The following is a 57671-nucleotide window of genomic DNA, read 5'->3' as shown; positions in this document are numbered from 1 at the left end:
AGCCAACAAGATTGATATTAACCCCGCGGCTAAAAGCATCAAGATCCGCTGGATTGTTTTCACGATCAAGCAGCTTTTGTACCACAGCGATACCTGCACAGTTAATGGAACCTTGCAGACCACCAAACTCTTTTTCAGCCAACTCAACGGCCGCTTGCACCTCATCACCACTGGTCACATCACAACGTGCAAAGCGTACATTATCACCTAACTCATCAACCAAAGCTTGCCCAGTTGACTCGTTCAAATCAGCAATGACGACCTTGCCGCCTTGACTGACGATAGCGCGAACCACGGATTCGCCCAGACCTGACGCACCGCCTGTGACCAAAAAGCTGTGTTGTTCCATTTGCATAATTATTCCTTTAATCGAGGTTTTTACTGGTATTTTTTAAGCTAACCATAATGAATTCACTGTAAAATAGATACAGTGCGACTGGGATGAATTTTTCGTAGCCTCTGCGGTAGTAGCAAGCAAGGAAAATTTATACCAGTCGCACATAACTATTAACGTAACGATGTTATCTTGAACGGACTATACTTTATTGTCTTAAACGGCTATCGATGTTTTCAGTACTTTATGCCGCTGACAAACTGCGCAACAAGAAACGCTGGATTTTACCGCTTGGCGTTTTTGGTAGCTCCGACACAAATTCAACCTCACGCGGGTAAGCATGCGTCGATAGACGTTTACGTACCAAGTCTTGAATCTCTTTAGCAATCTCATCTGTCCCTTTGATGCCATCTTTTAGCACCACATAAGACTTAATCGTATGACCGCGCACCTCATCTGGCACGCCAACTGCTGCGGATTCTGCCACTGCCTCATGCTCAAGCACGGTGTTTTCCACATCTGTCGGCCCTACGCGGTAACCTGCCGTGATAATAATGTCGTCATCACGCCCAGAAAACCAATAGCTGCCATCGCTATGGCGCTCGACCACATCGCCAGTCAAATAGTAATCATCCACAAAGGCGTCTTTTTCATTCCAACTATAACCGCGGAAATAAAACGCTGGCGATTGGCTAACCACTACGGCAAGCTGTCCTTGTTCACCATCAGGCAATACTTGCATGTCATCATCTAATACGACAAGTGTGTGACCCGGTAGCGCCATGCCCATCGAACCAGTAGGACATTCATGTGCTAATGCATGGTGCGCACAGCAGGTCATGCCCGTCTCTGTTTGACCGTATTGGTCCTTCACTTGGCAGTTTAGATAAGTTTCCACCCAATTAACCACTTCGGTATTTAAAGTTTCGCCTGCTGAATTGGCACAGCGCAGTGCTAAACGTGCGCTAGCATCGTCATGTGATTTCTCAAATACACCGCTCGATTTCATCATCCGAAACGCCGTTGGCGAAGAAGCTAAATTGGTAATTTTATGGCGAACCATAAAGTCGCGGGTATTGGCAGCATCAAAGCCCGCCTCGTTAAAGTAAGTCGTGACGCCCATCAGTAAAGGCCCCGTAATCGCGTAATATAATCCATATGCCCAGCCGGGATCGGCCATATTCCAGTAGTTATCATCGGCGCGCAAGTCAATCGCATAGCGCATATACAGATAAAAAGCAGATAACGCTGATAACGGCACACTGACGCCCTTTGATTTACCGACCGTACCTGAGGTAAACATTTGCAAAAACGGCGCATCTTCATTGAGAAAAACAGCCTCTAGCGTTTGCGGCTGGGTCGCCATCATCTGAGCATAATTATCATCAGCCCATTTGCTTTCATTATCAGCTTGCGCATTATTCTTACTGCCAACCATGACCATTTTGGTTTGCTCGGCTAAGTCTTCAAATTTACTACGATTTTCAATATTGGTAAAAACCACTTTGGTATTGGCTTTATCCATGCGGTATTTAATCGAATCATAGCCAAAAGCGGTAAATAGCGGTTGATAGACTGCGCCAATCCGCCAAGTCGCTAGTACAATGATGAGTAGCTCAGGGGTACGCGGTAGCATGGTCGCTACTTGGTCGCCAACTTGTACGCCGTAGGATGTTAATAAATTGGCCACTTGCGCACTGGCTTTATCAAGCTCAGCAAAAGTCATGCGCGTCACATTGCCAGCGGTATCTTCATGCACTAAGGCTAGATTATCGCCGCGTCCATCACGCACATGACGACCGCAGCAGGCCATATAAGCATTTAAACGGTCATCTAAATGCTCGCCATAGATTTCTGCCAATAACGCATTCATATCAAAATTATGATAGTAATCGTTGTAGCTCGTTGGTGTGTGGGTAGTATCTTTAGTAGATTTTGCGGACGAATGATTGGAAGATGTGGTGTTCATAAGCTAATCCTTTAGCAATAGAGAGTCGCTGACGATAGACGATATCAGCACTTTATTAGAAGTCAAACAGTCCTATCCTAGTCACTATTTGCTCTTATGGTTTGCGCATATAAAAATGCGTATACTCTATTAGTAACGCATTTTTATATTTATATCAATACATAACGTATCATTTTCAGAAATTAATACGAGTTTTGCTAAAAATAAATTTATTGGATAGCATTTAAAAAGCCTAGCAGCGCTTTCTCTTCGCAGCTTTGATATTGTTTGGTACGGCCACGGCGCGCTTGTTTATAACACTCAAAAAACTGCCCTGCTAAAAAGCGCTCGATAATAACCGGATTGATATAAGACGCTCGGCAAACAGCAGGCGTATTGCCAAGCTCTTCTGCGACTTCTTTGACCATATCAACGACCAGCTGCTGGCGCTCATTACTATTAGGCTCACTGGCTAGTATTTCTCTGCCATTCGAGCTCTGCAGCTCATCGTACAAATAACTGGCCGCAAGGACGCTTGCCATCCAAGTACGAAAATCCTTGGCGCTATATACATTGCTGCTGTATGCCTTGCCCTCACTATAATGACCGCCAGTATGATGACCGCCAGTATGCGACCGTATATAGTCATTGATATCGCTACTATCGACGACTTGCTTATCACCATTATCATCCAAATATTTAAAAATCTGATAACCTGGCAGCTCAGAGCAGGCTTGTACAATCTCAATTAAGCGCTCGTCTTGCAGTTCAATATGATGCTCTTTGGCACTTTTCCCGACAAAATCAAACGCTAAGCCATTGTCCGTTTCGCTGACGTGCCTGCTACGTAAGGTGCTTAAGCCATAGCTTTTATTGAGCTTGGCATAGCGGCTATTACCGATACGAATTAAGGTGGTTTCCAGCAATTTAACCACGGCGGCAAGTACATTGGCGCGTGATAGTGGGGCTGCTTCCAAGTCTTTTTCGACTTGCGCTCGCAGGTTTGGCAACGTTTCAGCAAAGCCTATCATCGCTGCAAACTTAGCATTGTCTCGCACGCGATTCCATTCGGGATGATATAGGTACTGCTTGCGCGCTTTATCATCGCGGCCTGTCGATTGCAGATGACCTTTATCATCTTGGCATATCCAAACCTCTGACCACATCGGTGGTATCACCAGCGCATCAAAACGCTGGCGTAACGCTTTGTCTTTCACCGTTTTTCCGGTGGCGTCTTTATAAGTAAAGCCGCGGCCCCAACGCCTGCGCGTAAACCCTGGCTCATCATCGCTGACGTAGCGTAAGTTGGCCAAGCGCGCCAGACGCTCGTAATCATGGCGTACATCTTGCGTGGTCGTTTGGTCATCTAGCTTCGCCATAATACATACTCGATTGATAAAATAGTCGTTTTAGCATAATGAATTGCGACTATTTTTGCTGTTTGTTTGCCACAAGCAAAGTGTAATCGATGTGTAAAACACCACTTTAAAAGGTTCTAAACGATGAGATTTTAAGCCATAATTCGCTGAACCCCACAACTTAAGTCAAATAAATATAATGACAAATACTTTGATAAAAATAGTCCCGTTATTTATAGCTCCATTGTCTAAAGCGGATTACGACGCTTGGTTAAAATTGTGGCAAAATTATTTAACCTTTTATGAAACTCGCTTGCCACCAAGTACCACAGAAAAGACGTGGCGCAACCTGCTTGATGACGATATGCCGATTTATGGTTTTGGCGCATGGCAGGATGAAATGCTAGTCGGTATCACGCATGTGGTACTACATCCTAATACTTGGAATACGACAGAATGCTGTTACTTAGAAGATTTATACGTTAGTGAGGCGGTTCGCGGAAAAGGCGTTGGGCGCGCACTGATCGAACAGGTGTATGAATTTGCCCATGGAAAAAACTGCAACCGTGTTTATTGGACGACGCAAGAAGACAATGCGACGGCGCGTAATCTCTATGATTCAATCGCTATTAAAACTGATATGGTGCAATATCGCAAAGATTTATGACTTAAACTTATCTAAAAACACAGCCATAAAAAAACGCCAAGTGTTAAACGCTTGGCGTTTTTTTACGACACAAATCTAAACTAAAAAAGATTATTTACCATAAGTACATAAATAAGCACTTTCAACGTCTACTTTTACTTGAAACTTCTGATTGGCTTCAACGGTAAATTGCTCGCCCGCACTAAAGGTTTGCCATTCATCGCTTTCTGGCAATTTGACCGTCAATGCCCCACTGACTACGCTCATGGTTTCAAATTCGCTAGTACCAAACTCATACTCACCAATTTCCATCACGCCGACGGTAGCTGGCAGGGTTGCCGTTTGAAAAGCAATAGAAGTCACTTTATTATCAAAATAGTTATTAACGCTTGGCATAATTTTCCTTAATTAAATATTGATTGGACTTTCAAAGTTGTCTTAAAAGCTGTCTTTCAAATGGCATTAATGGTAGCCTGAATTTACAGCCCAGCTTTTAAGCTTGCTACAATAAATTGATCGAGGTCACCATCTAATACCGCGCCAGTATTAAAGGTTTCAACACCAGTACGCAAGTCTTTGATACGCGAGTCATCGAGTACATAAGAGCGGATTTGACTGCCCCAACCGACATCAGATTTATTATCCTCAACCGCTTGCTGACTCTCCATGCGCTTTTGCATCTCAAGCTCATACAACTTGGCGCGGAGCATTTTCATCGCCGTCGCTTTGTTACCATGTTGGCTGCGCTCGTTTTGACACGTGACCACCACGCCACTTGGCTCGTGAGTGATACGCACCGCAGAATCGGTGGTGTTCACGTGCTGACCACCCGCGCCTGATGAGCGGTAAGTATCGATACGCAAATCGGCTGGATTGATATCAATCTCGACGTTGTCATCGATTTCAGGCGACACAAAAACAGCAGCAAACGAGGTATGACGACCATTATTACTATCAAATGGCGATTTACGCACTAAGCGATGCACGCCAATTTCGGTACGTAACCAACCAAAGGCATAATCGCCTTTAATCTCAATCGTCGCTGACTTAATGCCAGCAACGCTGCCTGACGATACTTCGATAACTTCGACTTTAAAGCCATGCGCCTCGGCCCAGCGCGTGTACATCCGCAGCAGCATTTCCGCCCAATCTTGCGCTTCGGTGCCGCCACTACCTGACTGAATATCCAAGTAGCAATTGTTTGGATCCATCTCACCGCTAAACATCCGGCGGAACTCTAAATCAGCAACGCGTTTCTCGGCATTGTCGAGCTCTGCTTGCACATCAGTGAGCAAGGATTCGTCTTCTGCTTCTACTGCTAAATCAAGCATGGCAGCGGCGTCTGCTAAAGTCGTTTCAAGCGAAACCACCACGTCGATGACGCCATCAAGCTGACTTTTTTCTTTATTAATCTTGGTCGCGCGCTCTGGGTCGTTCCATAGCTCGGGGTTTTCCAATTCTAAATTGACTTCTTCTAAGCGTTCTTGCTTACCGTCGAAGTCAAAGATACCTCCGCAAATCCTGCCCACGCTCAGATAAATCTTTGATACGTTCTTGATACGGATTGATTTCCATAAATTTTCCTGTCTTTTTAAATAAATACCTTACTGATATGGCGCTATTTTAAATGAGATTGACAATAAATAGTTGGCTAATTAGTACTGCTTTTATATTAAATAGCTATAGACCAGCTAAATCGACCAATCTTCTACTGCCCAGCGATGGGCCAGCGCGTGCGCATGTAACGCCTCATCGGGTGACACACAGATAGCCACATCCGCCCATTCGAGTAATGGAATGTCATTTTTGGAATCTGAATAGGCATAAGTTTTATCAAAAGTGATACCCGCTAATTGCTTTTTATTAAGCCACTTGTCTAGATGGTAGATTTTACCTTCTTTAAAATTGGGCTTATCGGTTAACTTGCCGGTATAACGCTCGTTTTGTATCTCAAGTGGCGTCGATAGTACATTACTCTCTTCAATACCAAAACGCTTAGCAATCGCCGACACTACAAAATCATTGGTGGCAGAAATAATCACCACGTCGTGACCCTGCTCGACGTGATGACAGAGCGCCTCCATGGCTTTTGGGCGAATATGCGGCTCGATTTCCGTCTTAATATAGTCTTCGCGTAGCTCATGCAGTCTGTCCATCGGCAAGCTACTTAAAAATTGCGCGACAAATTCATTATATTCGGTCGCATCAAGCGTACCTTCGATATAATCTTGATAAAACTTTTGATTGGCGGTGCGATATTCTGCTTCGTCAACCAGATTATGCTTAACGATATACTCGCCCCAAAGATAATCGCTATCGACGTCAAGTAACGTATGGTCTAAATCAAAAAGTGCCAATTCTTTTGGAGCCTGTCCTGCTTGTTTTGCCTGCATAATGGAGCCTTGTTTTTATTAATTAAAGGAATGATTTTTTGACTATAAAATATATTAGAAAATTATTGGATATAAAACGTGTTGCATCATTCGCTATAAGTCTACTGTTTACCAAACATAATTATGCTAACTTGTTTACTTTAATATTTCATTAGCTTATCTTTAGCCAGCTTGATAATAGCAATAGAGAACTGTATGAAAGCGCCTGATGATAAAACCGCTTTAGCTAATCGACCGCGACGTCCTGCCCGCTCCATCAGAGAAATCAGGCGACGGCAGTTAGGCAAAAGCTACCAATCGCCTTTTGACCGCCTACTTTATGCGCTGTTAAACGCGTTATTGTATGGTTTTGGCGGCTTACTTATCGACCTTGCCATCGTTGTCATTCGCTCAATCGCCGGTATGGGCAATGGCGAGATATTCTGGCTATTCACGCCGTTTATGCTAGTTTTGGGGGCGTTAACGGGTTTTATCGTCGGCAAAAGCGCGGGTGCTGAAAGCGTCAATGCTTTAAATATCGATGATACGGGTAATAATCATTACCTTAATGACCATTCTATACGCCATGATATCTTCCGCGGCCTGATTATCGGCATTATCATTTTTGCCGTTATTTGGCTTATCATGATGCTAATGGCATAAAATTCCGCTTTCTGATATCTCAATCAGGCATCGCTATTTCTGTTAAACCAGTTTTGAATTTCTGACAGCGCTCCGCATAATGCATAGCTGATAGCTTTAACATTGCCGCTTGCTCATCGCTTAAGGTTTTGACCACTTTTGCAGGGGCGCCCATTACCAGCGAATTATCCGGTATCTCTTTACCTTCGGTGACCAAGGCTTTGGCACCAATGATACAGTTTTTGCCGATTTTGGCATTATTCAATACCACCGCACCAATACCTATCAAGCTATTATCACCAACTTCGCAGCCATGCAGCATCGCTAAATGGCCAATGGTGACGTAATCGCCGATTTTAACCTCAATCCCTGCATCGGTATGAATGACGCTGTTTTCTTGCACGTTACTATAATCACCGATATGAATGCGCTCGTTGTCACCGCGTATCACCGCCCCAAACCAGACGTTGGCTTGATGACCCAAATACACATCGCCTATCACCCGTGCGCTATCAGCTACCCAACCGTTAAATGGTACGGCAAACTCTGGCGTTTTGTCTAAATATTGATAAATCATCATCCATCCTTAGTCATTATTTTCATAAACGTTTATAAATAGTAAAAGTGTGGTAAAAAATGATAGCGTTATAGTCTTGTCTTAAATAAATATGGTGTAAAGCTTGTAAGTCATAAATAGCTGTAAAAGTTTATAAAAACTATTTTATAAAAACTTTATAGTATAATGCCGCCAACAAATCCTCTTTAGGCTCGCCGCCATGTTTATCAATAAAAGCAGTAAAAAGCATCCAACGACTATTCTATTATCGAGCGTCCTATTAACCAGTGGCGTTATTGTCACTCTTCCTGCTCACGCAGACAGTAGTACTAGTAAAGTGGGCGATGTGCTGAGCTTTGCTATCCCAGCTGCTGCTTACGGTAGCACTTATTATATGGATGATAAAGAGGGTCGTCAGCAATTTTACTATTCATTTGCCACCAATGTTGCTGCGACTTATGCGCTAAAAACAGTGATAGATAAAGAAAGACCCGATGGTAGCGATGATGACTCCTTTCCTTCAGGCCATACATCAAGAGCGTTTCAGGGTGCCAGCTTTATCCATAAACGCTATGGCTTAGAATACAGTATTCCTGCTTATATTGGCGCAGGTTTCGTAGCTTATAGCCGTGTTGAAGCCGATGAGCATGATGTGGCCGACGTGGTGGCAGGAGCCGCTTTAGGGGTTGCCAGTAGTATGTATTTAACCAAAAGCTATTATGACGACCAATTGCACATCGCTACCAATTTAGCACCCGACTATTATGGGGTGTCGGTGCATTATAATTTTTAATAGCACTTATTTATCCCATTTGAAAGCACTAAATACAGACATTAGAAATAACAGAAGAGATAAGATGCTAGCCCTTAACGCAAAACTCTAGTATAATGCGCAAAATCTGTGCCAAAGCGAGCGGACATGATGCAAGTTACTCATTCACCCTTAGTGAATCCTGTACCTTTTCATCTATGATGTCTTCTCGCTTTTTTGTGGAAAAAATTTGGCTTCAGCCCTTTTTTTATGTGTATTTAGCAGTATTTAAATGCCTCTAAAAAACCATTTTAGCGCAACATTTTGACCATAAAACATCACGGCACTCACCCATAACAGCGGAGGCAACCCTTGAATTCATCGGCAGAAATACAAGCAATTTTGGCACTAGCAGACGGTACTATTTTTCGCGGTTTGAGTATCGGTAGTCTTGGTCATCGTGTCGGTGAGGTGGTATTTAATACAGCCATGACAGGGTACCAAGAAATTCTAACTGACCCAAGTTACGCGCGCCAGCTGGTCACGCTTACCTATCCGCACATCGGCAATACTGGCACCAACGCTGAAGATGTCGAATCTGGTAATGGCCATCAAGTATGGGCTGAAGGGCTTATCATTCGTGACGCGACGATGGTCACTTCAAACTTCCGTAACTCAGAGTCATTGACGGATTATTTACAGAACCATAATACCGTCGCCATTGCAGATATCGATACCCGCCAGTTGACGCGCTTATTACGTGATAAAGGTGCACAAAACGGTTGTATCATGACCGCTTCTAACGGCGCAACGATTAGCAGCGACGACGAAGCCCAAGCCATTAAACTGGCGCAAGAGTTTGCCGGTATCGAAGGCATGGACTTGGCAAAAGAATGCTGTACGCCGAAGACGTTTGAATGGACAGCAGGCAGCTGGGACTTATCAGATACACTACTCAACCGCGATATACCGGGCAGCCATGACAGCGGTACGGGCGGCTTTTTTAAACAGCTTGGCACCCATGTTGACTCAAAATACAACGTTGTCGCCTACGATTTTGGTAGCAAAACCAACATCCTACGTATGCTCGTAGACCGCGGTTGTCATGTGACGGTCGTACCCGCACAAACCCCTATCGCAGATGTGTTAGCAATGAATCCAGACGGTATCTTCTTATCAAATGGCCCTGGCGATCCTGCTGCCTGTGACTACGCTATCGATGCGGTCCGTCATATCATTGAAGAAACCGACATTCCAACCTTTGGTATCTGCTTAGGTCATCAGCTCATTGGCCTTGCCAGCGGTGCTAATACCATTAAAATGAAAACAGGTCATCACGGTGCCAACCATCCAGTACAAGACTTGGCCACTGGTACGGTGATGATTACCAGTCAAAACCATGGTTTTGCCGTTGATGAAGACACCTTGCCTGATAACGTTAAATCTACCCATCGCTCATTATTTGATGGTACTAACCAAGGGATTGAGCTGACCAATAAGCCAGTCTTTAGCTTCCAAGGTCACCCGGAAGCCAGCCCTGGCCCACATGATGCTGCGCCATTGTTTGATAAATTTGCGGCGATGATGGAAAAGGCTAAAGCATAAAATAGATATTCTTTTACAGCTTAGATCATGCTCGATGATTTAAGCTGACCCACATAAAACACAATAGTATTTTTAAATACTGTTTTATCCAAATATAAATCAATTAAAATATCATATAACGAAGGTAGCCCTAACTATGCCAAAACGTACCGACATAAAAAGCATTCTTATCATTGGCGCAGGCCCTATCGTCATCGGTCAAGCATGTGAGTTTGACTACTCAGGCGCGCAGGCGTGTAAAGCGCTAAAAGAAGAAGGCTACCGCGTCATCTTGGTCAACTCAAACCCTGCAACCATCATGACTGACCCTGTCATGGCTGATGCGACTTATATCGAGCCGATTACCTGGCAGACGGTTGAGCAAATCATTGCTAAAGAACGTCCGGATGCTATTTTACCAACCATGGGCGGACAGACGGCTCTAAACTGTGCTTTAGACTTAGACAAGCACGGCGTCCTGACCAAATATAATTGTGAGCTAATTGGGGCGACTAAAGACTCAATCGAAATGGCAGAAGATCGCAACTTATTTGATAAAGCCATGAAGCGTATCGGCCTTGAATGTCCTCGCGCTGAAACCGCTGAGACCATGGAAGAAGCTTTTGCCACCCAAGAAAAAATGGGCTATCCGTGTATCATTCGCCCGTCATTTACCATGGGCGGTTCAGGCGGCGGTATCGCTTATAACCGTGACGAGTTTATCGAGATTTGTGAGCGCGGCTTTGACTTATCACCGAACCATCAATTGCTTATTGATGAGTCATTAATCGGTTGGAAAGAGTACGAGATGGAAGTGGTTCGTGACAAAAACGACAACTGCATCATCATTTGTGCGATTGAGAACTTTGACCCAATGGGCGTGCATACGGGCGACTCAATTACGGTTGCCCCAGCGCAAACGTTAACCGATAAAGAATACCAAATCATGCGTAATGCTTCATTGGCAGTACTGCGTGAGATTGGTGTAGAAACAGGCGGCTCAAACGTACAGTTCGGTATCAACCCAGATACGGGTCGTATGGTCGTCATCGAGATGAATCCACGCGTTTCTCGTTCATCAGCATTGGCATCAAAAGCAACCGGCTTCCCGATTGCCAAAATCGCGGCTAAACTAGCGATTGGTTATACGCTTGATGAATTGCAAAACGACATTACGGGCGGCAAAACCCCAGCGAGCTTTGAGCCAGCGCTCGATTATGTGGTGACCAAAATACCTCGCTTTAACTTTGAGAAATTCCCACAAGCCGACAGTGTGTTATCAACACAGATGAAATCGGTTGGTGAAGTGATGGCAATCGGTCGTAACTTCCAAGAATCGATGCAAAAAGCCCTGCGCGGCATGGAAACCGGCAATGATGGTTTTGATGAGCAAATCGACTTAGCAAAAGTCAGTATTGAGAAAGCCCGTAGCGAGATTAACAATCGCTTAACCATTCCAACGCCTGAACGCATTTATTATCTTGCCGATGCTTTCCGTATCGGCATGAGCGTCGATGAAGTGTTTAACTTAACCAAAATTGATCCATGGTTCTTGGTACAAATTGAAGACATCGTCAAAACCGAAGCACAAGTTAAAGCCTTAGGTTTTGGCGGTTTAACTGAGCAAAATCTGCGTAGCTTTAAGCGTAAAGGCTTGTCAGATTTGCGTTTGGCAAAATTGCTTGGCGTCTCACAAAAGCAGCTACGCAAAAAGCGTTGGGATTTAAACGTTTATCCAGTATATAAACGCGTCGATACCTGTGCAGCAGAATTTGCCACCAGCACCGCTTATATGTACTCAACGTACGACAGCGAATGTGAGGCCAATCCAACGGATAACAAGAAAATCATGGTTATCGGTGGTGGTCCAAACCGTATCGGTCAAGGTATCGAGTTTGACTATTGCTGTGTTCACGCAGCCCTTGCCATGCGCGAAGACGGCTACGAGACCATCATGGTTAACTGTAACCCTGAAACGGTTTCAACCGATTATGACACCTCAGACCGTCTGTATTTTGAGCCAATCACCTTAGAAGATGTGTTAGAAATCGTGCGTATCGAAAATCCAGACGGCGTGATTGTGCAATTTGGCGGTCAAACGCCATTGAAACTGGCGCGTGCGCTTGAAGCCGCTGGCGTCAAAATCATCGGTACCAGTCCTGATGCGATTGACCGTGCTGAAGACCGCGAACGCTTTCAGCATATGATTCAGCAATTGAACCTTGTGCAACCAACCAATGCGTTAGCGACAAGCTTAGAAGATGGTTTGGTTAAAGCCAAAGACGTTGGCTATCCGCTAGTAGTCCGCCCATCTTATGTACTCGGTGGTCGCGCGATGGAAATCGTCTATAACGAAGATGAGTTAAGACATTACTTGCGCACCGCGGTACAAGCATCGAATGAAGCGCCTGTACTCCTTGACCGCTTCTTAGATGATGCGATTGAGGTCGATGTTGATTGTGTTTGCGACGGTACTGATGTGGTGATCGGCGGTATCATGCAGCATATCGAACAAGCTGGCGTGCACTCTGGCGACTCGGCCTGCTCATTGCCGCCTTACTCATTATCAGATGAGCTTTGCGATGTGATGCGCGCGCAAACCGTTGCGATGGCAAAAGAGCTTGGCGTCGTCGGTTTGATGAACGTTCAGTTCGCGGTAAAAGGCGAAACGGTTTACATTCTAGAGGTGAACCCACGTGCCGCCCGTACCGTACCTTTCGTATCTAAATGTATCGGTACGTCATTAGCACAAGTCGCGGCGCGTTGTATGGCGGGCACCTCGTTAAAAGATCAAGGCTTTACTACTGAAATCGTCCCGTCATTTTATGCGGTCAAAGAAGCGGTATTCCCATTTGCTAAATTCCCGGGTGTTGACCCAATCTTGAGCCCTGAGATGAAATCAACCGGTGAAGTCATGGGCGTTGGTAAAACCTTTGGCGAAGCATTCTACAAAGCGGTTATCGGTAGTAATGAGCGCCTGCCAGGTCTACCTACCAAAGGCGAAACCAAAACCGTCTTTATCTCCGTTCGTGATAGCGATAAAGAACAAGTCACCCCTATCGCCCGTCAGCTTCTTGATTTTGGCTTCAACATCGTTGCCACTACTGGTACGCAAAAAGTACTGGCGGAAAACGGTATTGAATGTAAACAAATTAACAAAGTCACCGAAGGTCGCCCGCATATCGTCGATGCCTTGAAAAATGGCAAAATCGACCTTATTATCAATACTACTGAAGGCAAACAAGCGCAAGAGGATTCATTCTCTATCCGCCGCAGTGCCCTACAAGGTAAAGTATTTTATGTCACGACATTAGGCGCGGCAGATGCGGTTTGTAAATCTTACGCGATTGACCTACCGTTTGATGTGTATAAGCTACAAGATTTGCATGAACAAGCAAAGACTATCGCTTAGCACTATTGACTTGATGGTATAATTTCAGTAGATTAAGCATCATAGCGACGCTTATTTAAAAGCGTTGGCAAAAATTATGTCTGGTTTTTATACGACTATAGTACTTAAAAAAATTGTACTTTAGAAAAATAAATTTTTTAAAAGATAAACCTAAAAAGCATAGTGGCTGAACTGCGACTATGCTTTTTATTACGTAAGGTTAAGGCGTCTTTTCGGTAAGTGTATCCGTGCTGATAGTTAATCGCTAAGTGTGCAGTTACTTAGGACGCAGCCTCAACCTCATTCTTTTTATATTACATACTCATTGCAACAACACTGACACCATCTCATCATGAAATGGTGCCCGTGTTATTGGTTTAAGGAAAAAACATGCAACGTTATCCCATGACTCCACAAGGACATGCGGCGCTAGAAGCCGAACTAAAACAGTTAAAAAGTGTCGACCGTCCACGTATTACAGCGGCTATCGCTGAGGCGCGCGAACATGGCGACTTAAAAGAAAACGCTGAATATCATGCCGCTCGCGAACAACAAGGTTTTTGCGAAGCGCGTATCCGTGATATCGAAGCCAAGCTTGGCGCTGCACAGGTCATCGACCCTACTACGCTACCAAATGATGGCCGAGTGGTATTTGGCGTGAGTGTGGTCATCGAAAATATGGATACCGAAGAAGAAAAACAATACAAAATCGTCGGTGATGACGAAGCTGACTTTAAAGCTGGCAAAATCTCAGTCAACTCCCCAATTGCGCGTGGTTTGATTGGCAAATCTGAAGGCGACGAAGCCCGTATCGAAACGCCAAAAGGCATAGTCGAATATGAAATCATGAAAGTGATTTACGATTAATATTGGTTATTTTGTAGATAAATAGATCACCTTAAAAAAGCTTTTGATAACAAAAGCTTTTTTTGTAGATAGGTATAGTTAATTAGATATAAAAACGATACAGCGAGATGAAAAGTTGTTTTTCGCAGCATCTGTCGGCGTAGGCACAGCACGCAAGAAAAACAACTTTTCATTGAACGATTTGATAGCGACGTATCTGATTTATTTGTATTCAACTATATATTTTTAGTGCAGCTGATAGATGCAAAAAATAGTACACAACGTCATTATTAGTAGAGTATTAGTTACACAATACAGCTTTTTTACTCAATTCGTTTTAGCGCATAATTGTTCACACATTAAGTGCTAAGTATTTGACTAAAATAATGATGGAATGATAGCAAGTGTTGGCTATCTTAAGTACCTTTGCCCTCGTTATTTGACATGGTTTACATGCTCATTTAACGGGGGTTTTTTCTTATATAAGCGTTGTTTTTCTCGACCTTATTTTTTAAATTTTGTTTTTTTGCTACTTCATTAGCGGCTTTATTTACTGCTATTTTAAAGGAATCTATTATGACCACGCCTATCAATACGCCAGCATTTCAGGCTACGAATAAAAAAGCGCTTAAACACGCCTTCATTAAAAAAAACACTATTCCTACAGCCATATCAATGGTCTTAGCGGGTAGTTTTCTGACGCTAACTGCTGCCCAAGCTGCACCTGAAGTCACGGTCGTACCATCTGTGAGCAACAGCACCACAGTGGTCGAAAGTTACTCAGACGGCAAAACAGCGGTTATCACTGCGACGCCGAATGGCATCACCATGCAAGATGGTATGCCGTTTTACCGCACACAAGTGAGTACTGCGCCCCGTTATGTGGTTCGCTCAGGCGCTAATACTGTCGTTACTCAAGGCAATGCCACGGTCACGAGCGTACCTGTGACCAACCAAGTCACTAATCAAACCAGCAGAGTTGACGTCATAGCGGTTCCAACGACCAGCGTGACCGAAGTCTTGCCTGTGACGCCGGTGACCCAGTTGCCCGTCATCCATACACCAACGACCACCGTCGTCACTAATCAACCGGCAACGACGCAAATCGTCTCTACCTCTTTAGATACTCTGCAATTGACCCCAACTTTTAGCACGCCTGGTGTGGTTAATGCCCAAACCAAAGTCATGAAAATATTAAAAAATAAAGATGGTCGTGAAGTGGCCGTACCCGCCAATCATATCGCGCCTGGTGACGTAATCGAATATCACACCACTTATACCAATACCACCGCGCAGCCTGTTACTGATATCAATGCGATGGTGTCATTGCCAAATGGTGTCCAATTAGTGTCACTAAACAGTCCATTACCAACGCTTGCGACTACTGGTGGCGATAGCTATCAAACTATCCAAAAAGTGGGCAATACCGTGGTTGTAAAAGAAAACTATTCTGGTCTTAAATGGAACTTGGTTGATCTAAGTCCAAATGCTGCTCAGACCGTCGTTATACGAGCTAAAGTTCAGTAATGACGACCTTATAAAATATCATATTTTACTAAAAAATTACTCTAAAGCCTTGCAAACGCGAGGCTTTTGTCATTTTAAAGAAGAATAAAGCTCCAACTATACTTGTTAATATTTTTTATTTTCAAGCGACACTATCTGTCGTCTTGTTTATCTAATTATCCTACCTTTATAATGACTTAAGCCTGATTTTGCTAAAATACATACCTATAAATGATTTGGTAAATCGCGCTTATGGCAACCATCAATTATGAACGACTACAAGGTAAGCTCAATATCTTAGCGGACGCTGCTAAGTATGATGTCTCTTGCTCATCCTCCGCAGGCACTCGCAAAAACCAAGGCGGTGGTCTTGGTGATGCTTCAGCAACCGGTATTTGCCACAGCTATACCGAAGATGGTCGCTGTGTCAGTCTTCTTAAAATCCTTTTGACCAATCACTGCATCTACGATTGCGCATATTGTACCTCACGTAAAAGCAATGACACCCTGCGCGCTGCTTTTAGCGTCGAGGAAGTGGTTGATTTAACCATGCAGTTTTATCGTCGTAACTATATCGAAGGATTATTTTTAAGCTCAGGGATTTTTAAAAGTGGCGATTATACGATGGAGTGCTTGGTCGAGGTCGCCAAGATACTGCGTACCCGCGAGCGCTTTAACGGCTATATCCATCTAAAAACTATCCCCGGCGCGTCAAAAGAATTGTTATTAGAAGCGGGGCTTTATGCCGATCGCCTTAGTGTCAATATTGAAATTCCGACCAAATCAGGTCTGGCATTGCTCGCTCCAGAGAAGTCACATGATGAATTAAAAGCACCAATGGAAACCGTTAAAACTGAAATTATCACTATCAAAGAGAGCCGTAAAACCCATAAAAAAACACCTAAATTTGTGCCAGCGGGTCAAACCAGTCAGATGATTGTTGGCGCCAGTAATGAGACCGATTTGCAAGTCATACAGCTATCGAGCCATTTTTATCAGCAATATGATTTAAAACGTGTTTATTACTCAGGTTACGTACCGATGTTGTCTGATAGTCGCCTGCCAGCGATTGGAGCGCCTGTGCCGATGATACGTGAAAACCGTCTGTATCAAGCGGATTGGCTGATGCGTTTTTACGGCTTTGGTGCCCATGAAATCGTTGAGCCTGACTCGCTATTTCTAGACTTAGATTGCGACCCGAAACTTGCTTGGGCAATCCGCCACCGCGAGCATTTTCCCGTTAATATCCAAACCGCCACTTACGAGATGATTGTGCGTATTCCCGGTATCGGTACCAAAACCGCTAAAAAGATAGTGAAGGCGCGTAAGTTTAATCAGTTGACGCTTTATCACTTGAAGAAAATGGGCGCGGCGGTCAATCGTGCCAAGTACTTTATCGCAACAACGGGTAAAAACGAGCATTTGGCGCATTTAACCCGTGATAATTTCCGTCAATATGTACTGGCGCAAACGCAGACCAAATATAAAGACCAACGCAACGGTCAATTAGCGCTGTTTTAATCAGCATGGTTTTAGTCGGCATGGTTTTAATTGCCACTATTTTAAATAGGAACATAAATGTCACAGCTGATGCAAAGTCACGATTACATTGTTGGTCACTTAACGCCCAGTATTGTGCTTTATGAGCCAAGTTTTGAAGGTTGGCTGAGTGCCGTATTTTATGTCTATACCAATAAGTTACAGGACGATGAATCCCTACAACTAATTGCTCACGACTGCTATATACCATCGTTGATTGCACAGGCAACAAGCGTAGCAACGGATGCAGACAACGCCGAACGCGTACTAATAAAGCTGCATAAACTCTTAGGTCGTTCAGGTATGCGCAATATCCTCTGGGGATTTTTATCAGAAAAAGCTCATATCGGCACCACTTTATTTCAAGTAATTAAATACGCCATTGACTACCCTAGCCGCCATATTATGCAAGATTTGGGTAATTTGAATGTTTTGGAATTGGTACAAACCGTCAAATCGGTCAGCCGAGAAAAACACCGCATGGAAGCCTTTGTGCGTTTTGAGCACACCACTGACAATATCTACTTTGCCCGCGTTGAGCCTGACTTTAATGTACTGCCTTTGATTGGTGAGCATTTTCGTCAGCGTTATCAAGATCAGCATTGGGCGATTTATGATGTGGCACGTGGCTATGGCATTTATTATGACAAAAGTAAAAGTACCCCGTCGCGCCCTGCTGACCTACAAACCATCACTAACCTAGATGATACGGTACTGCGTAATCCTGCCAGCATTCATAGTAAGGACGAACAGCGTTATCAAAAGTTTTGGCAAGGCTACTTTACTAATGTCAATATCAAAGAGCGTAAAAACCCACGGCTACATAAGCAATATCTGCCGCAGCGCTATTGGAAATATCTCAGTGAAAAGCAAGTGCTACCAAATGCTGCGCATTTACAAAAACGTCGCTAGTTTAGTAACGTTACCTATTGCCAACTGCTTATTCTCAGCTAAGAAAAGCATGGCAAATTTGACCTTATCTTTTTATCTTGGTGGTTGAGTTTTCGGCACTTTTAACTGACAATAGCAGCTTGATATCCTATTTGGTGACCGACGCTATTATGAAAGTTATGCGCTTACTGTCGTCCTTAAAGCATGATGAATCCGAGCGCGGCATTTTTCATCTGGGTCGCGCTTTGGTTAAAAATGGTCATACTTCCATTATCATTGCCAGCGCCGATGAAGAAAATGACTTGGTCAAACGCCTAAAGCGCGATGGTAATATCTACCATCAGCTTTATATGAATAAGAAATCTTGGCTGTCACTGCTACAAGTCGCCCCGCTGCGCCGCCTGATTGAAAAATACGACCCTGATGTCATTCATGTGCATTCGCGCACCCCTGCATGGATATTGCATTTGGCCTTGCGCCGCGCCCGCCTCAAGCGTCGTCCCAAACTGGTCTCGACCATGTACGGTTTTTATCCGATTAATAAATACTCGCAAGCGCTGCTCGATGTCGATACCATCATCACGGTCTCTGATAGCGTCACCAATTATTTAAAAAAAGGCCTGCGCCGTGAGGAGCTAGAGCCCAAAGTTATTAAACGTATTTACCGTGGTGTCGATACGCGCCGTTATCCGTATCGACACAACCCTTCTGTGTATTGGCTGCGCCATACGTTCGCCGAATATCCTGAACTTGAACACAAAAAATGGCTGGTTTTTCCGACTATCATCGGCAATGAATATGGGCAAGAATGGCTGATTGATATTTTGGGTAATCTGCAAGAACAATTTCCTAATATTCATGTCATTATTATGGATGATGATTACCGCGAAGGTGATGTGGCGCATGAAGATTTTCGCCAGCGCAGCAATACGCTTGGACTGTCTGAGCGCATAACTTACGTTGGCAGCAAACGTAATGATATGCGCGAATGGCTGTCGGCGGCCAATATCGTCATGGCGCTTGCCAATGAGCCAGAATCGATTGGCATTAATGCCCTGCAAGCAATTCACTTAGGCACGCCAGTCATTGGCTGGGATCAAGCGGCATTTAGCGAGATACTACAGCCACTTTATCCGCAAGGATTGGTCAAAAAATACAACGCCAAAGCGCTCTGCAAAGCAGTGCGCAACCAGCTAGAAAGTGTCACCCGTCCTGAGATGACCAATAAATTCACCATGCGTGAGATGATTGAACAAACCCTACTTGTCTATCAAGGGTTATATGACCAATCGCTTGCAGAAGAACAAGCGCAGGCGGATGCAGCGGCGGTTAAAAAAATTAAGAAAGGCCTTAGTAAGGCATCTAAATCTATTCCTGAATCTCCTTATGTAAAAATCGAGCCCGCGGATAAAATCAGCAAAGTCAGGTTGTTTAAAGACTCTACTAAAACGACAGATGCTAAAGCAGAGACTAATACTGCAACCGTTAAAGTAGAAAATGCTAAGGCAATACAAACGATAGAAACAGTAAAACCAGCCGATAAACAAAAAGCAAGCCAAGACCAAAGCAATACCTAATAGCTTATTTATGACCCCTTATTTTTAGCGAAAAAAAGCACTGCTTCTATTGCTAGATACAGTGCTTGAGATAGTGGCTAATAAACTCTAAACTCTTTATAAATAATAGGCTTTTGCAAAACAGTTTTTAACGCCAATTGAACTTTAATATAAACTTAGTAAGTCGTCGGCGTATGCGCGCTTACGATACGAGTTATGCCATCAGTAGGATTGATAAAGGTGTGCGGTTTAATGGTATCAATCACATAACTGTCACCTTCATTCAACAAATAAGTCGTCTCTTCGATACGAATTAAGACTTTGCCTTCAATAACGGTGCCAATCTCTTCGCCTTCGTGAGCGATTTTTTCTTCGGTCGAGCTATTGGGCTGATAGGTCTCAATCAAAAACCCCAGATTTTTGGTGGTGCTACAGTTATATACCTGTTTGAGCGACACTCTACTGCTTGACTCGCTAAGCTCTATCAAATCCTTTGGTGTGACCACCACACGTGCTTTGGGCTCTTTCCACTCATCACTGAAAAAAGTCGTCAAATCAGACCCTAGCACCTGTAAGATGGCTTTAAGTGTATTGACCGCTGGGCTGACTTTATTACGCTCAATCGCACTGATTGAAGTATTGGTTACCCCTGCCATCCTTGCCAGCTTGCGTTGCGAGTAGCCTTTTGCAAGGCGCAGTTGATTGATTTTTTTACCGATATCCTCTTCAGGCTGGCTGTCCATTTCGAGTTCAGATTCTGACGCATCTTCTTCAGCGCTGTTAACGTCATCAGCATCGTCTTCGTCTTGTTTTTCAGCCTCGTCTTCGAGTAAGTCCATTTCATTTTCAGGCGCAATGTCCTGTTTTTCAATATCGTTTTCTGCACTATTATGAACCGTGTTTTTTGCTGGCATAGTGGATAAATTCCTTGAATAGAAATTTTGACAAATCGTCTTGTGCATAATTTAACTCAGGATGCCATTGTACACCAATCATAAATGGATGTTTTATTAAGCTGATGGCTTCTACCAATCCATCCGGTGCACGTGCTTCGACAAATAAATCTCGACCTACTGTATTGATGGCTTGTTTGTGCAACGAATTGACGTGCCATTTTTCGCCAAACGCTGCCAGTCGCCCCTCAGGCTGAATAATCACGTCATGCACCGGCTGGTATTGCACCTCAAGCGGCTGGGTATTGTCTTCCAAATGCGGCTCATAAAACCCTTCTACTTCACGCCAATCTGGATGCAGGCTGCCATCAAAATAGACATTCATCTCTTGCAAGCCTCGGCATACTGCCAATAAAGGCGTACCCGCCTTCTCTGCATGAGCAAGCAGTTTAAAGCTCAGCTCATCACGACCTAAGTCCTGCTTTTCTTCAATATGCGAAGCGCCATAACGTGCAGGCGCGACGTTACTGTAACTGCCCGTCAATAAAATACCGTCAGCAATGGCAATCAAAGCCGCGAAGTTCTCACTCTCAGCGGCAGTATTGGGCAGCAAGATAGGATTGCCACCATAAAAATGTACCGCATCGATATATTTTTGGTACACCGCTTGCGCAGGTTGACCGTCGACCATTTTATGACAGGAGACGATGGCAATAATGGGGCGATAAGTTTGCATTTTATTCTTCCTTGAATGTGATATCTGAGCCTCAAAACTACAATATACCGAGATTTCTTTGATTAAAATCTAACACAAAATTTCGGACATTGTAAACTATAAACTTCATTTTTAGATAATTAAAACCAATATGAATATAATTAATTACTTTTTAATAGTTTTAAATATCATTTGACAACTATAAATTTCAGTCATATATTGAAGGACATCAGTAAGACAAAAGGTGAATTACCGTCTCTACACCCCAATGTCATTACCGATAAAAACAAGGCTAAGAACAATGCTAAGTGATTCATTTTGCAGTAAAAACATCAAGCAATGTTAGGAAGGAAATACTTAGTAAAGTAAACCATGTGGTATCAGCCACGGCAGTTATAAGTGCTGTTTTATTTAGCAATACTGTTTTATTTAACGTCATTCACCATCAGGATTTGTCAATTATGAATGACAGCGGCCATAAACGGCGCAACTATAATCAGAGTAAAAATCAACATCAATAGGGATAATAGACATGACGACAACCAAGGGAATGGTCGAATCTGCAAATAATACGGAATATGTGTATGTTGCAGCGGGGGATATTAATGGCTTACTTCGTGGTAAGCGCATCCCCTTTAATCAGATGGAAAAAGCAGAAAATGGTGCCATACGCTTACCTTTATCAATTTTAGGCGTCGACATCTGGGGCGCTGACGTTATCGAATCCTCTCAGTGCAATGGCGATATCGATGCCATTGCTCGTCCTACCGGCCGCGCTGCCTATCCGCTCCTCAATACCAGCGCGCCCTCATCGCTATTGCCCGTTTGGCTTTATACCGAAGACAACGAGCCTTATTACGGTGACGCACGCCACGTCTTAGATTATGTCAGTAAAAAATTCAAAGCACTCGGATTAACGCCAGTCATGGCAACAGAGCTTGAATTTTATTTGATTGATTACACCGAAGGTGAAAGCCCAAAACCGCCTATCCGTCCAAAGAGCGGCTTAAGGCTAAATAAGACTTCTATTTTAAGTATCAATGACTTATTGCAGTTTGATGAGTTTTTAGACGAAGTTTATGAGCAATGCAAAAAACTTGATATTCCGGTTGATGCCGCTTTAGCTGAGAACGGCTGTGGTCAGTTTGAAATTAACTTATTACACGTCGATGACCCGTTAAAGGCTGCTGACGATGCCATTTTATTCAAACAAGTAGTTAAGTCCGTCGCAGCACGCCGCAAGCTAACGGCTACTTTTATGGCAAAACCCTTTGGATTGCAATCCGGCAACGGCTTTCATGTACACTGCAGCCTGCTCGATAAAGATGGCAATAATGTCTTTGATGATGGCTCAGAAGAAGGGTCAGACATCTTGCGTCATGCGGTCGCAGGTTTATTAAAAACCATGTCGGATTGCACCTTATTATTTGCCCCCCATGTCAACTCTTATCGCCGCTTTACCCCAGGTACACTGGCACCAAACAATGTGTCATGGGGCTATGAAAACCGCACCGCTGCTGTGCGCATCCCAGGCGGCGACTCACAAGCACGCCGTATCGAGCACCGCGTTTCTGGCGCCGATGCCAACCCTTATCTGGTCTGTAGTGCGGTATTGGCAGGCATGCTTTATGGCATCGAAAACAAGCTTGAAGCGCCAGAGCCGGTCAATAGCATCACTTATAACGAAGCCGAGCTTAAAACTTTGCCATTAGACTGGCTGTCCGCTATCCGCAAATTTGAAAGCAGCGACATCATCGATTCTTTATTTCCAAGCGAGATGATTGAGCTATTAATTGCAGTCAAAAAACAAGAAGCCAAACGCTTTGCTCAGCAAGTGACCAACCTTGAATACCTCACCTATTTACAGGATGTTTGATATGTCAAATAACTCAAATAGCAACTTAAATGGCAATGCAGCAATGAACCAAAATCCGCCTTCGAATAACACGCGCAACATTCCGCATTATTCAGACAATGGGCAATATCCTGATAGCTATTATGCAGCCAGCCGTAATCCTAAGCCCGACAGACCGACGCTAAAAAATGATATTCAAGTGGAAATCTGTGTAGTCGGTGGCGGTTATAGCGGCTTATCAACGGCGCTGCATCTCATTGAAACCGATCACGAAGTGGTGGTTTTAGAAGGTGCGCAAATTGGTTGGGGCGCATCAGGGCGTAATGGCGGTCAAATCGTCAACGGTCTTAACGCCAGCCTGCAAAAAATCAAAAAGTCTTATGGTCAAGAAAACGCAGATTTCGTCGGTCAGCTTGTGACCCGTGGCGGCAAAATCATTCGGCGCTTTGTCGCTGATTATAATATCGACTGCGATCTTAAAGAGAAAAATATCTTTGCGGCGTTAAATAATGGTCAGTTAAAAGACTTACAAGAGACGCATGCCCTATGGGAAAGTCATGGGATGCATGATCGAGAAATGCTCGACAAAAATGGCATCCAAGAACATATCAAAACAGACGCTTATGTGGGCGGTATTATTGACCATTCAGGTGGTCATATCCATCCGCTAAACCTCGCGCTTGGTGAAGCCGCTGCCATCGAAAAATCTGGCGGTACTATCTATGAAAACACTTTAGTCGTTGATATTGAATATGCCGATGACCACATCAAAGTTATTACTGAATTTGGTAGCGTCACTTGTAAGCAAGCGGTGCTGTGCGGCAATGCCTATCTCAATAAAGTCATACCTAAATTAACTGACCGCGTCATGCCGGTATCGACACAGATTATCGCCACCGAGCCCTTAGGTGATTTAGCAGACCAGCTGCTACCAACCGACGTCTGCGTCGAAGATGTGCGCTATATCCTTGATTACTATCGCCTGTCAGCGGATAAGCGCATGTTATTTGGCGGCGGTACTGTCTACGGTGGTCAAGACCCAGCCGATATCACCGCCAAAATACGACCAAATATGAATAAGATTTTCCCAGAGCTACGTGATGTCAAAATTGACTATGCGTGGAGTGGTAACTTTGCCTTGTCTTTTTCTCGCGTACCGCAAATGGGCAAACTGCATGACCGTGTTTATTTCGCTCATGGCTATAGCGGTCATGGGGTGACAGGCTCGCATTTATTTGGGCAGATATTAGCTAATGCCATCAATGGTCGCACCAAAGAGTTTGATACCTTTGCCAAGATTCCTTGGATTCCTTTCCCAGGTGGCCGCGCCCTACGCGTGCCGTATTCTGTCATGGGCTCATGGTGGTACGCACTAAAAGACACCACTGGCATGTAACGACGTCAAAATCTAACCATCATTATCTGTCATAACAATGGATTGTTGTGATGGCGCTCGATAGAAAGAAGATGCACTGGTGCGCTACTGACTATCGAGCAACAACCATAAAACAGAGTTTTAAAAAATTAGGTTTTACAGGGAGCGTAAATATGAACATGAAACTCAGCGAAGCTGTCGAGGGGCAGTTTCATAACAAGCGAGTATTTTTGACGGTATTAGCAGGGATTGCCATATATATCGCTTTTGCTTGGCTATCGACCACCCGTGCGCCAAACGAATCTTGGGGTGCTTTATCGCTATTACCTACATTATTAGTATTGGTCACTGCCATTGTTTCTAGGCGTCCATTTGAATCTATGATTGCAGGCTGTGTCGCGGGTCTTGTGATGCTCAATCCGTTTGATTTGGTTTCGCCTTTTGCTGAAAATATATCCCTCGTACTCGGTAATGAAACCATTGTCTGGGTAGTACTGGTTTGTGGTTTGATGGGCGGTCTGATTCAGCTGCTTGAGATCAGCGGTTGTCTCGATGGCTTTAGTGAATGGCTACAAAAAATCATCAAATCACGCCGGCAATCATTACTAGCGACTGCAGGACTGGGCGTGGTGGTCTTTATTGATGATTATTTAAACTGTCTTGCTGTATCGACGTCTGTTAAGAAATTGACCGATTTTTATGGGGTATCGCGAGAAAAACTTGCCTACATCGTCGATTCAACGGCGGCGCCGATGTGCGTTATTGTGCCTATTTCGACTTGGGCGGTCTACTTTGCCGGACTTTTAGAAGAAAATGGCGTCGCAAAAGACGGTGGTGGAATGGCACTTTATATGAGTGCCATTCCTTTTATGGCGTATGCTTGGTTTGCACTGGTGATTGTGTTTTTGGTGGCATATGGCATTTTGGGCGATTGGGGCCCGATGAAAAAAGCGGAAGCTCGCGCCAAAGGTGGCAACCCTGTACCTGAAGCTTTTGTCGATGAGCAATTGGTTTCAAACGTCAAGGCCAAACGCAAGCTATCGTTTAAAGCCAATATCATGAACTTTGCTTTCCCCATGATTTTATTGATTGTTTCAACCATTTATTTTGAAATTGATTTATTAAGAGGGGCATTACTGACCTGTTTCGTTACCGTTCTTATCTATTGGGCGCAAGGTATCTTAAGTTTCGAGACCCAAATGGAAGCCATTTTTAAAGGTTTCCAAGTCATGCTCTATCCATTATCAACGGTAGTCGGTGGCTTCTTCTTAAAAGCCATCAATGATGAGCTTGGCATGACGACGTACGTAATCGAGGCCATCACGCCTTATATGACGATTGTCATCTTTCCTGCTGTCATCTTTGCCGTCATGGCGTTCTTAACCTTTGCCACCTCATCAAGTTGGGGTTTGTATATCCTGGCAATGCCGATTGTATTCCCTATTTCGTTAGCACTTGGTGTCAGCACGCCATTGATGATTGGGGCACTATTGTCAGCGTCTTCATTTGGTAGTCATGCCTGCTTCTTTAGTGACTCGTCGTTATTAGCCTCACAAGGAGCGGGCTGCTCACCCATGCAACATGCCTTTAGCCAATTCCCCTATGCCATGCTTGGCGCGGTTTTATCCATCGTGACATTCCTAGGTTTGGGTTATATGATGGCTTGAGCATTATTTAAAGTATAGGCTGCATACGATGAGCGTTAAGGATTTGCTAAAGCATACAAATAACGACTGAGACAGTGCTGTATCTACAATACAATGATCTTGCTGCTTGATAGTATTAATAACTACCAACCATCACAGATTAAAAAAAAATTTAAAAGATAGTGATAATAAAACAACCACAAATGGATTTTGATCAAAAGGAAATAACAATGAGCGACTATCAAATTACTAACCCAGCGACTGGCGAAGTAGAGGCCACCTACCCAACCTCTACTGAGCAAGACATTCAGCAAGCGATTGAAAAAGCTGATCGCGCTTATCAAGATTGGCGCAAGGTAACATTAGAAGAACGCAGTACGCTACTGCATAAAATTGCTGACATCTACCTTGAGCGTCAAGATGAGCTGGCGCGTATCGTCGCAGCAGAGATGGGCAAGCCTATCGCGCAAGCAAAAGGCGAGATTGGCTTAGTGGCTGATATTTTTCGTTACTATGCTGATAACGCCGCGCAGTTATTAGCGCCCCATACCATCGATGTTGATAGCGGTTCTGCCCTTATAGAGAAGCGTCCTGTCGGCGTGCTTTTAGGCATCATGCCGTGGAATTACCCGCATTATCAGGTTGCACGTTTTGCCGCCCCTAACTTTATGGCAGGTAATACGCTGATTTTAAAACACGCGCCGCAGTGTCCGAAAACAGCAGAAGTAATCGTTGATATTTTTAAAGAAGCAGGCTTGCCAGAAGGCGTCTATAACAATGTATTTGCGACCAATGAACAAGCGGCGACCATCATCGAAGACCAACGCGTACAAGGTGTGTCGTTGACAGGTTCTGAGCGCGCTGGACAAGCGGTGGCAAAAATAGCTGGCGGTGCACTTAAAAAAGTCGTATTGGAGCTTGGTGGCTCGGATGCCTTTATCGTTGCAGCCGATGCCGATATCGAACAAGCCATACAAGGGGCAATCGAAGGTCGTTTTGGTAATACAGGACAAGCTTGTAATGCCGCCAAACGCCTTATCGTCGTCGAATCTGTCTATGATCAATTCGTCGAAGCCTTTACCCATGCCGTACGTAACATGACATTGGGCGACCCTCTTGATGAAGAAACCTTTATCGGACCACTGTCCTCTAAAGCGGCGGCAGTCAATCTACAAGCACAGCTCGACAGCGCTATTCAAGCTGGCGCGACGGTACTGGTCGAGGGTGGTATGCTCAAAGACAAACCAGGCGCTTGGTTTGCGCCTGCTGTTCTCACAGATGTTGACGACTCTATGGATGTCTATTACGAAGAGCTATTCGGTCCGGTCGCTGTTGTCTATAAGGCTTGTGATATTGAGCAGGCGATTAAAATCGCTAACGATGTGCCTTTTGGCCTTGGCGCTTCTATCCAAACACAAGATGCGGCGCTGGCTGCTGATATTGCTGATAAACTAGACGTCGGTATGGTGACTATTAATGCACCGTCTGGTAGTGAAGCCAATACCCCATTTGGCGGTGTCAAACGCTCAGGGTTTGGTCGCGAGCTTGGTACGCTAGGTATTACCGAGTTTTTGAATTATAAATTGATTCGTGATAAATCCTAATCTATTTAAATCGCATTAAAAAAGCCTAGCATCTATTGATAGACGCTAGGCTTGTTATGATAAAGGCATTCTTTACTTTTTAGGCGGATTGTCTTTCAACCATAGCTGATTGACGATTTTTAACTCGCGTAGCTCTTCTGCCATGATAGCTTCACTGATGCCTGGATATTTGACGACGGCATAGCTATAAAGACCGATACCGAGCGCTGTCCAACCAAAGAAAATCCACCACTCGATAGCGCTCAGTGCTGACGGCATACCCGGCATATATAAGATGAGCAAGCCAATGCCCAGTACGATGGTAAACATACCGACCAATTTACCCGCTGGCACTCTAAACGGGCGCACCATATCTGGCTCACGGTAGCGTAAGACTAAGAAAGAGATGGCGACACAGGTATAAGCAATCACAATCCCAAAACCACCGGCATCAACAATCCATACTAGCATTTTACGACCAAATAAAGGCGCAAGCGTCGCCAAACCACCAATCAATAAAATAGCATTTTTCGGGGTTTTATATTTGGGGTGTAGTTTACCCAAAAATGCAGGCAACATATGGGCTTTTGACATGGCATAAAGTAAGCGACTGCCACCGATTAAAAACGCGTTCCAACTCGATAAAATCCCAAGTACACCGCCAATAACTAGTAAAATACCCGCCCATTTGCCATGCCACGCATTGGTCATCGCGTCAGCGGTCGCTAAGGTTGATCCTTGTGCTTGAATGAGCGGCAAAGTGCGGCCGACACTCCATGCCACGCCGACATACCACATCACCGCAATAATAATAGAGACAATCAAAAACTTACCGATATTAGGACGGGTCAGATCAATCTCTTCGGCCGCTTGCGGAATCACGTCAAAACCGACAAACATAAACGGCACCATGACAATCACCGTCATCATACCGCCGATACCACCGATAAAGGCAGGCGCCTGCACGGCTGTTGAGTTCGCAGGATTGTAAATTACCGCACCAATAAACAATAACGTACCGACGAATAAAATACCGAGTACGGCTGTTTTTTGGAACCAAGCGCTAACTTCCATGCCGCGAATATTGAGCCAAGTGACGATGATTGAGCCTAGCATACCGACCCCGACCCACGTGGCATACACATCCCAGCCCGCTATCGTCCATAGATAGCCTTGGTTATAATTGGGAATAAAGTATTCAACCACCGTCGGCAACGCTACTGCTTCAAAAGCAACGACCGAGAAGTAACCAAATAAAATACTCCACGAGCAAATAAAGGAAACCGTGACGCCAAGCGCTCGATGGGTATAGGTATGCTCACCGCCGGTGACTGGCATTGACGAGGCTAGCTCTGCATAGTTAACACCAATCATGATAACGGCCAAACCACCAATCATAAACGCTAACATCGCGCCCCATGTGCCCGCCGCTAATATCCAGTCCCCTGCTAAAACGACCCAGCCCCAACCGACCATAGCACCGAATGCTAAAGCAATAATATCAAACATGCCCAGCGATTTTTTTAGCTCAGACATAACCTACTCCTTGTCCGTGTGTCATCCGTGTCAGCCCTTTTTAACGGCACTGATACCCACTATTTTTATGTAATAGGGCGCTGCCCTTTTTTATCTTTTCCTGCCTATCAAGCGATAGGTTTAGTATTATTCATGACATTTGTCTTTTAAAACTTGCTTAGCAGAGACAGCAACGGCGTCTTGATTTGCAAGGCGCCGTTGTAAAACCACCACTCAAAGCAGCATTGTCATTATCCTAAGCTTAAGCTTTCATCTTTTGAATTAACGCCTTGAGCGGTCAAAATACCTTTGATAATATCAAGGCCTTCTTGTAGCACTTCGTCCTCTACTGTCAACGGCACCATCACGCGAATGGCGTTGCCAAACATGCCACAAGACGCAAGCAGCAATCCTTGCTCGAAAGCTTTGGTTTTTAGGTTGGCAGTCGCCGCCGCATCAGGCTTGCCATCGCTGTCGATTAGCTCAAACGCTAACATCGCGCCTTTATGGCGAATATGACCGATGCTGCTTAGGTTCAAATCTTTTAAAAACGCTTCGATTTTGTCACCAATCTCGATACTGCGCTCAAGCAGATTTTCTTCTTCAATCACTTCCATGACAGCAAGCGCAGCCACACAAGCCAATGGGTTACCAGAATACGTACCGCCCAAACCGCCGACTTGCGGGGCATCCATGATATCAGCGCGACCGATAACGGCAGAAATAGGATAGCCACCCGCTAAGCTTTTAGCACTGGTCATCAGATCCGGCTCAACACCCAATTGTTCAGACGCAAACAAGGTACCGGTACGGGCAAAACCACACTGGACTTCATCAAAAATCAGCACAATGCCATGCTCATCGCAAATCTCGCGCAAGGCTTTGGCAAACGATGGTGTCACTTGATGGAAACCGCCCTCGCCTTGTACGGGCTCAATAATCATCGCTGCCACTTCACTTGGATCGATATCCGCTTGGAAAATCATCTCAAGGCTATGCAATGCTTGTGCTTCGGTCACGTTTAGCTCTTCTGCTGGGAATAACGCATGGAACACAGGACCTGGCATCGGGCCAAAGTTCTTTTTATATGGCAATACTTTACCCGTTAGGCTCATGCACATCAGCGTACGACCATGCCAACCACCAACGAAAGAGATGACACCCGGACGACCGGTTTTTGCACGGGCAATTTTGATACAGTTTTCGACCGCTTCTGCGCCCGTAGTCAAGAACAAGGCTTTTTTCGGACCGCTGATAGGCGCTTTTTCGCAAAGCTTTTCAGCAAGCTCGACGTAGCATTCATAGTTAACTATTTGCGCGGCAGTATGGGTAAATTTGTCTAGCTGCTCGTGCACACGCTGGGTGATTTTTGGATGGCTGTGACCAGTATTCAGTACTGAGATACCGCCGACAAAGTCAATATAACGATTGCCTTCGATATCCCACACTTCTGAGTTTTTTGCTTTTTCGGCAAAAATAGGAAAGGCAATGCCAAGGCCTGTTGGCAAAACAGCTTTACGGCGCGCAAGTAATGATTGATTGGTAGTCATAAGAATATCCTTTTCTTTCTTCTTTACGTAGATGCCAATGATGGTATGGCGGTTTATAAAATAAGCTGTGGCTAAATTTGGGATTCATGCTGCTGAATCCCGTTAAATACTAGGTGAAAATCTATAAAAAACAAATGGTTAAAATATAAAACAGCTAACCATTAGCTCTAACTATTAACTAACATCAGAGCACCAATATTTGGTCACGACATATTCTTCAATGCCGTATTTTGAGCCTTCGCGGCCAAAGCCTGACTGCTTGACGCCGCCAAATGGTGCGACTTCGGTAGAAATAAGACCGGTATTATGACCGATGATGCCGTACTCTAAACCTTCAGTGACACGCCATGAGCGAGCATAGCTGCCGCTGTAGAAATATGCCGCCAAACCATAAATGGTGTCGTTGGCTTGACGAATGACGTCGGCTTCATCTTTAAAGGTAAAGATAGTAGCGATAGGGCCAAAAATTTCTTCATGGGCGATATCCATGTCACTGCTGATATCAGTAATCACGGTTGGGTTATAAGACAGTTCTGATGCGCCGTTGGTGCTACCGCCTGTGATAAGGGTTGCGCCTTTATCTAACGCGTCTTTGAGCAGCGCTTGAACTTTATCCAACGCTTTTTTGTTAATTAAAGGTCCGATATCCACGCCTTCATCCATGCCATTACCGACATTAAGCTCAGCGACTTTTTTCACAAAGACGTCGAGGAATTTGTCTTTGATACTATCCTGCACGTAGACACGGTTGGCACAAACACAGGTTTGACCCGCGTTACGATATTTAGAAGCGATTAAGCCTTCAGCGGCTTTTTCAAGATCGGCATCATCAAAGACGATAAATGGCGCATTGCCGCCGAGCTCTAATGACAGTTTTTTGATGGTTGGGGCACACTGTGCCATCAAGGTACGACCGACTTCGGTAGAGCCAGTAAATGACAGCTTATGAATGCGTGCATCGCCGGTTAGGATATCGCCGATGGTTGACGATTTGCCCGTGACGACTTGAATAACGCCTGCTGGAATACCGGCTTGCTCAGCCAATACCGCTAATGCCAATGCAGAAAATGGCGTTTCGGTCGCAGGTTTGATAATCATGGTACAGCCTGCCGCTAGTGCAGGAGCTGCTTTACGGGTAATCATCGCTGCTGGGAAGTTCCAAGGTGTGATAGCCGCGCAGACACCGACAGGCTGTTTTAGGATGACATGGCGCAATTGGGTTTGATTGGCAGGGATAACATCGCCGTATACGCGCTTACCTTCTTCAGCAAACCAGCGGATAAAGCTATTGGCATAGCCAACTTCCCCGCGTGATTCGGTTAAAGGCTTGCCTTGCTCGGCGGTCATAATGATGGCCAAATCTTCTTTATTGGCATCGATAAGGTCGGCCCACTTTTGCAGTAGTTCCGCCCGCTCTTTGGCAGTTTTGGCCGCCCACGTGATTTGCGCCTCATGAGAAGCCGCAACCGCGTCATTGACATCATCGGTCGTCAGGCTCGGTACGTTACCGATAATCTCACCGTTAAAAGGATTGCTGACGTCGATAGTCGCGGCATCACTGGCATCATGCCAACCGTCTTTGATAAAGCACTGCTGTTTGAGTAGGTCTGGATTTGATAGTTGTAGCGTATTTGACTGTTGTGACATGTTGACACTCCTTGTCAGTGTTGTTTTGCAAATAAGGTTTGCAGATTTATAGTGATAAACGAATAGCTAAAAATAAAAACGACTAAAAATAAAAGGTTATGACTTAAATAATTATTGATAACTTGTTATTTGTTCAATATACTGAACATGTATTCTATATATGAGACATCATTATAAGAATGATAATCCCCTATTTGCAACCCCTATTATCAATTTTGTGCTGATTTATCATTTTATTTTGCTACTTCCTTAATTTTATCGTCTTTTATAGGTTTCTTATGAGCACCACTGCCGTTCCTGCTTTGGACAAAACTTTTCAGATTTTAGATTTGATAACTGACAGCGCCCAACCTTTAACGGCGGCGCATATTGCCAAAGCGCTTAACCTGCCGCGTAGCTCAACCCACAATATTTTGCAAAGTTTATTAGCCAAACATGTCATCTATAAAGACAGCGACAGCCGCTTTCATTTGGGCTCGTATTTGATGTATTGGGCGGGCAAATATGAGCAGCAGCAAGGCGTCATCCAGTTATTCAAAGACCTTATTGTCCAGTATCCAATCCTTCTTCAGCATACGGTGACATTGTCCAAGCTCGATTTTGGTGAAGTGGTGTTTTTGGCTTGTCATGAAGCGCCTGCCCCGCTCGGCTTTACTTTCCGCGCTGGTGTACGCGTACCGGCAGTATTCTCTGCCACCGGTAAAGCGATGCTTTCCACCTTTTCTATGGACAGCATAAAATCCATCTATGCCAGTGGTTTCCCTACGCCTATTACCCAATATGGCGTCGATAATTTTGCAGATTTATCTACCGAGCTGACGGCTATTAAAAACAGTCGTATCTCACTTGATGATGGGCAACTGCGCGAAGGTATGTATTGCCTTGGCACTTATATTCGTAACGCTTCTGGCAACGCGGTTGCCGGTATGGCGGTCAGCTTTTTACAAGCAGAATATGAGTCCAAGCGAGCTGAGGTCAGTGCGGTACTGATTGAATTGGCAGAGCAAATTGAGCAGCGTTTGGGTTTTAAGGATGAGCATTAAAATCTAAACGCTGCTAGCTGTTTAATTTTTCCAATCGTTTTATTAATTTTAATAGAGTCTTTTAATCTTCTGAAATCAGCCCTGATAAAAATGCCTGCAAATTTTCATTGAGCTTTTGCAGGTAGTAACCGCCCTCGACCAAGACAATTAACGGTTTTTTTAACGCTTTTAGCTTTTGCGCCAATACGGTAAATCCTTCGGTAGTGACCGCACACCTAGCTTCCGGATCGTCTTTATACACATCAAAGCCCAATACATGAACGATGACATCAGGGTCAAATAATGTCATCGCCTCGATAGATTTATCAACATAGTTAAAAAACCCAGCTTCATCGGTGCCATGTGGCATCGGAAAGTTAACGTTATAGCCTTCGCCCGCGCCGGTGCCCTTTTCAAACTCATGCCCAGTGACGGCCGGATAAAAATTAACCGGATCACCATGAACCGAGATATAGAGCACATCGCTGCGCTCGTAGAATATCTCTTGGATACCCTGACCGTGGTGCATATCGGTATCTATAATGGCAATTTTTGCGTATTTCTGCCGTAGGTGTTCGGCGATGATGGCAGCGTTATTCAGATAACAGAATCCGCCTGCGGCGCTTTTACGTGCATGATGACCTGGCGGCCGTGAAAAGCAAAGCTGGATATTATTTTGCCCACGCTCAGCACTTGACGCGTCTTCATTTAACAAGGCTTCAGCAGCATTTAGCGCCGTTTGTGCCGACCAATAGATAGACGTCCAAGAATGCTCACTGATGGGCGCACTATCATCGGCCTGATATTTAGCAGCCTTTGCCATAATGCCGATACCAGGATTGTCATAAGGTACAAAAATCCCCGTCTGTACCTGTGCGCCCAAATCTTCTTCAACCTCCATCCATTCAGCATAGCCATGCTTGAGAAACTCAACATAACCGAAATCATGAACCGCTAATATTGGTCCGATGCCAACATCAGTGGCAGTGGTTACCTCTAAACCTAGTGCTGCTGGCGCTTTTAACAACTCGACCATGCGCTCTGGTATCTCTAACGGCTCATGCATCTTGCCATAAGAGAAATACGGTAACGGTCTGTGCAAACTGAGGTTTTCATGGCTATATATTTTCATGCTTAACATTCCTTTGTTTAACATTTTTTCCAATCGTGCGTTTTTTGATGCTTAACTAAACAATTCCATCGGCTTTAAGCTTGGCGATCATCTTGCTGTCATAGCCCAAATCAGCAAGTGTGCTATCGGTATGTTCGCTCAATTGCGGTGGCGGCGACCGATAAGTAATCGGTGAGGCGGATAATTTAATCGGGCTACCTAGTGCTCGAACAGGGCTACCTTGCGCAGCAAAATCAACCACCATCTCACGTGCCAGCGCTTGTGGCATCGCTAATGCCTCAGCAATATTATGAATCGCCCCGCACGGAATACCTGCTTTATCTAACACCTCTAACCAATAACTGCGCGGTTGCTTGGCAAATTGCTTGCTCAGCTCATCACACAGCATCTCGCGATGAGCCACGCGTTGTGGATTGGTCATAAAGCGTTCGTCCATATGCCAATCAACGCCCAATACGTTACAAAGCTTGGCAAACTGACTGTCGTTACCGCAGGCTAAGATAAAGTGCGCGTCACCCTGCCCTGCAAAAACTTGGTAAGGGACGATATTGGGATGCTGGTTACCAAGTCTCGGCGGGTTTTTGTCGGATGCCAAATAATTCATACCGACGTTGGCCAGCATCGCAAGCGCACTATCAAGCAATGCCACATCGACATGCTGCCCAAGTCCGGTATTTTGACGCGCTAATAATGCCGCTTGGATACCAATGGTCAGCTGTAACCCTGCAAACAAATCAACGACTGCCACGCCTACCTTATGCGGTTCGCCATCGCTTGGACCGGTGATGCTCATCAGCCCTGATAGACCTTGAATAATATAGTCATAACCAGGACGCTTGGCGTCTGGGCCTGTCTGACCAAAACCAGTCAATGAGGCGTAAATCAAGCGCGGATTGTCTTGTTTTAGACTGTCGTAATCTAAGCCGTATTTTTTTAGTCCGCCAACCTTGAAGTTTTCAACGACGATATCGCTATCAGCGACAAGCTGCTTGATAATGGTTTGTCCGGCAGGCGTGGTGATATCGACGGTGAGGGATTTTTTATTGCGGTTAATAGTGGCGTAATAAGCGGAGGTATCATCACTGAATTTTGGCGGCGCCCAATGACGCGTTTCATCGCCAATATGTGGACGCTCAACCTTGATGACTTCAGCGCCCAAATCTGCAAGCACTTGAGTACAAGAAGGACCAGCCAATACTCTCGACAAGTCGAGCACCTTGATACCGTGTAATGCACCTTTTGCCATATCAGTCATAATCTTCCCTTATTATGTAACTTATTCTTTGATAAAAATTTAATAAAAAATTGCCATGTATCATTTAGCTTTTACTGTCTTTTCTTTAATGCCTGAATACCTTTTAAGAATAGACACTGCTAAATAAATGATACATAACAACGATGGATGAAAACAATGTATAAGAACTATGCATAAGAACAGTGCTTAAAAAATGCTTAAAAACTCAGAAACGTACGTTCCTGTTTATAACAGCTTATAAAAAGCCAAACAGTAACGTACGTTAATGGTCTAAAACTGGCTAGCATTGATTAGCTAGCACTTATTAATAAAACGCTTGAATACCAGTCTGCGCACGACCTAGGATAAGCGCATGAATATCATGCGTACCTTCATAGGTATTAACCGCTTCTAAGTTCATCACATGACGAATAATGTGGAACTCATCAGAGATACCGTTGCCGCCATGCATATCACGGGCAATACGCGCAATATCAAGCGCCTTACCACAGTTATTACGTTTAATCAGTGAAATCATCTCAGGCGCCGCATTGTCTTCATCCATCAGACGACCAACACGTAGCGCCGCTTGTAGACCCAAGGTGATTTCTGTCTGCATATTGGCAAGCTTCAATTGTACGAGCTGCGTTGCGGCGAGCGGACGACCAAACTGTTTACGGTCTAGCGTGTACTGGCGTGCTGCTTTCCAGCAGAATTCAGCTGCCCCCATTGCACCCCATGCGATACCGTAACGGGCTTTATTTAAGCAACCAAATGGACCTTTTAGACCACGGATATCTGGGAAAGCATTGGCTTCAGGGACAAATACCTTGTCCATAACGATTTCACCGGTGACTGAAGCACGTAGTGAAAACTTACCTTCAATCTTCGGCGCTGATAAGCCTTTCATGCCTTTATCTAAAACAAAACCGCGAATCTCACCGGCATCGTCCTTTGCCCAAACGACAAACACATCAGCGATAGGACTGTTGGTAATCCACATCTTATTACCTGTCAGCTCATAACCGCCGTCAACTGCGCGTGCACGGGTCGACATCGAGGCAGGATCTGAGCCTGAATCCGGCTCAGTCAGACCAAAGCAGCCAACATATTCGCCAGTAGCAAGCTTAGGCAAGTATCTCTCTCTTTGCTCTTCGGTGCCGTATGCCCAGATAGGATGCATGACCAAGCTTGACTGCACGCTCATCGCTGAGCGATAACCTGAGTCAACCGCTTCGATTTCTTTGGCAATCAGACCGTAAGCGACACTTGATAAACCGGCACAGCCATAACCTTCAATCGTCACGCCAAGCAAGCCCATCTCACCCATTTGACGCATGATATTACGGTCAAAGTTCTCGTTACGATTGGCCTCTAAAATGCCAGGCATCAGCTCTTTTTGAAAAAACTGACGGGCGCTGTCCGTGACCATGCGCTCTTCATCATTCAACTGGTCGCGTAATAAAAACGGATCTTCCCAATCGAAACTTGGACGCGTAGATGTTGTCATGTGGATCTCCTTGATGTCAGTCTTCCTGACCGACGAGTAGTGATTAATAAGTAAATTGACTGCACAGGTTGTTGACTTACTTATTCCGCTGTGCGAAACTTAGTTTCATAATTTAAATCTATTTAAGCAAAGTTTTACCGCGCTGTAAACCTTTATCAAAAAAAATGAGCATAAAATGACAAAAAATGTATCGGCAGCTCTGCCACTACTCGATCGAATGACCACCATTCTTGAGCAAAGTAAGGACGATAATGACCGGCAATTTGTCACCGCACTGGGCCGTGGACTCACTTTATTGGCAGCCTTTGAGCAGCATGAGCAGCTCAGTCATCAGCAATTGTGTCAAATGACCACATTGCCAAAAGCGACCATCACCCGTCTTATTCATACTTTGATGACGCTTGGATTTTTACGCATGACCGGGCATGGACAATATCAATTAGGCAGTAGTGCGGTGAGACTCAGCGCAACGGCGTGGAGTCGACATGACATGGTGGCGGCAGCTGAGCCGTTGCTACGACAGTTTGCCAGTAGCAATGAAGTATCGGTGAATTTAGCAACCGAGGTCGAAGGAGAAATGCGCTATCACGCTTGTTGTCGAAGCCCTGCTCGCCTCTCTGTCAATTTACAAGTTGGCTCAGCCGTACCTGTCGCCCGCACTGCCATTGGTCGCGCTTTTTATGCCGTAAGCTCGCCAGCGAGACAGTCGGTGATTCGTAATAATCTACAAGAGCATTTATCCAAAGAAGAGTATGACCGCGCGCAATCTGCGTTAAGCGAGGCGACAGAGCACTATGTAAAATACGGCTATACGGTATCAGATGGGGAGTTTTCTACCGATATATTGGCAGTTGCCGTTGGCGTTTTTGATGTTGCCACTGGGCAGTATGCATATTCGCTCAATGCCAGTGTGCCGAGTGCCAATTGGCAAGCGGAAGAATATGCAGCGATGATTGTGCCGAAATTGCAGGCGTTGGCTGAGAGGGTTGGCAGTGGGGTTTAGAAAAGTTGAGTGGATTTATTTATTTTTTAGCTGTGTATAAAGGTATTGGTAATGCGATGAGAGCACAAAATGATTTGGTGGAAGTGCTATATAGTTTTCGGCATATAAAAACAATCTAATACAATCTTAGATTAACACACCAAGTGCAACGCTAATTAATATTATAGAACGCCTGCATAGGCGTTTTAAACCCTAAGCGTTTTCTTGGTCTGTTGTTTAGTTTGTTCTCAATGTCCTGTATTTCATTATCAGAGACTTGTCTAAAGTCACAACCCTTAGGCAAGTACTCTCGGATCAAGCCATTGGTATTCTCGTTGGTTCCTCGCTGCCATGACGCATAAGCATCGGCAAAGAAGAAAGGGCTAAAGAGCTTTTGTTTCACCTTCTTATGCTGAGCAAACTCTTTACCATTGTCAGAGGTAATGGTCTTAACCTGCAACCTCACTGGCACTAAGAGTTCTATCATTGCCTCTGATACTTGCTGTGCTGTTTTATGACCCACACGCTTCATCTTCAATAGCCCCGTTTTACGTTCAACGAGCGTGACAATCGCTTGCTTGTGATGCTGACCGATAACGGTATCCGCTTCCCAATCTCCAATACGTGAGCGTTCTTCAACAATACAAGGGCGCTCATGAATCGAGACTCTGTCATTGATAGGGCCTGGAGTCTCAGCGGTTAGACGCTGCCGGTATGGTTTGGCTTTACGTCTGAGACACTGCCACAATGTGCCGCCTTGCCTCTTATCACGCCAAATATAGCGATAAATGCTCATATGACTGATACCAGCATGAACGCCAGATATTTGCTCAGGACGCAAGTTCTCTTTAAGCTTGTCTGTCACCCATGCCCAGATGTCAGCCACAATAGTTGTGGCGTTGTTAGCCCGTCTGTCACAAGCCTTGTTATTAGCATGCTTTGCTCGGTAACCTCGTAGGCTTTTATTGCGTCTAAGCTCTCTTGATATGGTACTGGGACTTCTGTTTAACGCCCTCGCTATGAAATTAATACTATGTTTTGCCCCTTTAAGGACATAAATCTGGTATCGTTCACCTAGGCTTAGATGTGTATAGCTCATGGTTGCAATCTCACTTTGGTCGGTGGATAAAAACTTTGATGCTAGCGCATCTAGGTCTTTTTTTCACCTTGCATTTGGTATTGCACTTCATGTGTTAATCTAAGAATTAAAATACTATAGATCTATCATTTAATAACTAATTCAATTTAGATCGATCACATCATAAACATTGTAAGTCGTTTGAGCGATAGGTTTTAAATCTGAATCAAACTGATAAAAGCGCACATCGTAACTACCTACTTGCCAACCATCAGTCGGGACAAAGCTTACCCAATTATGATCACTACTTGCTGAGATGTTTTTCTTTTCAAACAAGAGAACTTGTCCCGTTTGGTTATTTATCCATTTGACGAAGACGTATTTATCAGCAGGTACCTGACCACGGGTACCAAGATGCGCGTATATTTTCGCAAACTTAGTGACTTGGTTGGTATCGGCACTTACTTCTGGCATAAAGTAATCAAAACTTACTTTAGCAGTGCCAACTAGTTTTTGATTATCGTTTGGGTTATAAAGCTCTTCAATAGCACGTTCTGCAAATCGTCTTTTATCCTGAATAACATCAATTGAATCAACTGTCATAAATTTATTTATATATTGTTCAAGCGCATAATCAGGCATATTGTTTATAATTGCTTTGGCTTGCTCCTCAGAGTAATCATTAAGAATGATTTTACTACTATCGCTCTTATTAATTATTTTCTGCGGTAATGTACCAATATCCATATCATTCTGATCGCCATAATTATCAGCTAACTGACTAAATTGCGTTTCTTGATATATTGCTTTATTAGTAAATGCAGTATCCATTTGTTGCTTACTCATCGCAATATATGTGACAAAGACACCGAACAAAAATGAGAACAGAATAGTAGAAAATGTAAAGACGGTATTTTTCATAGAAACAATTACTTAAGCGCAAATGATAAGTATAAAAAAGGCACAACAGAATGGTTGTACCTTTTTATGAGCTACAAACTGACAGATTAACGACAACTAAATTTGTAGCCATTTAAAGTAATGCCACCGCCAGCTTTGATATTGTCACCTATACTAGCTCCACCACTAGCTGAACAATTTAAATTATATCTTTTGCCTTGGCTATTATTGAAGCTAGAAATAGGAATTAAACAAGCGCTACCCTTTTTACCATATACATTGACACCTTCTGTTTCACAAGGATTGGTAACAGAAGGATCAATAGGATTTGCTGGGTTGGCATTGGTAGCAATTAGCTTACAGTTAGCGGTGCAGGTTTTGTCATCGTCGCATAAACTATAAGCTTCTCTAGTAGAGCAGGTATACCTGTTACCACTTACCAAGGTCTTATTACCAATAAAACCCTGATTACTTGCATCTGACGAGCTATCACTATCACCGCCACAGGCTGATAAAAACAGTGCAGAACAAATGACAAATGAACTAAAAATATTTTTCAATTTACATTCCTTATAAAAAGTATAGGGCTAGAATTATGTTGATTATACTTCTAAACTTTTTCAAATTGAACTTCATTATGAAATTAATTTTTGATATCAATAATAAGTAAGAGTTAAAAACCTATAATAAATAAGAGAGAATAACCATGAAACTCGCCGAAGCCCTCCTCATCCGTAGCGATATGCAAAAAAAGCTCGCCCAAATTAAAGGGCGTATTCGTAGCAATGTCAAAGTCCAAGAAGGCGACGCGCCAAACGAAGACCCAAACGCGCTGATGATTGAAGCCAGTCAAGTCATTACTGAATTATCGGCTTTGATTGAACGTATTCACCGAACTAACGCTGTCGCTCAGACCAATGAAGGTCAATCGATGCTGACACTATTGATCGAACGTGATACCTTAGAGATGCGTCATAAGTTATTGATTGAGGCCATTGAAGCCACTGATACCGAGGTTGACCGTTATAGCCCTCGCGAGATTAAATGGCATATCATGGTTTCGGTTGCCGGTTTACAAAAGCAAGCCGACGACATCGCGATGAAACTACGTAAGATTAATATCGTCATTCAAGCCAATAACTGGCAAATTGACCTTGTAGAATAAGTATTTTTAAACCATTGATATGAGAATTTTTTGTCCGTCTTATTTATTTAACAATACTATTCGATAATAAACGGATAGACTGCCCCTTTGGAACCGACTGGGCGAGTGTCAGACCCCAAACCGCCACAGCAGGGGGTTGAAAACATACTGTAGTGGCTGCTACGCGTTGCGGGCAGACGCTTTTTTTTACCATTCATGCCCTGCACCCGTCACAACTCACAAGGCACTATTTAGACCTTACTACCAGGCACTGACAGTCGGTTTCAATCTTATTTTTAATGCTTTTCGTTATTGCCATTGAGTGCCTTTTCCTTATCTTCGACGCCAAATCATCAGCAGAAAATCATTTGAAATAATCAATCAGAGCCGATTACGTCTAAAAACTGTTATTTTGAGCGCAACATTAGCACTCTGTTACCCAATTAAACCATCTCAGTGATATCATATGTGTATGATGTACGCGATAAATTTAAGCATTTAATCCATTCTTAATAACCATGTTTATGACATGGTTATTTTGTTATGGATATTTTGTTTTTTATCATTGCGTTTTTATTATTTACGTAACACTGTTGAGTATCGTTATGCCCCAATCTCGTACCAATCTAAACCCAAAACCCAAACAGGATTCTCCTTATTTAGTTGGCGTTATGTTGCGCTACAGTACTTTTGCCGCTGCAACCCTGCTGTTTATAGCAGGGCTGTTATTGATGAATTGGTGGCTGATTATTCTTGGCGGATTGGGTGTGGGTTTGGGGATTTATGATGTCATACAGGCAAAGCATGCCATCTTAAGAAACTATCCAGTTGCAGGGCATATTCGCTATGTGCTTGAAGATTTTCGCCCTGAAATTCGCCAGTATTTATTAGAAAATGACAAAGAACAAGTGCCGTTTTCACGCCAGCAGCGCGCGCTAGTGTATCAACGAGCCAAAAACGTCAGTGATACCAATGCTTTTGGTACGCTTGATAATTTATACGCGCACGGTAAAGAATGGTTTTTGCAATCAGCGGTCAGCCAACCGTTAGAAAATAAAGACTTTCGTATTATCGTTGGCGGCGAGCGATGTCAACAGCCGTATGATATGTCGGTATTTAATATCTCAGCGATGAGCTTTGGGAGTTTATCGGCCAATGCCATTATGGCGCTTAATCAAGGCGCTAAATTGGGCGGCTTTACTCATGATACTGGCGAAGGCGCCATCAGCCCTTATCATCGTAAGTTTGGTGGCGATTTAATCTGGGAGCTGGGCACCGGTTATTTTGGCTGCCGTGATGAGCTTGGCAATTTTGATCCGCAGTCCTTTGCCGAACAGGCAACCGATCCGCAAGTAAAAATGATTGAGATTAAACTCTCGCAAGGTGCAAAACCAGGTCAAGGTGGCGTACTGCCAGCAGAAAAAATTACGCAAGAGATTGCGGATACGCGCCACGTGCCGATGGGTAAAGACTGTGTGTCGCCCTCTTCGCACAGCGCCTTTAGTACGCCGCGTGAGTTGGTGACTTTTTGGCAGCAGCTACGTGATTTATCAGGCGGTAAACCGGTCGGCTTTAAGCTGTGTGTCGGTCAGCCATGGCAGTTTATGGCGATTGTAAAAGCTATGATAGAGATGGACAATTATCCTGACTTTATCATCATTGACGGCGCTGAAGGCGGTACAGGTGCAGCGCCCGTTGAATTTATGGACAACGTCGGTATGCCGATGGTTGAAGGCTTTATGCTCGTGCATAATACTTTGGTTGGTGCAGGTATTCGCGATAAGATTAAGCTTGGCGTTAGTGGTAAAATCGTCTCAGGCTTTGATATTGCGCGTATGATTGCGTTGGGTGCTGACTGGTGTAACTCGGCGCGCGGCTTTATGTTTGCCGTTGGTTGTATCCAATCGCGCTCATGTCATACCAACACTTGCCCGACTGGCGTTGCTACCCAAGACCCGTATCGCCAAAAAGCTCTTGATGTACCAAGTAAAGCTGAGCGCGTGGCAAGTTTTCATAAAAATACGCTAAAATCACTTGCCAGTATCGTTGGTGCGGTTGGTCTTCAGCATCCAAGCCAATTACAGCCGTATCATATCGCCCGCCGTTTAGACGATGGCCAGATTAAGCTGTTATCGAAGTTTTTTTACTTTGCCGACCAAGGCGCCCTGCTTGAGGAAAATGCTCGCGCCGACGTCTTTAACCAAATGTGGGTGATGGCAAATCCTGATAGCTTCCTTGCCAATAACGATGCGCTGATTGCTTATAACAAAGACTCGCGTGATAAAGGTAAAGAAACCAATGCCCCAACCACCCAGCACCCCGATGATTCGGTAGATCTCATCGATGGTGGTCTGTTAATTGGTAACGTCAATAATACTTTCCGCGAAATTCCGCCATTAGACGATTAAGGATTATGGCGTTTTTTAGACCATCTAACGTTATCCTATAAAAAGATAAGTCATCGATGCCAAGTTCTATATTTAGGTTCCCTTACTCATTGTTGGCAGCAGCGCTGGTTGCATTAAGCATCAGTGCTTGCCAGCCCGCAGAAGATAATAACCATGACGCGATAAGTAGTGATGGCAAGAATTGGTCATGTCAGGCGCAAAACACGCCCTTTGCCTATAGCGTTTGCCGTATTGATGCAAAGGCGCTGACCGACACGCGTTATTCATTACAGCTATTTTGGCAACAGAGCGATAGCAATGCTGATAACAACCAGCCGCTACTGACTTTTGATGCTTTATTAGCATCGCTACCTTCTAACCAAACCCTCAACTTTGCCATGAATGCTGGCATGTATAATGAAAATTATGCGCCGATTGGCTATACGGTTATCGAAGGTAAAGAGCTGCGCGCATTAAATATTAAAGAAGGCGGCGGCAACTTTCATCTGTTGCCCAACGGCGTCATGTGGTGGGATAAATCTGGCAAAGTAAAGATTACCGAAAGCAAAATGCTGGATAATCAACTCAAAAGTGGCAATGCGCAGCCTTGGTATGCGACGCAATCGGGTCCTATGTTAGTCATCAATAATGAGATTCACCCGCAGTTTAAGCCTAACAGCACTTCGCTTAAGCTACGTAATGGCGCAGGTGTTTGCAGTGATGGCAGCATACAATTTGTCAATAGCGAGGCGCCGGTGAGCTTTTATCAATTTGCCGCGCTGTTTAAAGATGAGTTAAGCTGCCCAAATGCCTTATTTTTAGATGGCGGTATCGCTTCGGCACTCTACGCACCAAGCATTGATAAGCACGATAAAAAAGAGATGGGCGTGATGATTGGGCTGATAGAAACGAAAAATTAGAAACAAAGAATTAGCAAAGCAAGAGTAAAAACAGAAATTAGAAATGAAAAAAATAGCCGCTATATTTTATAACGGCTATTTTTATGCGTGTTTAAAAAATAAATAAAGTAAATGATTCTTACAACTGTCCTTTAGCGCGCCAGATAATTGGTCATCTCTTCCACACCATGCAAGGTCATCGGATACATTTTATTGTCGAAGAGTTTTTTAATCTCAACGATGGTTTGGGTGTAATTCCAATACGCAGGATTTTCCGGATTGAGCCAAGCGACTTTATCAAAATGGGCCAGTACCCGTTTTAGCCAAACGATGCCCGCCTCATTATTCATATATTCGACGCTACCGCCAATCGTCATCAGCTCATACGGCGACATCGACGCATCGCCGACAAATATCACCCGATATTCGCGACCATAGGTATTGAGCAGCTCATAAGTCGGCATCGGAGCGCTGTGGCGACGATTATTGTCTTTCCAAACATAATCATATAAGCAGTTATGAAAGTAAAAAAACTCTAAGGTTTTAAATTCGTTTTTAGCCGCAGAAAACAACTTTTCCAATGCTTCGACGTGAACATCCATACTGCCACCAACATCAAATAGCATCAGCACTTTGACACGGTTGCGGCGCTCAGCTTGCATATGAATATCGAGCACACCTTTTTTAGCGGTGCGCTTAATGGTTTCGTGAATATCTAGCTCATCGGCGCTGCCGGTACGTGCAAATTGGCGCAAGTTGCGCAGTGCCATTTGGATTTGGCGCGTGCCAAGCTGATTGTCATCATCAAGATTGCGATATTTGCGCTGCTCCCACACTTTAGCCGCGCTGCGTTTACGTGACTCACCGCCGACGCGCACGCCTTCTGGATGGTCGCCATAGGCACCAAATGGTGACGTGCCGCCAGTGCCGACCCATTTACTACCGCCTTGATGACGCTCTTTTTGCTCTTTAAGACGCTCTTCAAGCGCTTTCATCAGCTCTTCAAGCGAGCCGTATTTTTTCAGCAAGCGCCGCTGCTCTTCGGTCAGATTTTTTGGATCAAGTTTTAAATCTAGCCATTCTTTTGGAATATCCGTCAACTTTGCGAGCAGCTCATCCATATCAAGACTATCGACGCCCTCAAAATAATCTGCCATAGCACGGTCAAATTTATCAAAGTGACGCTCGTCTTTGACCATACAAAGCCGAATCAGTCGATACATATCCTCGCGACTGGCAAAAGTAGATAGCTGTGGGTTTTCAGGATGCGGCTGCATCATCAGCCCTTGATCTAAGGCCGCGTTTAGGTCAAGCAGCTCACGCGTACTGACCGGCACGCCGTAGGTACGCAGGGTATAGAACAATTTGATAAACATAAAAGTCGCATCACTTATTGGCTGATAGAGTTACAAGTTGGATTGTTTCATTAGCGTCAATTATGACAAACGAGCTGTCGCTTAACGACGCATCATATTGGCAAAACGCTGCAATAAACTCACATCGGCTTCGTTTTTCAGCAGCGCGCCATATAGCGGCGGAATAGACTTTTCCCCGCGTAAGTTTTCTTCCAGCTCGTTTTGTGCCATATCATCAGCCAATAATAGCGTCAGCCAATCGACCAATTCCGACGTTGATGGTGGCTTTTTAAGCCCTTGAATATTACGCAGCTTATAAAAAATATCGAGCGCATCATTGATGAGTTTTTCTTGGATATTCGGGAAATGCACCTCAATGATTCGGCGCATGGTATCTTCTTCTGGGAAATCGATATAATGGAAGAAACAGCGGCGCAAAAACGCATCTGGCAGCTCTTTTTCATTATTTGAGGTGATGATAACCACCGGACGCTGCTCGGCAGTGATGGTCTCGCCCGTTTCATAAACGTAGAAAGACATTTTATCGAGCTCATGCAGTAAGTCGTTTGGAAACTCGATATCGGCCTTATCAATCTCATCAATCAATAACACACTGCGCTCACTGCTCGTAAAGGCTTCCCACAGTTTACCAGGCTTGATATAGTTGCCAATCTCATACACCTTGTCGTCGCCTAATTGCGAATCACGCAAGCGCGATACGGCATCGTACTCATACAGCCCTTGCTCAGCTTTAGTGGTCGATTTAATGTGCCACGTAATCAGCGGCATCCCTAAACTCTCCGCCACTTCTTCAGCCAGTAACGTTTTACCCGTACCCGGCTCGCCCTTAATAAGTAGCGGCTTTTGTAACGTCATTGCCGCATTAACGGCCAGCTGCAAATCATCGGTAGCAATGTAGTTTTGCGTACCGGTAAAGCTTTTTTTCGTTTTATCAGTCGTGCTCATAATACATTCTCAGTTATTAGAAACAGTTATTAAAATCAGTTATTGTTATCCGTTAAATATAGTAGAAAGCTTAGAGAAAATCGTTAGCAGATACCTAATTATTTAGATTAGCACAGTGCCATTAATTGCCAAAGTACTCATGCGTTCGTAGTTATCATTGACTGGCTGTACAGCCGATAAATGAGTATAAAAAAAGACACGCAGGGTGTCTTTTGTCTAATAAATATCTACAGCAAAAAGCTTTATTACTCATATCTATTATTTGCGGTCTTTTTTTAAGCTAACCTCAGCTTTAGGCTTACTTAATTCAGTCCTAGCCAATTCAGGTTTAGACGACAATGCTGAATGGTCAAACGACTCTGATAAACCCGCGTCGTCTGCTAAATAATTACCAGTAGTCAATTGGGCAGTCGCTTGCGCATCATCCGCCGTACGGCTGCGAGCTTTATCCAAGCTGGACTCAAACGCGCCGCGAATCAGTTGCCAGACAAAACCCACAAACAAGCCCACGACCAACACCACTAAAATCGGCAGCATATTGGCTATCGCGCCAGCCGTATCTTTCATCATAATCGCATAAACGACACTGATACTCGCCGGCGCAATCACACTAGGATCACCAAGCGCCGTACCAGGCGCGAGCAAGACGGCAAACAATATCATCCAACTCATACCACCAAGCGGGCGCGGCAAAATACGAGCAACCAACAACCAGAGTATCAAAACGATAATCACGCCGCCAAGATACGCATACATAGGTAAGTCTGCGGGCGGCACATCTTTTACTAGTTGCCCCCACCAAATCGTAATCTCACCGAGGATATCACTGATAGCGCCTATCGGTAAGCTGTCTATAATGCCTTTTAACCAATCCATGCGTGTTTCTTTACCTGCGTTTATTACCTGCGGCGCGTAAGGCGTCAAGCGGTATAGGGTAAGTTTTGTCAGACTAAAAATTCGACAAAATACATAATCATCAACTGCACTTAATGATGCGTATTTGATAGCGATTAGTTTATCACGACTTGCTACCAAAATGCATGAGAGCAAATGTTTCGTCGCTTTTTTAGTGCATTTAGGCCAAGTCTCTTAATTTCAGAACCTCTATCAATCGTAGATATTATCCTGAGCTTCACGGGCGCGTAGCTCCGCTTGACGGCGCATGACATCTTGCGGCGGCAACTGCACGAAATACCCTTGCGACTTTAGTTTTGTCAGCACTTCTTCTTTGTCAACGCGCGCCAATTTTGGCGTGCTCGCCAAGTCTAAATGCATGACAAACTGACTACGCCCTAAGCTTGCCCGAAACTCTTTTGGCAGTACACCAAGCCAGTCTTTAATCTCATCGGTATCATCAGGATAATCAGGGCGAGCAATGTAAACATACATATCGTCGTGTTTGGGAAATTTATAAATATCGCAATGCATAAAAACAACCTATCAGAAACTATCGCCATAGATTAGCATATTTGCGGCTGCAATCAGTAGTCGCTTTACGTTTTGCTATGGAAATCACTGTAAAGTCCGCTAATTTAATGACTTTTTACACATGCTATTTATTCATAAACTTATCAGCTCTGCTGCTAAAAAGTTGTTTTTAACAACATTATCGACTTTAATGCGGCAGATGGCTTGTAAAAACAGCCTGAACCTTTCATAATAAAAGCGTTTTTCAGGAGAGAGTCTTGGGCATGATATTAAGTGCGCTTATATTTACGAGCTGCGCTAATCACTGCTTGATGACCACCGAAGGCGCATACACCCTGCCAATCGCTCAGGTAAAAGGACTGAAAAACACATGCCACGACTGTTTCGCTGTCTACCATCAATCGCGTAGCACACCCAAACACAAGGCATAACAAATCTGGAGAGCGGTAAGGACGGACGACGCCTTACCCACCGAAGGGGAGAAAATGCGACATTATTTGCTTGGACTTTTTAAGGCTTTTGCTTTAAAAAATCACAATGATGGTTCGTGTTGAAAATCTCAGGTTACAGGACAGATAGGGCTTTTGCTTAAACCGACGTTTGGCGTCTGTTTGGCTAATTGTTCTATTTTTTTTGTACGACCCTTGGTTGCATTGCTTGCGCCCTGCAAGATTGCTACTCACTACTATGATAATGCACATCTGCCCTGCTACTTTGATATTTTATACCTGATTATCAAGTGCTGCTGATGTTCCATAAGGATTTGTTATGACCGACGCTCACAATACCAATTCTCAAAATACCAGCGCTTCCGCCCCTAAATGCACGCCCCTTTACCAGTCGCACCTTGATAGTGACGGCAAACTGGTGGATTTCTCTGGTTGGGAATTGCCAATCCATTATGGTTCACAAATCGAAGAACACGAAGCCGTGCGTACCGACGCCGGGATGTTTGATGTCTCGCACATGGTCGTTGTTGATATTAAAGGCTCGGATGCCAAAGCATGGTTGCAAAAGCTCCTTGCCAATGATGTCAATAAATTAAAAACCGTTGGTAAAGCACTTTACTCTCCGATGCTCAATGAGCAAGGCGGTATCATTGACGATTTAATCGTTTATCTGATGAATGAAGACGCGAGCGAATATCGTATCGTGTCAAATGCGGCTACCCGTGATAAAGACATGGCACAATTTGAAAAAGTTGCCGAAGGTTTTGAGGTTGCTTTAACGGAACGTGATGACTTGGCTATGCTCGCTATCCAAGGACCGAATGCCGTTGCAAAGCTGGCACAAGTCAAACCAAGTTGGGCAGATACATTGGCTGCCCTTAAGCCTTTCGTTGGTGCTGATTTAACCGATATCGAAGGCAAAGATTGGTTTGTGGCGCGTACTGGCTATACAGGCGAAGACGGCGTTGAAGTGATCATGCATGGCGATGAGGCCCCAGCGTTTTTTGAGCAATTAAAAGCCAATGGCGTCAAACCTGCTGGTCTTGGCGCGCGTGATACCTTGCGTATGGAAGCGGGCATGAACTTGTATGGTCATGATATGAATGAAGAAACCAGCCCTTACGAGTGCAACATGGGCTGGACACTGGCGCTAAAAGACGAGCGCGACTTTATCGGCCGTGAAGCCTTAGTTAATAAGCGTCAACAAGCAAAAGATGACAACAGTGCCATGAAGCAAGTCGGTTTATTATTGACGACACGCGGCGTCTTACGTGAAGGCATGACCGTGACCATCAATCAAGGCACGGATAATGAACAGACTGGCCTGATTACCAGTGGCACTTTCTCCCCTAGCCTAAAAAATTCGATTGCTATTGCCCGTGTGCCTGCCAGCTTATCAGATGACGATAGCGTGCAGGTCGATTTGCGCGGCAAGGGTAAATTCGTCGACGTCCGCGTCCTTAAGCTACCCTTTGTGCGTAATGGCAAGCAGCAATTTGACTGATATCCCTGATACCTTTTATTATGAACGTCCCTTTTTTATTAACCATTCTCTATCATTTAGGAGAGAGACCATGAGTAACATCCCAGCAGAACTAAAATACATCGCTAGCCACGAGTGGCTGCGCCTAGAAGACGACGGTACGATTACGGTTGGTATCACTGACCATGCTCAAGACTTACTCGGTGACGTGGTGTTTGTTGAATTGCCAGACGTGGGTGACATTATCGCGGTTGACGACGAAATCTCTGTGGTTGAGTCTGTAAAGGCGGCCTCTGACGTTTACGCGCCTCTCTCAGGCGAAGTGGTTGCCATCAATGAAGCATTAGAAGATGATCCAGAAATCATCAACTCTGACCCATACGGCGAAGGTTGGTTCTTTAGAATAAAGCCTGACAATATCGCTGACTACGAAGCTTTGCTAAGTGCTGATGAGTACGAAAACGAGCTGTAATAGTAAGCTAATTAGCGCTAATTAATTAAGCTATCGCTATTTTTAATATTAAAAAAATGACTTGTTATGACAGATATTGGCGTCAGCTGGTATCTGTGCGCTTTTTCTTAACATACTTAGCCTTAGTGCTTAATTTAGCATTTGCAATCGCCCGCTCATTTTTGGGCCGTACTCATTGAGCAAAGAATATTAACCACGCACCTCAAGTATCTCGACACACAAACCTGACCACGCACTCAATCCCAGCATGGATTTTCATATGACCCCAGATACCGATAAGCAAACCATTATTGCGACGCCTGATCATACTCCGCAGCTACAAGCCTTTCGCGATGTGGTTGAATCACGCCGATCTGTGCGTCGCTTTACCGACACCAAGATACCTGATGACGTGTTGGCTGACTGTCTGCGTTTGGCCATGCTCGCGCCGAACTCGAGCAATCTACAGCCGTGGGAATTTTATGTGATTGATGATGCGGATAAACGCAAACGCGCGATAAAAAACTGCATGAATCAAAATGCGGCGAAAACCTCAGTGCGCCTCATTGCCGTCGTTGCGCGTACCGATGTTTGGCACGAACATGCTAAGCAAATATTGCGTGAATATCCGGACACGCCCGTGCCCAAAAAGGTCAAAGATTACTACAACAAAGTTGTGACCATGGATTTCTTACGCGGACCAGTCAACGTTATATCAGCGGCCAAATGGGGTGCAACGCAAGTGGTCAGACGGGTAAAAGGTCCGATTAAATCGCCTTATTATACCTTTGAAGACACCAAAAACTGGGCCACAAACAATACTGCTCTTGCAGCCGAAAACCTCATGCTTGCTTTACGCGCGCACGGTTTTGATAGCTGTCCGATGGGCGGCTTTGATGAGCCTGCGATGAAACACTTATTAAATTTAAGCGACGATCACCATATCATTATGATGATCGGTGCTGGCGAGCGCGCTGATAATGGCGTCTACAACACACAGTTCCGCTTTAACCAAGAGCAGTTTGTCCATTACGTCTAAAACTGTAAGTCGTTATTATTTATTCATTATTCTTTATTCGTTATTTTAGCCATCTCCTTTATCATCCCTTTTATCAAGGACTGTTATGACTATCTCGCAAAACCCAACGTTTGATACCTTTCAAGGTTTATTCAACGAAGCTGAATTTGTCTATCGTCATTTAGGCTCAAATGATGCCAAACAAGCCGACCTATTAAATGCCGTTGGTTATCAAGATATGGCAAGCTTTATCAATGATACCGTGCCTGAACCTGTGCGCTTGCATAAAGAGCTAGATTTACCTGTGGCCATGAGTGAACACGCCGCGCTTGCTAAACTACGTACCATGGCAGACGATATCACGGTTAATAAGAGCTATATTGGTCAAGGTTACTCGCCTGTGCGTATGCCAGCAGTGATTCAGCGCAACGTCCTTGAAAATCCAGGTTGGTACACTGCTTACACGCCTTATCAAGCAGAAATCGCCCAAGGTCGCCTAGAAGCACTGCTTAACTTCCAGCAAGTTTGTATTGATTTAACAGGTTTGGAGATGGCTGGCGCGTCATTACTTGACGAAGCAACGGCTGCGGCAGAAGCGATGGCCATGTCGAAGCGTGTGAGCAAAAGCAAATCAAACCAGTTTTTTGTGGATGAGCGTATCTATCCGCAAACCTTAGATGTCATCAATACTCGTGCCAAATATTTTGGTTGGGAAGTGGTGGTTGGTGATTTCGAACTGGCTAAATCAGGTGATTATTTCGGTGCTATCTTCCAATACGTCGGTGTTGAAGGCGATGTAAAAGACTTAACCGATGTTATTGCGGCGGTAAAGAAAAACAAAACTTATGTGAGCGTTGTCAGTGACATCATGAGCTTGGTGCTATTAAAGTCACCAGCCGATATGGGCGCAGACGTAGCACTCGGTAGCACTCAGCGTTTTGGTATTCCGATGGGTTTTGGTGGTCCACACGCCGCCTACTTTGCCTTCTCGGATAAAGCCAAGCGTTCAGCACCTGGTCGTATCATTGGTGTCTCTAAAGACTCGCAAGGCAATACCGCGCTACGTATGGCACTGCAAACTCGCGAGCAGCATATCCGCCGCGAAAAAGCCAACTCAAACATCTGTACCTCACAAGTATTACTTGCCAATCTAGCTGGTATGTATGCCGTTTATCATGGTCCAAATGGCGTTAAGCGTATCGCCACTCGTATCCATGCGTTTGCGACTGCCTTTGCTGATGTTATTAAAGGCGCTAACGATAGCAATTTAAATGTGGTACATGATCAATTCTTTGACAGTGTCGTCGTTGATTGTGGTTCAGAAAAAATGGCAACGCAGATTTTTGAAAACGCCGACAATATTGGCTACAACTTATGGCGTCTTGGCGACACCAAATTAAGTGTTGCCTTTAGTGAGACTAGCGATGCGCAAGATTTTAATGTCTTAACGCAACTATTTGTCAGTAAAGCTCATGACTTGCCAACAGAAGCTCGCGTGTCACTCGATGGCGCTCACTTGCGTAGCGATGACATCTTGACCCATCCAGTCTTTAACTCGCATCATACCGAACATGAAATGCTGCGCTACTTAAAATCGCTTGAAGACAAAGATTTGGCGATGAACCGTAGCATGATTTCACTCGGTAGCTGTACCATGAAATTGAATGCGACCAGTGAGATGCTACCGATTACGTGGCCTGAATTTGCCAATGTGCATCCATTTGCGCCACGCGGTCAAGTGACTGGCTACATTGCAATGATTGATAGCTTGCAAGAGCAACTCAAAGCCATCACAGGTTTTGATGAAGTGTCTATGCAGCCTAACTCTGGCGCTTCAGGCGAATACGCTGGTCTCTTAGCAATCCGTCGTTACCATGAGTCATTGGGCGAAACGGACCGTGATGTTTGCCTAATTCCAATGTCAGCGCACGGTACCAACCCTGCTACCGCCATGATGATGGGCATGCAAGTCGTCGTGGTGAAAACCGATGAAAACGGTAACGTAGACATCGATGACTTGACCGCCAAATGTGAAGAGCACAGCGCGCGTTTAGGTGCCTTGATGATTACTTATCCATCGACACATGGCGTATTTGAAGAAGGCATTCGTCATATTTGTGATTTGATTCATAAGCATGGCGGTCAAGTATACATGGACGGCGCCAATATGAATGCGCAGGTCGGCATGATGCAGCCTGCTGATGTCGGTGCAGACGTACTACATATGAACTTGCACAAAACTTTCTGCATTCCACATGGCGGCGGCGGTCCTGGCATGGGCCCTATTGGCATGAAAGCACACTTAGCACCATACATGGCCAACCATACGTTGAGCCCTGTACATAATGCGCAAAATGATTGCTCAGCTGTATCAGCAGCACCTTATGGTTCAGCGAGTATCTTACCTATCTCATGGATGTACATCGCTATGATGGGACGCGATGGTCTGCTAAAAGCTACTGAGCTTGCATTATTAAATGCCAACTATGTTGCCAGCCAGCTGAAAGACCACTACCCTGTTCTTTATACGGGTAAAAATGGCCGCGTCGCTCACGAATGTATCATCGATATTCGTCCATTGAAGGAAGAAACTGGCATCACTGAAAGCGATATTGCTAAGCGCTTGATGGATTATGGTTTCCACTCACCAACCATGAGTTTCCCAGTAGCGGGTACTTTGATGATTGAGCCAACTGAGTCTGAGTCTAAAGAAGAGTTAGATCGTTTTATCAGTGCGCTACAATCTATCAAAAATGAGGCAATGAAAGCCAAAGCTGGCGAAGATGGTTGGACATTAGAAGACAATCCACTGGTCAATGCACCGCATACCGCGGCGATGATTACTAGCAGCCAATGGTCACATCCGTACAGCCGTGATACCGCTGCATTCCCACTGCCTTACATCCGCACCCATAAGTTCTGGCCGAGTGTGGCACGTGTTGATGATGCTTACGGCGACAAGAACCTCATGTGTTCTTGCCCAAGTATCGAAAACTATATGTAGTTTTCAAACAAAGATAAATAGTTGATATAAAAACAAACCTCCAAGTCAGTAGCTGATTTGGAGGTTTTTATTTTGTCTATTCTGGGCTAATAATTTAAAAGATCATGAGATTAACGTTTAAATTAGGGGCTAGAGCCTAATATAATAAAATATCAGTAAAATAACTTTTGGACAATAACATGCAACAAAAAAACCGCGTTATTCTGATTCATGGTCTGCATCAAACCGCTTGGATTATGCGGCCATTAGCCAAACGCTTGCAAGCCGCAGGATTTGATACTTATCAATTTGGCTATCGCAGTATGCGTGATGGCATCAAAACCAATAGCGCCCGCCTAAATGACTGGCTAGAAAACCATCATCATCCAGACCAACCGATAGATTTGGTCGGTCATAGTTTGGGCGGTTTGATTATTCGTGATTTTGTCACTGCATATCCGCAATGGCAAATTGGACGCTGCGTAACGCTTGGGACACCGCATTTAGGTAGTGTTTGTGCAGATTATATTTGGCGCTTGACCCCAGCTGTAGTGGGGCGCTCGTACGTCGATGCGCTAGATGGCACGGTCGCGCCCTTACTGGAGCATATTACCTTAGGCGTGATTGCCGGTAATCGTCCTTATGGCTTAGGGCAGTTATTTTTGCAGTATCATAATCGCAAACTTTGTAAGACAAATAATATGCCATCAGCAGAACATCTACTACACGATGGCACAGTATATATAGAAGAAACTAAAATAGAGGCAGCCACTGATCATATTGTCTTGCCCGTCTCGCATACTGGCATGCTGGTCGATAAAACAGTGGCCGCACAAACCAAATATTTTTTACAACATGGACAGTTTGACCATAGCGAACTTAAGCATTTATGAATGCTAAGTACTTATAAATGCTAAGTACTTATAAAAGCTAATTTTTATCACTTAGCGAACATTGACACCCATACCCTGTTGCAATTCGGTTTTATGCTCTTCAATCACCGGAAACAAGGTTTGCATCACCCACTCATTGCGCCAGCCTTGTAAACCTTCTGGTAGTTCGCTTAAATCTTTATCAAAAGCAATCACTTCATAGAGCTGCGCGAGCCATTTTTTACGCATCAATACATTAGCAGGTACGCCGATTTTTTCTGCTTGCGCATCGATTGCTTGTTGCACAGCTTTTGATAAGACTTTGTTTTTTGAGCGATACGGTGGTAATAGACAGTCCGGATGCTCAGCAGGATGCAGGTTTTTGGCTTCTTTAATCACCTTGAGCAGCTCTTCACCATAGAGACGCAGCATACTACGGTGCATGGTTGTTTTGTGCGCAAGCTCTCGCATACTGCTTGGTTTTTCTGTAATAATCTCGCGTACTGCTTGTTTTTTTATCACAAAGGTACGCGGCTGATTGGTCGCGCGTGCTAGCTCCTCGCGCCATGTTGCCACTGCTTGCAATATCGCCATCTGCTCAGAGGTATAACGATAATCTGCCATCGTTAGATACATCTCATCATCGGCTACATGCTGCGCGTCATATAAATCACTGGCATAAAGCTGACAATCTGCCCATACATATTCAAACAGCCCTTGCTTTTTCAGCTCATATTCAAGGCTTAGATAAAGCGCTGGCAAAAAACGCACGTCATCTATCGCGTATTGCTCTTGCTCATCTGATAGCGGACGCTGTAGCCAGTCCGACTGACTTTGTTCTTTATCGATATGCATATCTAACTGCTCATCAAGCGCTTGCTGATAGCCCATTTGCAACTGACCGGTCAAATACGACAGCGCAATTTGCGTATCAAAAATATTGGTCAACGGCGGGCAACCAGACAACAGATAAAAAATACCCAAATCTTCACCGCAGGCATGCCAAATCGCCACGTCCACTTTTATCAGCGCTTGCCATAGCTCGGCCAATTGCAATTGCGGCGCATCTATTAAATACACATGATTGCCAGTATTTAGCTGCACCAATGCCAAGCGCGGATAATAGGTATCGCGCTTAATAAATTCAGTATCTAACGCTACCCGCCCGCAAGTCGCCAAAGCATCGATAACTTCAGCCAAATCCTCTTGCTGACGTATCCAAGTAACAGCTGCGTCATCGGCAGCATCTAACAAGGCATCGATATCAGGCTCGGGTGGCAAATCTGTGGGCGCTACCTCGTCATTGACTGATGGTTTTGATAACTCATCATCAGTAGCCGTATTATCTAAGCGGTTTGATTGGTTAGAAGTAGTTGAAGCTGTTGAAACATGGTTTGACACGGGCAGATACCTGCTGAAATAGAAGAAAATAAAACGCTAAACCGCGCCTTAATAAAAGTGAATATCAAAACCATTATAACAATATCACAAAATAAAATGGACAAGACTTGAGTTTTATAGAGACTTTATAAAATGACCATATTTATAAGACACTCATAAAGAATACTACAAGAAAGAGCGATTTTGCATGGCTTGCCCAAGGGTCATACTATCAAGGTACTCAAGCTCGCCGCCCATCGGTACGCCTTGCGCCAAGCGGGTGACTTTATTGACATGAC

At 44.5% G+C, this 57671-nt stretch carries 48 protein-coding genes and 2 riboswitches (2 of these 50 cut by a window edge); of the genes, 24 read left to right on the top strand and 24 right to left on the bottom strand.

Going from position 1 to position 57671, the window contains the following annotated elements:
* The 3 genes from AB8P72_RS04550 to AB8P72_RS04540 all read right to left on the bottom strand — a co-directional run.
* A protein-coding gene (locus AB8P72_RS04550; RefSeq protein WP_305935426.1) for an SDR family NAD(P)-dependent oxidoreductase crosses the window boundary here: on the bottom strand, positions 1 to 355 show its 5' portion. 437 nt of this gene lie to the left of the window's left edge; the window shows 355 of its 792 coding nt (coding positions 1-355); the start codon lies at positions 353 to 355; its stop codon lies beyond the left edge, outside the window.
* A 223-nt stretch (positions 356 to 578) separates the two neighbouring features.
* A complete protein-coding gene (locus tag AB8P72_RS04545; RefSeq protein ID WP_305935427.1) occupies positions 579 to 2303 on the bottom strand; it encodes an AMP-binding protein in 1725 nt (574 codons plus the stop codon).
* A 209-nt stretch (positions 2304 to 2512) separates the two neighbouring features.
* A complete protein-coding gene (locus tag AB8P72_RS04540; RefSeq protein WP_305935428.1) occupies positions 2513 to 3661 on the bottom strand; it encodes a DNA topoisomerase IB in 1149 nt (382 codons plus the stop codon).
* Between the two features lie 190 nt (positions 3662 to 3851).
* On the opposite strand from AB8P72_RS04540, the gene AB8P72_RS04535 reads away from it, so the two are divergent.
* Positions 3852 to 4307, top strand: coding sequence for a GNAT family N-acetyltransferase (locus AB8P72_RS04535; RefSeq protein WP_305935429.1), 456 nt, complete (start codon positions 3852 to 3854; stop codon positions 4305 to 4307).
* Between the two features lie 90 nt (positions 4308 to 4397).
* Here AB8P72_RS04535 and AB8P72_RS04530 read toward each other — a convergent pair whose 3' ends face one another.
* The 3 genes from AB8P72_RS04530 to AB8P72_RS04520 all read right to left on the bottom strand — a co-directional run bounded on the left by AB8P72_RS04530 (position 4398) and on the right by AB8P72_RS04520 (position 6679).
* Positions 4398 to 4682, bottom strand: a complete 285-nt coding sequence (locus tag AB8P72_RS04530) for a pyrimidine/purine nucleoside phosphorylase (RefSeq protein ID WP_305935430.1) — start codon at positions 4680 to 4682, stop codon at positions 4398 to 4400.
* A gap of 83 nt (positions 4683 to 4765) precedes the next feature.
* Positions 4766 to 5861 (bottom strand): peptide chain release factor 2 gene (gene prfB / locus AB8P72_RS04525; protein ID WP_305935431.1). Its coding sequence is split into 2 segments (ribosomal slippage): positions 4766 to 5788 and positions 5790 to 5861, totalling 1095 coding nucleotides; the frame shifts between segments, so codons are not numbered across the junction.
* A 116-nt stretch (positions 5862 to 5977) separates the two neighbouring features.
* Positions 5978 to 6679, bottom strand: a complete 702-nt coding sequence (locus AB8P72_RS04520; RefSeq protein WP_305935432.1) for an HAD family phosphatase — start codon at positions 6677 to 6679, stop codon at positions 5978 to 5980.
* Positions 6680 to 6874: 195 nt separating this feature from the next.
* Between AB8P72_RS04520 and AB8P72_RS04515 the strand changes: the two genes are divergently transcribed.
* Positions 6875 to 7321, top strand: coding sequence for a hypothetical protein (locus AB8P72_RS04515; RefSeq protein WP_305935433.1), 447 nt, complete (start codon positions 6875 to 6877; stop codon positions 7319 to 7321).
* Positions 7322 to 7340: 19 nt separating this feature from the next.
* Here the strand turns inward: AB8P72_RS04515 and AB8P72_RS04510 are convergent, their stop codons facing one another.
* The gene (locus AB8P72_RS04510; protein WP_305935451.1) at positions 7341 to 7877 is read right to left on the bottom strand and encodes a gamma carbonic anhydrase family protein; all 537 of its coding nucleotides are present in this window, start codon (positions 7875 to 7877) and stop codon (positions 7341 to 7343) included.
* 199 nt (positions 7878 to 8076) lie between these two features.
* On the opposite strand from AB8P72_RS04510, the gene AB8P72_RS04505 reads away from it, so the two are divergent.
* From AB8P72_RS04505 to AB8P72_RS04470, 8 genes are all read left to right on the top strand, one after another.
* On the top strand, positions 8077 to 8649 hold the full coding sequence (locus AB8P72_RS04505; RefSeq protein ID WP_305935434.1) for a phosphatase PAP2 family protein: 573 nt from the start codon (positions 8077 to 8079) through the stop codon (positions 8647 to 8649).
* Between the two features lie 330 nt (positions 8650 to 8979).
* On the top strand, positions 8980 to 10212 hold the full coding sequence (gene carA, locus AB8P72_RS04500) for a glutamine-hydrolyzing carbamoyl-phosphate synthase small subunit (RefSeq protein WP_305935435.1): 1233 nt from the start codon (positions 8980 to 8982) through the stop codon (positions 10210 to 10212).
* 136 nt (positions 10213 to 10348) lie between these two features.
* Positions 10349 to 13603 carry a carbamoyl-phosphate synthase large subunit gene (gene carB / locus AB8P72_RS04495; RefSeq protein WP_305935436.1) on the top strand — a complete coding sequence of 1085 codons (3255 nt, stop codon included), beginning with the start codon at positions 10349 to 10351 and terminating at the stop codon, positions 13601 to 13603.
* 369 nt (positions 13604 to 13972) lie between these two features.
* Positions 13973 to 14449: a transcription elongation factor GreA gene (gene greA / locus AB8P72_RS04490; RefSeq protein WP_068408815.1), complete on the top strand. Its 477-nt coding sequence runs from the start codon at positions 13973 to 13975 to the stop codon at positions 14447 to 14449.
* Positions 14450 to 15004: 555 nt separating this feature from the next.
* Positions 15005 to 15955, top strand: a complete 951-nt coding sequence (locus AB8P72_RS04485; protein WP_227514916.1) for a hypothetical protein — start codon at positions 15005 to 15007, stop codon at positions 15953 to 15955.
* A gap of 231 nt (positions 15956 to 16186) precedes the next feature.
* Positions 16187 to 17455: a putative DNA modification/repair radical SAM protein gene (locus AB8P72_RS04480; protein WP_369958090.1), complete on the top strand. Its 1269-nt coding sequence runs from the start codon at positions 16187 to 16189 to the stop codon at positions 17453 to 17455.
* A 57-nt stretch (positions 17456 to 17512) separates the two neighbouring features.
* Positions 17513 to 18385, top strand: coding sequence for a TIGR03915 family putative DNA repair protein (locus AB8P72_RS04475; RefSeq protein WP_305935438.1), 873 nt, complete (start codon positions 17513 to 17515; stop codon positions 18383 to 18385).
* A 149-nt stretch (positions 18386 to 18534) separates the two neighbouring features.
* A complete protein-coding gene (locus AB8P72_RS04470) occupies positions 18535 to 19941 on the top strand; it encodes a glycosyltransferase (protein ID WP_305935439.1) in 1407 nt (468 codons plus the stop codon).
* A 155-nt stretch (positions 19942 to 20096) separates the two neighbouring features.
* Here the strand turns inward: AB8P72_RS04470 and AB8P72_RS04465 are convergent, their stop codons facing one another.
* Both AB8P72_RS04465 and AB8P72_RS04460 read right to left on the bottom strand, forming a co-directional pair.
* On the bottom strand, positions 20097 to 20834 hold the full coding sequence (locus tag AB8P72_RS04465) for a cupin domain-containing protein (RefSeq protein WP_082894245.1): 738 nt from the start codon (positions 20832 to 20834) through the stop codon (positions 20097 to 20099).
* Positions 20809 to 21549, bottom strand: a complete 741-nt coding sequence (locus tag AB8P72_RS04460) for a gamma-glutamyl-gamma-aminobutyrate hydrolase family protein (RefSeq protein ID WP_068404036.1) — start codon at positions 21547 to 21549, stop codon at positions 20809 to 20811. Before AB8P72_RS04460 ends, AB8P72_RS04465 begins: the two co-directional genes overlap by 26 nt.
* Before the next feature lie 511 nt (positions 21550 to 22060).
* Between AB8P72_RS04460 and AB8P72_RS04455 the strand changes: the two genes are divergently transcribed.
* The 4 genes from AB8P72_RS04455 (at position 22061) to AB8P72_RS04440 (ending at position 28008) form a co-directional block, all read left to right on the top strand.
* Positions 22061 to 23404: a glutamine synthetase family protein gene (locus AB8P72_RS04455; RefSeq protein WP_068404038.1), complete on the top strand. Its 1344-nt coding sequence runs from the start codon at positions 22061 to 22063 to the stop codon at positions 23402 to 23404.
* A 1-nt stretch (position 23405) separates the two neighbouring features.
* Positions 23406 to 24779: an FAD-binding oxidoreductase gene (locus tag AB8P72_RS04450; protein WP_225211645.1), complete on the top strand. Its 1374-nt coding sequence runs from the start codon at positions 23406 to 23408 to the stop codon at positions 24777 to 24779.
* Between the two features lie 152 nt (positions 24780 to 24931).
* Positions 24932 to 26425, top strand: a complete 1494-nt coding sequence (locus AB8P72_RS04445) for a Na+/H+ antiporter NhaC family protein (protein ID WP_068404040.1) — start codon at positions 24932 to 24934, stop codon at positions 26423 to 26425.
* A gap of 209 nt (positions 26426 to 26634) precedes the next feature.
* Positions 26635 to 28008 (top strand): NAD-dependent succinate-semialdehyde dehydrogenase, encoded by a 1374-nt coding sequence (locus AB8P72_RS04440; RefSeq protein ID WP_068404041.1) that lies wholly within the window; start codon positions 26635 to 26637, stop codon positions 28006 to 28008.
* A 72-nt stretch (positions 28009 to 28080) separates the two neighbouring features.
* Here the strand turns inward: AB8P72_RS04440 and AB8P72_RS04435 are convergent, their stop codons facing one another.
* The 3 genes from AB8P72_RS04435 to AB8P72_RS04425 form a co-directional block, all read right to left on the bottom strand.
* Positions 28081 to 29523 (bottom strand): APC family permease, encoded by a 1443-nt coding sequence (locus tag AB8P72_RS04435; protein ID WP_068404042.1) that lies wholly within the window; start codon positions 29521 to 29523, stop codon positions 28081 to 28083.
* Between the two features lie 230 nt (positions 29524 to 29753).
* Entirely contained in the window at positions 29754 to 31052 is a 1299-nt protein-coding gene (gene gabT, locus AB8P72_RS04430; protein WP_369958089.1) for a 4-aminobutyrate--2-oxoglutarate transaminase, read from the bottom strand.
* Positions 31053 to 31226: 174 nt separating this feature from the next.
* The gene (locus AB8P72_RS04425) at positions 31227 to 32699 is read right to left on the bottom strand and encodes an NAD-dependent succinate-semialdehyde dehydrogenase (RefSeq protein WP_068404046.1); all 1473 of its coding nucleotides are present in this window, start codon (positions 32697 to 32699) and stop codon (positions 31227 to 31229) included.
* Between the two features lie 278 nt (positions 32700 to 32977).
* On the opposite strand from AB8P72_RS04425, the gene AB8P72_RS04420 reads away from it, so the two are divergent.
* Complete coding sequence (locus AB8P72_RS04420) at positions 32978 to 33742, top strand: IclR family transcriptional regulator (RefSeq protein ID WP_068404047.1); 765 nt, start codon at positions 32978 to 32980, stop codon at positions 33740 to 33742.
* A 61-nt stretch (positions 33743 to 33803) separates the two neighbouring features.
* Here the strand turns inward: AB8P72_RS04420 and AB8P72_RS04415 are convergent, their stop codons facing one another.
* From AB8P72_RS04415 to AB8P72_RS04405, 3 genes are all read right to left on the bottom strand, one after another.
* The gene (locus AB8P72_RS04415; RefSeq protein WP_191691407.1) at positions 33804 to 34853 is read right to left on the bottom strand and encodes a histone deacetylase family protein; all 1050 of its coding nucleotides are present in this window, start codon (positions 34851 to 34853) and stop codon (positions 33804 to 33806) included.
* Between the two features lie 55 nt (positions 34854 to 34908).
* On the bottom strand, positions 34909 to 36108 hold the full coding sequence (locus AB8P72_RS04410; protein WP_225211646.1) for a CaiB/BaiF CoA-transferase family protein: 1200 nt from the start codon (positions 36106 to 36108) through the stop codon (positions 34909 to 34911).
* Positions 36109 to 36412: 304 nt separating this feature from the next.
* Entirely contained in the window at positions 36413 to 37597 is a 1185-nt protein-coding gene (locus AB8P72_RS04405; RefSeq protein WP_305935441.1) for an acyl-CoA dehydrogenase, read from the bottom strand.
* Positions 37598 to 37772: 175 nt separating this feature from the next.
* Here AB8P72_RS04405 and AB8P72_RS04400 point away from each other — a divergent pair, with 175 nt between their 5' ends.
* The gene (locus AB8P72_RS04400) at positions 37773 to 38600 is read left to right on the top strand and encodes an IclR family transcriptional regulator (protein ID WP_068404050.1); all 828 of its coding nucleotides are present in this window, start codon (positions 37773 to 37775) and stop codon (positions 38598 to 38600) included.
* A gap of 151 nt (positions 38601 to 38751) precedes the next feature.
* Here AB8P72_RS04400 and AB8P72_RS04395 read toward each other — a convergent pair whose 3' ends face one another.
* The 3 genes from AB8P72_RS04395 to AB8P72_RS04385 all read right to left on the bottom strand — a co-directional run bounded on the left by AB8P72_RS04395 (position 38752) and on the right by AB8P72_RS04385 (position 41117).
* The gene (locus tag AB8P72_RS04395; RefSeq protein WP_369958088.1) at positions 38752 to 39678 is read right to left on the bottom strand and encodes an IS30 family transposase; all 927 of its coding nucleotides are present in this window, start codon (positions 39676 to 39678) and stop codon (positions 38752 to 38754) included.
* Positions 39679 to 39819: 141 nt separating this feature from the next.
* Positions 39820 to 40578 carry a hypothetical protein gene (locus AB8P72_RS04390; protein WP_156508474.1) on the bottom strand — a complete coding sequence of 253 codons (759 nt, stop codon included), beginning with the start codon at positions 40576 to 40578 and terminating at the stop codon, positions 39820 to 39822.
* Between the two features lie 86 nt (positions 40579 to 40664).
* Positions 40665 to 41117 carry a hypothetical protein gene (locus tag AB8P72_RS04385; RefSeq protein WP_191692339.1) on the bottom strand — a complete coding sequence of 151 codons (453 nt, stop codon included), beginning with the start codon at positions 41115 to 41117 and terminating at the stop codon, positions 40665 to 40667.
* A 146-nt stretch (positions 41118 to 41263) separates the two neighbouring features.
* Between AB8P72_RS04385 and AB8P72_RS04380 the strand changes: the two genes are divergently transcribed.
* The 3 genes from AB8P72_RS04380 (at position 41264) to AB8P72_RS04370 (ending at position 45008) form a co-directional block, all read left to right on the top strand.
* Positions 41264 to 41722 carry a DIP1984 family protein gene (locus tag AB8P72_RS04380; RefSeq protein WP_102076625.1) on the top strand — a complete coding sequence of 153 codons (459 nt, stop codon included), beginning with the start codon at positions 41264 to 41266 and terminating at the stop codon, positions 41720 to 41722.
* Between the two features lie 584 nt (positions 41723 to 42306).
* Positions 42307 to 44109, top strand: coding sequence for an FMN-binding glutamate synthase family protein (locus AB8P72_RS04375; RefSeq protein ID WP_102076647.1), 1803 nt, complete (start codon positions 42307 to 42309; stop codon positions 44107 to 44109).
* 56 nt (positions 44110 to 44165) lie between these two features.
* Complete coding sequence (locus AB8P72_RS04370; protein ID WP_369958087.1) at positions 44166 to 45008, top strand: phosphodiester glycosidase family protein; 843 nt, start codon at positions 44166 to 44168, stop codon at positions 45006 to 45008.
* 131 nt (positions 45009 to 45139) lie between these two features.
* On the opposite strand, the gene AB8P72_RS04365 is transcribed toward AB8P72_RS04370, so the two are convergent.
* The 4 genes from AB8P72_RS04365 to AB8P72_RS04350 form a co-directional block, all read right to left on the bottom strand.
* The gene (locus AB8P72_RS04365) at positions 45140 to 46363 is read right to left on the bottom strand and encodes a VWA domain-containing protein (RefSeq protein WP_369958086.1); all 1224 of its coding nucleotides are present in this window, start codon (positions 46361 to 46363) and stop codon (positions 45140 to 45142) included.
* 81 nt (positions 46364 to 46444) lie between these two features.
* Positions 46445 to 47308: a MoxR family ATPase gene (locus tag AB8P72_RS04360; protein WP_288726241.1), complete on the bottom strand. Its 864-nt coding sequence runs from the start codon at positions 47306 to 47308 to the stop codon at positions 46445 to 46447.
* Positions 47309 to 47566: 258 nt separating this feature from the next.
* Positions 47567 to 48184 (bottom strand): hypothetical protein, encoded by a 618-nt coding sequence (locus AB8P72_RS04355; protein ID WP_144297109.1) that lies wholly within the window; start codon positions 48182 to 48184, stop codon positions 47567 to 47569.
* 231 nt (positions 48185 to 48415) lie between these two features.
* Positions 48416 to 48736: a YcgL domain-containing protein gene (locus AB8P72_RS04350; RefSeq protein WP_102076631.1), complete on the bottom strand. Its 321-nt coding sequence runs from the start codon at positions 48734 to 48736 to the stop codon at positions 48416 to 48418.
* 235 nt (positions 48737 to 48971) lie between these two features.
* Positions 48972 to 49108: riboswitch (glycine riboswitch) on the top strand.
* Positions 49109 to 49162: 54 nt separating this feature from the next.
* Positions 49163 to 49321, top strand: a riboswitch (glycine riboswitch).
* Between the two features lie 183 nt (positions 49322 to 49504).
* Between AB8P72_RS04350 and gcvT the strand changes: the two genes are divergently transcribed.
* The 5 genes from gcvT to AB8P72_RS04325 all read left to right on the top strand — a co-directional run bounded on the left by gcvT (position 49505) and on the right by AB8P72_RS04325 (position 56013).
* Positions 49505 to 50689 (top strand): glycine cleavage system aminomethyltransferase GcvT, encoded by a 1185-nt coding sequence (gcvT, locus tag AB8P72_RS04345; RefSeq protein WP_369958085.1) that lies wholly within the window; start codon positions 49505 to 49507, stop codon positions 50687 to 50689.
* Positions 50690 to 50759: 70 nt separating this feature from the next.
* Positions 50760 to 51140, top strand: a complete 381-nt coding sequence (gene gcvH, locus AB8P72_RS04340) for a glycine cleavage system protein GcvH (protein ID WP_369958084.1) — start codon at positions 50760 to 50762, stop codon at positions 51138 to 51140.
* Positions 51141 to 51399: 259 nt separating this feature from the next.
* Positions 51400 to 52158, top strand: a complete 759-nt coding sequence (locus tag AB8P72_RS04335; protein WP_369958083.1) for a nitroreductase family protein — start codon at positions 51400 to 51402, stop codon at positions 52156 to 52158.
* Positions 52159 to 52243: 85 nt separating this feature from the next.
* Complete coding sequence (gene gcvP, locus AB8P72_RS04330) at positions 52244 to 55141, top strand: aminomethyl-transferring glycine dehydrogenase (RefSeq protein ID WP_369958082.1); 2898 nt, start codon at positions 52244 to 52246, stop codon at positions 55139 to 55141.
* A 179-nt stretch (positions 55142 to 55320) separates the two neighbouring features.
* Entirely contained in the window at positions 55321 to 56013 is a 693-nt protein-coding gene (locus tag AB8P72_RS04325) for a lipase family alpha/beta hydrolase (protein ID WP_369958081.1), read from the top strand.
* 51 nt (positions 56014 to 56064) lie between these two features.
* Here the strand turns inward: AB8P72_RS04325 and AB8P72_RS04320 are convergent, their stop codons facing one another.
* Together AB8P72_RS04320 and recR are read right to left on the bottom strand one after the other, a co-directional pair.
* Positions 56065 to 57393: a ribonuclease D gene (locus AB8P72_RS04320; RefSeq protein ID WP_369958080.1), complete on the bottom strand. Its 1329-nt coding sequence runs from the start codon at positions 57391 to 57393 to the stop codon at positions 56065 to 56067.
* A 165-nt stretch (positions 57394 to 57558) separates the two neighbouring features.
* Positions 57559 to 57671, bottom strand: the 3' portion of a protein-coding gene (gene recR, locus AB8P72_RS04315; RefSeq protein ID WP_144297116.1) for a recombination mediator RecR. Its footprint extends 481 nt past the window's final position; only the last 113 of its 594 coding nucleotides appear in the window; its start codon lies off the right edge, out of view; the stop codon is at positions 57559 to 57561.

This window comes from Psychrobacter sp. CLB018, assembly GCF_041222815.1.
Taxonomy (GTDB): domain Bacteria; phylum Pseudomonadota; class Gammaproteobacteria; order Pseudomonadales; family Moraxellaceae; genus Psychrobacter; species Psychrobacter faecalis.
Note: the sequence above shows the minus strand (reverse complement) of the source record. Positions and strands in the feature narration are given on the sequence as shown.

Bases quoted from the DNA above. Each gene is read 5' to 3' on its own strand.
- AB8P72_RS04545 (WP_305935427.1), bottom strand. From the start codon at position 2,303: ATGAACACCACATCTTCCAATCATTCGTCCGCAAAATCTACTAAAGAT.
- AB8P72_RS04540 (WP_305935428.1), bottom strand. From the start codon at position 3,661: ATGGCGAAGCTAGATGACCAAACGACCACGCAAGATGTACGCCATGAT.
- AB8P72_RS04530 (WP_305935430.1), bottom strand. From the start codon at position 4,682: ATGCCAAGCGTTAATAACTATTTTGATAATAAAGTGACTTCTATTGCT.
- AB8P72_RS04520 (WP_305935432.1), bottom strand. From the start codon at position 6,679: ATGCAGGCAAAACAAGCAGGACAGGCTCCAAAAGAATTGGCACTTTTT.
- AB8P72_RS04515 (WP_305935433.1), top strand. From the start codon at position 6,875: ATGAAAGCGCCTGATGATAAAACCGCTTTAGCTAATCGACCGCGACGT.
- AB8P72_RS04510 (WP_305935451.1), bottom strand. From the start codon at position 7,877: ATGATTTATCAATATTTAGACAAAACGCCAGAGTTTGCCGTACCATTT.
- AB8P72_RS04505 (WP_305935434.1), top strand. From the start codon at position 8,077: ATGTTTATCAATAAAAGCAGTAAAAAGCATCCAACGACTATTCTATTA.
- carB (WP_305935436.1), top strand. From the start codon at position 10,349: ATGCCAAAACGTACCGACATAAAAAGCATTCTTATCATTGGCGCAGGC.
- greA (WP_068408815.1), top strand. From the start codon at position 13,973: ATGCAACGTTATCCCATGACTCCACAAGGACATGCGGCGCTAGAAGCC.
- AB8P72_RS04485 (WP_227514916.1), top strand. From the start codon at position 15,005: ATGACCACGCCTATCAATACGCCAGCATTTCAGGCTACGAATAAAAAA.
- AB8P72_RS04480 (WP_369958090.1), top strand. From the start codon at position 16,187: ATGGCAACCATCAATTATGAACGACTACAAGGTAAGCTCAATATCTTA.
- AB8P72_RS04475 (WP_305935438.1), top strand. From the start codon at position 17,513: ATGTCACAGCTGATGCAAAGTCACGATTACATTGTTGGTCACTTAACG.
- AB8P72_RS04470 (WP_305935439.1), top strand. From the start codon at position 18,535: ATGAAAGTTATGCGCTTACTGTCGTCCTTAAAGCATGATGAATCCGAG.
- AB8P72_RS04465 (WP_082894245.1), bottom strand. From the start codon at position 20,834: ATGCCAGCAAAAAACACGGTTCATAATAGTGCAGAAAACGATATTGAA.
- AB8P72_RS04460 (WP_068404036.1), bottom strand. From the start codon at position 21,549: ATGCAAACTTATCGCCCCATTATTGCCATCGTCTCCTGTCATAAAATG.
- AB8P72_RS04455 (WP_068404038.1), top strand. From the start codon at position 22,061: ATGACGACAACCAAGGGAATGGTCGAATCTGCAAATAATACGGAATAT.
- AB8P72_RS04450 (WP_225211645.1), top strand. From the start codon at position 23,406: ATGTCAAATAACTCAAATAGCAACTTAAATGGCAATGCAGCAATGAAC.
- AB8P72_RS04445 (WP_068404040.1), top strand. From the start codon at position 24,932: ATGAACATGAAACTCAGCGAAGCTGTCGAGGGGCAGTTTCATAACAAG.
- AB8P72_RS04440 (WP_068404041.1), top strand. From the start codon at position 26,635: ATGAGCGACTATCAAATTACTAACCCAGCGACTGGCGAAGTAGAGGCC.
- AB8P72_RS04435 (WP_068404042.1), bottom strand. From the start codon at position 29,523: ATGTCTGAGCTAAAAAAATCGCTGGGCATGTTTGATATTATTGCTTTA.
- gabT (WP_369958089.1), bottom strand. From the start codon at position 31,052: ATGACTACCAATCAATCATTACTTGCGCGCCGTAAAGCTGTTTTGCCA.
- AB8P72_RS04425 (WP_068404046.1), bottom strand. From the start codon at position 32,699: ATGTCACAACAGTCAAATACGCTACAACTATCAAATCCAGACCTACTC.
- AB8P72_RS04420 (WP_068404047.1), top strand. From the start codon at position 32,978: ATGAGCACCACTGCCGTTCCTGCTTTGGACAAAACTTTTCAGATTTTA.
- AB8P72_RS04415 (WP_191691407.1), bottom strand. From the start codon at position 34,853: ATGAAAATATATAGCCATGAAAACCTCAGTTTGCACAGACCGTTACCG.
- AB8P72_RS04410 (WP_225211646.1), bottom strand. From the start codon at position 36,108: ATGACTGATATGGCAAAAGGTGCATTACACGGTATCAAGGTGCTCGAC.
- AB8P72_RS04405 (WP_305935441.1), bottom strand. From the start codon at position 37,597: ATGACAACATCTACGCGTCCAAGTTTCGATTGGGAAGATCCGTTTTTA.
- AB8P72_RS04400 (WP_068404050.1), top strand. From the start codon at position 37,773: ATGACAAAAAATGTATCGGCAGCTCTGCCACTACTCGATCGAATGACC.
- AB8P72_RS04395 (WP_369958088.1), bottom strand. From the start codon at position 39,678: ATGAGCTATACACATCTAAGCCTAGGTGAACGATACCAGATTTATGTC.
- AB8P72_RS04390 (WP_156508474.1), bottom strand. From the start codon at position 40,578: ATGAAAAATACCGTCTTTACATTTTCTACTATTCTGTTCTCATTTTTG.
- AB8P72_RS04380 (WP_102076625.1), top strand. From the start codon at position 41,264: ATGAAACTCGCCGAAGCCCTCCTCATCCGTAGCGATATGCAAAAAAAG.
- AB8P72_RS04375 (WP_102076647.1), top strand. From the start codon at position 42,307: ATGCCCCAATCTCGTACCAATCTAAACCCAAAACCCAAACAGGATTCT.
- AB8P72_RS04370 (WP_369958087.1), top strand. From the start codon at position 44,166: ATGCCAAGTTCTATATTTAGGTTCCCTTACTCATTGTTGGCAGCAGCG.
- AB8P72_RS04365 (WP_369958086.1), bottom strand. From the start codon at position 46,363: ATGTTTATCAAATTGTTCTATACCCTGCGTACCTACGGCGTGCCGGTC.
- AB8P72_RS04360 (WP_288726241.1), bottom strand. From the start codon at position 47,308: ATGAGCACGACTGATAAAACGAAAAAAAGCTTTACCGGTACGCAAAAC.
- AB8P72_RS04355 (WP_144297109.1), bottom strand. From the start codon at position 48,184: ATGGATTGGTTAAAAGGCATTATAGACAGCTTACCGATAGGCGCTATC.
- AB8P72_RS04350 (WP_102076631.1), bottom strand. From the start codon at position 48,736: ATGCATTGCGATATTTATAAATTTCCCAAACACGACGATATGTATGTT.
- gcvT (WP_369958085.1), top strand. From the start codon at position 49,505: ATGACCGACGCTCACAATACCAATTCTCAAAATACCAGCGCTTCCGCC.
- gcvH (WP_369958084.1), top strand. From the start codon at position 50,760: ATGAGTAACATCCCAGCAGAACTAAAATACATCGCTAGCCACGAGTGG.
- AB8P72_RS04335 (WP_369958083.1), top strand. From the start codon at position 51,400: ATGACCCCAGATACCGATAAGCAAACCATTATTGCGACGCCTGATCAT.
- gcvP (WP_369958082.1), top strand. From the start codon at position 52,244: ATGACTATCTCGCAAAACCCAACGTTTGATACCTTTCAAGGTTTATTC.
- AB8P72_RS04325 (WP_369958081.1), top strand. From the start codon at position 55,321: ATGCAACAAAAAAACCGCGTTATTCTGATTCATGGTCTGCATCAAACC.